This is a genomic window from Saccharopolyspora soli, assembly GCF_022678645.1.
In the GTDB taxonomy this organism is placed as follows: Bacteria; Actinomycetota; Actinomycetes; order Mycobacteriales; family Pseudonocardiaceae; genus Saccharopolyspora; species Saccharopolyspora soli.
This window is the reverse complement of the sequence record NZ_JALBWV010000061.1, coordinates 1-51,612: the sequence shown is the minus strand read 5'-3', so window position 1 is coordinate 51,612 and position 51,612 is coordinate 1. Positions and strand designations below refer to the sequence as shown.

Genomic DNA, 51,612 nt, shown 5'->3' with positions numbered 1-51,612 from the left:
GTGTAAAACGCGTCCTTCCGGCCCCGCTCTGCCACGTCCCGTCCGTATGCGGCGAGCAGCTTGTCGAGCAGGTCCTTTTGGGCTGGCGGGGCCTCGACGGTGCGGCGGTCCAGCCGGTCGACCGCGGTCACAAGCACCGCGGGCACATCCATCCACGCCCACTGGTCCCGGAAGTGCATCAAAAACGTGTAAAACGCGTCCTTCCGGCCCCGCTCTGCCACGTCCCGTCCGTATGCGGCGAGCAGCTTGTCGAGCAGGTCCTTAAACTGGGCCCTGCTTGCAGCGAGTGCCTGTTCGTCCGGCGTCGACAGCGACCTCAACCTCACTTTCCTTGCTGTTGGCAAGCCGTTTCCCGCAGGAGCCGCTAACAATAGCTGAGTGCTGAGTGTGGAGTTTCCGAGTCGTTGCCGGTTCCGCACTGCCTCATCCGTTCGTGAGCTGCTGATGCACCACGGTGTTCTGCCCCGCATGGACAGGCTGCTCATGCTTTTCGAGCGCTAGCTCGCCCGACGCCTAGCCGACGTCGAACCCCCTGAGCACGCCCAGCCCGTCCACCACTTCGCCACCTGGAACGAGCTGCGGAGGATTGCGGCGGAAGGCGGAAAACGAGCCTCTCGCCCCACGACCACGAACGACGCCCGCCAGCGTGTCAACCGAGCCGCCGGAAATGCCGGTCGTGTCGCCCCAACCCTCAGTCCAACTGTCGCGCTGTCATCGTGACGACCGTCGACTGTCGCATCGCCGGTCTTGAAACGCCACAACGGTACGGACAGGCCGTAACGCCTCACGCGCCAGGCCGGGCGGGAAACCCTTGTAAGGCGCGTGTCGACGGTAATTATGCCTGAGCCTGTTGTGTGGGGAAGACATTGCAGATGAACGACGTCGCGCACGTCACGCACAGCGGTCCGTCCGGACGGTGGTCGTGGACTTCGCCGACGGGCCCGTTGCAGAGGGTCCGCTCGCGGGTGGTTGCAGGCCAGGGGTCGACGATGTGCACAGTGCCCCCGGTCTGGCACGAGAACTGGTACTGGTCCAGCAGATCGGCCAGCCGCTCGACGTCGGCCTCGACCTGCGCGGAAAGTTGGCGGGTGCTCTCGCGGTCCAGCGTGTCCACGGCGGTGGCGAGGACGGCGCGCAGGGCGTACAGCCCGCGGGTCACGTCCTGGGCGACGGGTTGACTCTTGGCGATCGAGTGCAGTTGAGTCACTACCTCGCTGATGTCCTTTAGCCACAACAAAATCTGCTCCACGCTGTCAGCGCGGAGGTCGCCGAGTTCAGGGGTCACAGGTGTCGCGGGGCCGCCGAGCGGGTGGGGACTGTACGGAGTGTTCATCGTGAGAATCCCTTGCCGCAGGTCGCCAGACTTCTTCCGGATCGTACAAGGGGCTGGAGCTGGCCGGGAGCGGTCTGGACCCCGGTTCGAACGCGGGAGAAACACGGCAGTGTCCGCCGTTCCCTATGCAGGGCGACGGACACCGTGCGCATGCGTGTCGTCCGTGGGATCACCGGGGGTCATTCCAACGTGGATCGGTGATGTCCTTGCTCACCTCGTCCGCGACCGACTTGATCGTTTCCACGTGGTTTTTTGTCAGCGTGTGGCGTTTTTTGTCTAGGACGCAGACCGTGCCGAGGAGCACGCCGTGGCGGTCTTTGAGCTTAGCTCCCACGTAGGATTCGGTTCCGAGCATTGTCACGATGTCGTTGGTGTGGAACCGTGGATCGTCGTCCACATGCTCAAGCGGGAGCGCCTGGGCGACGCGGCCGAGGACATGCGGGCAAAAACCGGTCACGAGGTCGTCCACCTCTTCGAACGGGAACTCCCCGCCGGATTCGAGGTAGACGCCGCAGATGCGTTGTGTGCGGCCGATGATGTTGACTGCGGCGTTGGGGTAGCCCAACGCCATAGCAGCTTTCCGGGCAAAGTCGTCGAGCCTGGAGTCCCGACTCCCGAGTTTGTAGTGCGCCAGGGCCTCTTCGCGTTGCGGCGCTAGCTTGTGGACCATCGCCAGGTCGGCGTCGATCCTGAGCGGGGCGGCGTCAAAAATCATCGTGCTGGGCCTCTCATCTCCGTAATGGGCGCATGTCTGCTCGGACGGGGTTGCGGCGAGCACGTGTTACCTCCGACTCGACCCAACACACGCCTGGAAGCGGCGTCGGGTGAGGAAATTTAGACATCAGAGTCCTCGGTACGGGTGGGTGGTCGGAGACGGGCAGGGGTTCCTTCGAGTGGGGACCTGCACCGTCTCGGACTACCAGCGCTCACTGTTGATCAAATCCCGGCTGATCGTAGCGACATGCACAGCAAAGGGCCACGGCGAGGCGGACCGATCAACTCGGCACCAGTCGATGAGCAGGTGAAGGCCCTGGTGGAGGCGAGCCTGGCTGGCCGCCCACGAACCGCTGGCTGCGGTGGGGTTCGGGTCGCAATTCGCCGCGTGATTCCGGGTGAGCGGCGCCGCGAGCACCAGTTGAACGCCTTCGTGGAGGTGTAGGTGAGACCGTGCCCGCCACCGCGGCGCATCTCCGGCAGATCCTCCACCCACAGGTCGATCAGTCTTGTTCGCGGGACTGCGATGTGTGGTCAGTGTCGCAGCAGCAGGGTGTCCATCTGGTGGCGCTCGCCTGGGTGCTGCTGGGTGAGGTCGCCGATCTGGTCGTCGAACTTGTGGATCGTGGCGCTGATTTCCGCCACGGTGGGGAGTTCGACGGTCAGTGCGTCGCGAGCGCGTTGCAGGCAGGTACGGAGTTGGCGTTCGCACCAGGCGGCGGTGTAGGCGTGCGCGTCACCGCGCCGCGCGGCGTCGCTGGTGATCGCGGCGAGGACGCTCCACCCCGCGAGCTGGCCGACGCCGTTGGTGTGTCGGTGCCGCGACGGTCCACCGGGCGTGTCGGTTCGGGTGAACTCGGCGGATTCCGAGATGAGCTCGTGCACCTCCGGGGAGGTGTCGAACTCGGCGACCAGCGCCAGGAACTCCTCGGGGCGTTTGCGCAGCATCGCCCCCTGATATCCCCACACGGTGTGTGTTGAGCCCTCGAAAATCCGAAACAGCCGGTAGTCGCGGAACATTTGGCCCACAACGTTGGTGTCGAGAAAACCACGCGCACCGAGGATCTGGACACAGTCGTCGATCACGCGCCACATCTCTTCGCACCCGATCGCCTTGGCGATAAAAAGCAGGTGATCGAAGTTCTGGCCATGGTCGAGGCGGTGGGCGGTATGGGCGACGAGCATGTCGACCGCCTGGATCGCGGCGATCGCGTCTGCTGCCATGTTCTGGATTTGCCCGTTTTCGGCAAGGAGCCCAGTCGCGACGACCCGGTCTTGCGCGAAGGTCTGGGCTATCCGCAGCGCGCGTTTCGCGGCGCCGGAGATTCCGGCGGCCAGCAAAAGCCGACCGGTTTGGAACGCGTTTTTCGCCGCGCGCAGACCTTCGCCCTCGCCGCCGAGGAGGTATTCAGGGGGGATGTGCAGGTTCTCGAATGTGAGGGTGTTTTGTGGTACCGCGCGCAGCCCCAGTGTTCGCTCTTCGGGGCCGACGATGAACCCGGGCTTCTGTGCGGTGTCGATCAGGAACCCGGTGATCCCTAATCGGTTGTTGTGCTCATCGAGTAATTGGGCGATGACGTTGACGTATCGCGCGTCACCTCCCAGGGAGATCCACTTTTTTTCGCCGTTGAGGAGGTAGCTCCCGTCGGGGAGTCGTCGTGCGGTTGTCTTGATACCGGCGAGGTACGATCCCATGTCGGGTTCGGAGATCGCGCTCGTGCTCAGTGCCTGGCCGGATGCTAACTGGGGCAGGATCTCTTTTTTCAGTGTTTCGCGGGCGAAATGAATGATGGGCGGCGGGCCCAGGGTGTTGACTACCATGAGTCCGACGTAGTCGTTGCAGTTGGTGGCGCCTAACTGGTGCATGACGTCGACCAGTTCAGTCCACGTGAGACCGTGGCCTCCGTACTCCTCCGGAATCGTTAAGCCCAGTAAGCCCGCCGCCGCGCAGTCAGATTGCCAACCTGGCGACAATGAACGACGTTGATCCATGAGTTCGGCGTTCACGCGGTGGCGTGCACGCCACCGGATGGCCTCTAGGATGGTGTTGGTCTTTTCACTGTGCCCAGTTACCGGCACTCTCTTCTCCTCACGTCGAGTCAATCAAGATCATACCGTGAGTAATCTACAGGGGACTCTAAAGGCCAGGTAGCGGCATCCTGGTGATCTATCTCGTGACGCAGTGTGTGCAATGGCATTGTGTAACTGGTTTTTGGCCATGCTTTGATTGCTCGTCAACGCGCCTTTATCAGCCTAAATCGTGTTGGTACGGGATGTGTGACTCGATCTGATCGGTAACAGGGAGTGTCTCATGGACGAGGGGAGGCGCGGCGTCGATGATCGTCAGCACGCGCAGTTACTGCGGTCCTGTCCGACCGGTAGCCCTGCGCGTCGGGGCTCTAGTCAGGCGGCCTCGTCGGCGATCAGCACCGTGTCGCCTGGGCGATGGTCCCGCGCATCGCGGGACCATCGCCCAGGTCGGCTTTCTGTTCGCTGGCTACTGTTGTCGCAGTTCTGCGACGCAGTCGATCGGGATTCCGGTCGGATCCGTTGTTCTTGCCACGGATACTCCTGCGGTCTCGATGATGGTGGGAGAGGTATCGAGGTCAGCAGCCAGTGCGTCGATCTCATCTGCGGGCACGTCGACGATCAGACGGCCCAGACCGATTCTGCCGGGAACGAACGGGGCGGCCGCGAGCGCGGGACGCAGGCCCAGAATCAATCCGGCCTTCTGATGGGCGAGGATCACGCCACCCAATAGGCGCGGATCGGGCCCGGACATGAACACGTCAAAGCCGAGGTGCCGGTAGAATTCCGTGGAGTCGTCCACGGAGTCGCATGTGAGGCGGATGTGATGGACGACGTCCGGAGCGTTCGGTGCGAGGGTGGATTCGAGTTGGATCCGGGACGGGTCTCGGATCGACATGACGGTCATCTCTGCATTGGCCATGAACGTTGGACTACCGTGCTTGACCCCTTGCGCAGTCAAACTGCGTTCGTGGTCATCGAGGTCGTCGCTTGTGACACTCAGGTGGTCAAGGCCAGGCTTGTCAGGGTCAAACGGTCCCGTGGTAGCGGGGCTGAGACTGATGCATCCCTTCTTATCCGGATGCGCGAGCAACTTCCCGCCGCCGAGCTGCGCAAGCATCATGTCGTAGCGCAGGTCGGCTTTCGGCCCGGGAGAGTCTGTCGGCCACTCCTGTAAACCCAACACGGAGCTGTAGAACGCGACCGACCGGTCGACGTCGTCCACGTAGAGTCCGATGTGACGGAAGCCCACTATCGTCATTCCGTATTCCTTCTCCTTCCGGGGCCACCCCGGGTTGTTCGGCAACTTTCGTGATGGAGCCGGAGTTGATCGCCATACTCATCGAGCGTGATCGGAGGTGTCCGAATGCTTCATCTCCATCACCGAGGCTTCATTGCCGCCGTCGGACTTTGTTCGCGGACATGTTGTATGTCCAGAAACGAAGATTCTGGCGTGTTTACCGCAACCAGGGCGCTGTTCAGTGCGCTGGTTTCTGGGGCATTCAGCAACCTGCTGGCGGTGGTGACTGCCGCTCGTTGCCCTGGGCCACGAGTTAAACCAGGCGCCTCGCTGCTTGGATCCAGGCTGTCGAATGTCGCGTTCCAGCGCTGCAGACGCCTTGGCCGACCGTGGGCGCTCGCCGTTCACTCTTCGCTAACCCCGAGCGCATCCGGCCAGCAGCTCGCCGCACAACATCTGCTGCACCCTGGTGAAACACCCGGGTGGTACAGGCGAACTCGCCCACTACGTCCCCCTTCGCGTTGAGGCCGGGCGGTACGGGCCGCCGACACAGCTCCACTGTGGCGCATGATGGTGCGCTGGGACAGAGCTGACCACCCCGGATAATTCGCGTAGGGGGTACGGATCTCGTGTCTCCATACCTCCTACGTAGTGATGGAGATCACATTTTGGCGTTGAGCTCGGTGCTTCCACTCCTCAAGTTTTTCCTTGCTTGAGAATCCGCCCAGTTTCTTCCGAATGTTGTTCACGTGGGTTATGGCGGTCTTGGGCGAGATGGTAAAATATTCCGCTATTTCTGCGTAGGATGCGGGGAGCAGGTCGTACACTCGTTGTTCCATCGGAGTCAACGAGGATTGACCGTGCGTCGCGCTGTCGACGGCCAACTCCATGGTCAGCGCGATGTGGTCACGTTCCCGCCCTTCCGCGACGGCGGCCTCGAATCCCTCCTCGCCCAGGTGCTCTCGGCAGAGCTGGGCGGCGCGGTTGTTGAAGTCCCGGAGTCCGGGCAGGCGTTCGAGGTCTTCGTTCTCGCGGTCCTGGTAGTGGCGGGCGGCGCCGAGCATCAGGGCGGCCTGTCGGTACTCCTGCTGCAAGGCCAGCACCCAGGCCAAGGCTGCACGAGCCCAGGCCGGTGACCAACGGTCGCCGATGTCATCCCACAGTTTCGATACGGAGTCGACGAGATCTTTCGCTTCCCGTAGGCCGTCACGCGCGGCTACGTGATCGGCTGCTTCCAATGCTCTCCGCACCAGGTAGACGACGCGTGCGTACTGTGCCCAGGAGATCGTCCATGTCGCGCCGGAGTTCTCGGCATTGCTGACCAACATGGTGACTAGGGCATCCGCTTGCTCTGTGGGCCCCTGGAACGCGGCGCAGAGGGTCATCTGGAGCAGGAGCAGGTGGCTATCGCCGCGGAGCCCCTGGGCGGCGAAGGCGTCGACTGCTTCTTGCATCAGCGGAAGAGCTTCGGAACTTCTCCCGCGGCCCCACCATGTGTAGGTGCTGCGAAGGTTCATCACTGTTGGCAGAGGTTTACCCCAGAGCGCTTCGTAATGGGTGGCGTCGTCGAGCGCGCGTCGGGCGCCGTCGGTGTCTCCGATGAGACACCGCAGCCACCCAGCGGTGGACAGTCCGTCTGCCACGAGATCCGCCGTGGTTTCTCGGTCCGGCAACTTGGCCACCAAGCGTTCGACCCACCGCGCGTAGGCTTCCAGGCGGCCATAGAACATCCCGCCGCGGCCACGAACCAGGTCGACTATCAGCCTCAGCCCGAGGGCGGGGTCATACTGCTCGGCGGTGTGCAGCGCCGCCTCGACATTGACCTGTTCGGCTTGCCAGAAGAGAAGCCAGTAGATCTCTTCGTCGGAGTACCACTCCGCGCTGGCCTTCTCTGCCTTCTTGACGTAGTAACGCAGGGCGCAGAGGCGAACGGCTTTCTGCTCACCGAGTTTGGCAAGTTCTTCGTCGCCTTTTTCATGCACCGTGGTCAGCATCCGGTAGCGACTGCACTCGTCGGTGGGGACCAGGTCGAGAATGCTTTTCTCCACCAACGTGTCGAGCAGCTGCTCCACGTCGTCTGGGGTGATAGTCCCTGGTGTGGTTTCGTCATCGTCGTCGGCCACGACGGCTGCGGCGGCTTCGGGGCTGAAATCCCCAACGAACACCGAGCAACGCGCCCAGGTGATCTGCTCTTTCTTCGGCAGCAGTTGCCAACTCCAGTCCAGCGTGTCGTCTATTCCCTGGTGCTGCGGTCGTGATGTGTACCGGTCGCCACCACGCAGGCCCAAGACCCCATGTCGTTCGAGGCGGCGGCGCAGGTCGCGTGGCGTCCTAGACCGCAGTTGCCTGCCGGCCAGGCCGAGCCCCAACGGCAGGGCATTGACCAGGCGCGTGATCACGTCGAGATCATCGCGATTGTCGTCGGTGACCTCGAAATCCGGGCGAACCTCTTTCGCCCGAAGAACAAGCAACTCCAACGCATCGTGCGGCACCGCACCCGGGTCGCCCGGCGGTGGCATCTGTAGCGGCGGCACGGGCAACTGCTGCTCACCGTCCAGCCCGAGCGAATGCTGGCTGGTCCACACGATCTTCAGATTGGGACAGCGGTTAAGCAGTTCGACGGTGACGGTGGCCGCCGCGTCAAGCAAGTGTTCGCAGTTGTCCAGCACCAGCAGGACGCGACCGTCCCGGATCTCCTCCACCACCACATCCAGCATGTCCAGGTGGTCGTTGTCCCGAAGGCCCAGTGCCTTTCCCACTTCCTCCTTCACCAAGCGCAGATTCGCTCCTGCGTCCTCAGTCCGTTTGTGGTTGTTGAGGGCGACCCACCGGACAAGCGTGAACAGCGGCTCCTTCAACTCCCGGCCCGCCGCATCCCGGAGAAGTTCGTGACTGAGTTCCCAGGCCAGCTGAGCGGCAACTCGTGTCTTACCTGACCCTCCCCCGCCGGACAGGTTGAGGTGCCGGCACTGTCCACGCAGGATCGTCTTGCCCTGGTCAAGCAGCTTGTCCCGTCCAATGAACGGTTTGCCGCTTACGGCGGGCAGCTTGCCTGTTATCACAAACACCACGTCCCCGAAGTCTGGTTGCCAGAGCGTATCGCCGGGAGAGGCCCACCACACAACCTTGAACGTGACTGACATCACGTTCAAGGTGTCGCGTCATCGTCTCCGCACTCCATCGATGCCCTCCAGGTGACTACGGAGCGTCTACGGAGAAGGGTACTGATCAGAAATTTACGTAGGCCATCCGAGCGATTCCCGGATCCGCTCCGTATCCCCCCGAGACGCTCCCACATGGTGAGCTGACAGGGACTTGCCGCTTCGGAACCACACGAACGACCGCACAGCACACAGGAATCGGCGGCGACGAGCGAAGAGGGGAGCACATGACCAGGTCGACTATTCAGCCACATCCTGACGTCAACTCCGTGGCCAGTACAAGCCCGCTTGATCAGCCGGGCGTCTACCGGATGCTCGCTCCCGATGACGATGCCACCGACCTCGGTCGAATGATCCGTTGTTCACCGCGGAAGGTGGTACGGCCGACCAGCACCGACGATGTGGTCGAGGTGATTCGCGCCTGCCACGGTCTGGGCCTGCCAGCGCGCGCCCGGGGGCCGCTGCGCCAAATGGGCGGCCAGCAGCTCACCCCCGGCATCGCGATCGACATGTGCGCCCTGAACCGGATCGTCAACGTCGACACGGGCGTGATCGACGCCGAGGCCGGAGCCACGATCCGCGAGGTGGTTGACGCGGCATGGTCGACCGGTCAGCGCCTGACCTCCGGTCCCAGCCTCGACACCAGACAGTCCATTGGAGACGTCCTGAGCGCCGGGGGCTGGTCCACTGTGGTCCGCGAAGGTTCGATCGCGGATCGCTGCCTCGGCCTGGAACTCGTGACCGGACAGGGCGAACGGGTGTGGTGCAGCCGCCAATCGAACCCGGACGTGTTCCGCGTCGCGTTGGGCGGACACGGCGCGGTCGGCATCATCACCCGCGCCCATCTCGCCCTGTGCCCGGTACCACCGATGGCACGCACCTGGCGTCGAACCTATGCCGACATGGCCGAACTGCTGGAAGACATGCGCACTCTGTCGCTGCGTGAGCACGTCGTGGACTTGCACGCGCGCTGGCAACGCCTCGGCGAATACCACCTGATCGCCACCGGCTACTACCACCGCAAGCCCCCGGCCACGGGGTGGGTGATGCGGGATCTGGCACCGGTGCCCCTCTCCACCAGCCCGCATGGCCGCACCTATCGCCACACCGTGTCCGAACTCGACGACGCTGCCGGTGAACTGCACCGCGGGTGGGTCCCGACGTCGAGGACGTCCATGGTCCTCGGCGCAGGGGTCGACGAGTTCGTGGACACGATTCTTGCTGATCCACCGGCGAACTCGATGGGAATGCTCGTGCCCCACGTCGCAGCGGCGTTCGACCGGCGCACGTCCCTGCGACTGCCCCCGGCGGACTCCTCCGGTCTCGTGTACCTGGTGGACGTGCTGCACGGCGCCCAGCACGTCCACCCGAGCCAGTGGAACGTGTGGTGCCGAGGGGAGCTGGACCGCAATCGATTCCACTACGAGCGCGCACGACACCTCGGTGGTGAGCTGTACCCGGTCGGCACCACACCGCTGGATGGTGCCGACGAACGCCACCATTTCGGCGAGTTCGCCGACCAGCGCGACGAGGTCATCGCACGCACCGACCCCAGCGGGATATTCGGACCATGGGCGGCGCTCAACCTGCAGCGCTACGCCCCCGACGGCATCACGCCATGAGTGGAACCACCATGCGAAATCCCGACTTCGGCAACACGGTTCGTCTTCTCCGGCTGCGGCGGAAGATGACGCAGCCCGAACTGGCGGACGCCGTCAACGTCACCAAATTCTGGATCAGCAAGATCGAACACGGCACCGTTCCCCACCCCAATACCGTGGCTGCTCTGGATTCCGTTCTCGGAGCCGAGAACAACCTGATCAACCAGGCCCGCCGTGCTCGAACAGAACTGAGTGCTCACCTGCGCCACACCGCGCAACTGCCCTCAGCTCCGCCCCTGATCTATGGCCGGCGCCATGAACTCGGCGCGCTGCACTCCGAGCTCGCACCGCATCACCGCACGCCGATCCGTGTGCTCACCGGACCAGCCGGCATCGGCAAAACGGGGCTGGCGGTGACCTGGGCGCACGACGCCACCCCGTCGTTTCCCGACGGCGTCCTCTACTCGCGGTTGCACGGCCACACCCCCGGCCGTGCTCCCGCCACGGCCCACGATGTCCTCGCCGACCTGATCAGCGGACTCGGCGTCACCGACCTCCCGAACTCCCAAGACGCGCGCGAAGCACTGCTGAAAACGCTGCTGGCCGACAAGAAGGTCCTGCTGGTGCTCGACGACGCGGACAGCACCAAGCAGGTCCGGCCGCTGCTGCCCGGCGGCCACCACTGCGCGGTGCTGATCACCAGTCGGCGACGGCTGAGCGGGCTGAGCATCCGCAGCTCCGCACGGCACCTTCAGCTGGCGCGACTTCCGATCAGCTCGGCGGCCGACATGCTCGCCGGGCTGATCGGCGAAGACGACGCGGAGCAGAGCCCGCGGCTGACGCGGCTGGCCGAGCTACTCGACTGCCTGCCGCTGGCGATCCACGCAGCGGCCGAACTCGTCCACGCGCACGGGTACGGCCTCGGCGAGCTCATCGCCGTGATGGAGGGCCCTACCCGGTTGCAGGCGCTGGACCTGGCGGCCGATGACGATCCCGAAGCATCGCTGTCCGCGGCGCTGAACGCCTCGGCTCAGCACCTGTCGGCCGACGCGACCGCGCTGCTCATTGAGCTGGCACACCGCGGCGATCAGATGGTAGACGCCCTGCCCGTGAACGAGCGCAGGGAACTGCTGCGGGAAAAGTTCCTGGTGCCCGGTGACGGTGGTGTGCAGTTGCCGTCGTTGGTCGCGGAATGGGCGAAGACCGTTCTAGGCCCGCGTCCGGTGCACCGCCCGGCACGCGAGACCACCGCCACCGCCGACCGCGACGCGGTCGAGACGAAGCCACCGCGACGGATCGCGGTCGCCTGACCGGGATAGTCGAACGAGAGGTGCGCTGACCAGTGACGTTGTATGCGAGCGCGTTCGAGGTCTCGGCCGACCAGATGTGGCGGGGACTGCGGGACTGCAACGAGCATTCCGCGTGGCACCGCGGCCTGGTCGAGCGCGCCACCGGCGGCGCCCAGCCCACCGAGGTCGGTGCGGTGCGCACCGCGCGACTCCTCAACAGCTCTATGGTGGGCGAGCATCACGTCGTGGTCGACGGCACCGAACAGTCCTACACCCACGACATGCTCGACGGCGACCGCTGCCCTTCCAGTCGTACCGGGCGACGCTGCACGTGCTGCCCGTCCCTGAAACCGGCGACTGCGTCATGGACTGGTACGCCGACATCACCGTGCTGCACAAGCCCCTCATCGAAGACGTGGCCGCAGCCACTCTCACCGCGCTGCGCGAATACGTCGTGTAAAGGGAGGCACAACGCCTGCTCTTTCTCGTCGGCTCCCGAGAAATTGAACAGGCGCTTGTGCACAGAAACTGGGCGGGAGCCGCCACACCTCACCACTGGCGGCTCCCGCCCAGACGGGCACGAGGACGTCGCGGTCCTCGGCGGTCACGGTGTGGCCATCAAATCTTGGCTCGGTGAGGCGGTGTTCGCATCACCATGACGCTGTTCTCGCACGCCACCACACGATCCCGGAAACCGCACCACCACCCGCCGACGTTACGCGGAGATCTTCGAAGGAAACGTCAATGACGTCGACGCAGACAGCCACCCGAGTCGTCGATGCCACCGCCGACGTCCCGGAGACCGACTGGGACCGCCTGAATCGTTCTGGTGACCTGTTCTGCAGGCACGCCTGGCTGCGGCACCTGGATCACGCCACCGACCGTCCCCACCGAGCAGTGCTCACCCACGACGGCACAACCCTGATCGGCGCGCTCCCGTTCTGGGAAGGCGAACACGACGACGCGCTGTTCTCGCTTCCCGACTTCTTCCCGGACATCCCCGGTCACTGGAAGCAGCACCCGTTCACCTGGCTCGGCACCCGCCGTTCCACCTGTAACGGACTACTCGCGGCCAGGAACGGACATCGAGCGAACACGCTGGCGCACCTGCTGACCACCGCCCTGGACGTCGCGACCGCAGAAGGCCGCGGCGGTGTGATCATGCCCTACCTGCCGGTCACGGCGGCGAAAGAGTTGGCCACGGCGCACCCGGCGGCGCGGATGCTGCTGCACTCCGCGGACACCACCGTGCACGTCCCACCCGACGGCGCGAACGCTCTCTTCCGCCAGGCCCGCAGGCACAACCAGCAACGACGGCGCGCAGAACTACGAGACTTCGCCAGGGCTGGTCACACCCTCGAATGGACCGACCTCACCCCGGCCGTCACCGACGCGGTAGCACCGCTGATCGCAGCCACCCGCCGCAAGCACGGCAACAGCAACAGCAACGGCACGGCGTGGATGCGGCGGGTCTTCGCCGCACAACGCGACACCGGACTCCTCGACGACGCGAAGGCCGTGCTGTGCCTGCGGCACGGCCAACTGGCCTTTGCCACCATCTGCTACCGGCACGCGGCCACCTTGTACGCGCGATACTTCGGAGCGGACGACACCGCGCCGCGCACCGGATCCCCGTACTTCGTCATGAACTTCCACGCGTTGGTCGACTACGCCGCCAACGAAGGACTTCGCCGAGTACACCTCTCCGTCTCCTCCCTGGAGGCGAAGGTGCGCCGCGGCGCACGCCTCGACCCGCTCGCCGCGGTCGTCGTCCCCGCGCACGACGACATCGACGAACACCTTGCGCTCGCCCATAACCACCGTTTCGCCCAGGAAATCCTCCACCGCTTCACCGATTACCGGGCTGCGATGAGCGACGACTGGCTCAGCTTCCTACCCGAATTCCCGAGAACGAAACGGACATCAGCATGATCCACCTGGTATACCGATTCCGACCGACCGCGAAAGCCCGTGCCGATCTCGACGCGTTCTGGCGCTGGATCGCCGACCGCCAGCTCTGGTTCTACGACGAGTTGGACATGGTTGTGGACACCAAGTGGTGGACCGTGACCATCGGCGAGGACGTGCACTGCCTCGAACACCACGTGAGCTTCGCCGACGAAGCCGCATGGGGCCGCTACCGCAGCGAGATCCACGCGCGCTCCAGCAACCCTGACTGGGAGGCGCGGCGCACCGGCCAGGACGACTGGTGGGACATCCTCGACTCCCAAATCCGCAGCGACCCGCCGATCCCGTTACCACTGCCCGTATCCGCGGCTCCCTCAGCGCCAACTGCCGACAGCGAGACGCAGACCGCGACACTGGTCAAGCGAAGCCGACACCTCGTGGACAACGCCCACTTCCTCACCCTCGCAACCCAAGGATCAGGCGGTCCATGGGCATCCACGGTCAACTACGTCGCGCTCCCCGGGCCGCTACGCCTGCTCTGGTACTCCAACCGCCACGCGCGTCACTCGGTCAACCTCACCGAACAGCCACGAGTCTCAGCGTCGATGTTCCTGACCGGCCTGAGCGGATCACACGCACCATCAGGCATTCCGCTCGACGGCGCCCAACTGACCGGCGTCGCCCGTGAAGTCCCTGCCGGCGAGCTGGCCTTCTTCTACGACCGCTACTACGAGTTGAACTTCCCCGACCCCGAGGAACGCCTGCGGTGGCGACTTCCACAAGACGAGTTCCGAGACGACGGCCCGCGCCGCTTCTACATCCTGACCGTGGACCGCTGGTGGCTCCTCGACGCCGACCGGTGGGCCACCGACAAGCACGACGCTCGAATCGAAGTACCAGTCGATCGCGTGGACCGGTAGCTCCGAGCGGCCACCCGCACACACCGGATCCGCGCAGACGCGGCCTCAAATTCGGGAAAAATCGGGGCCTGCACGGCCCCATCATCCGCACACAAGGAGAAGGGCACGTGGCCGCTGAACTGTGGACCAGTACCCAGGTAGCCGCGCACCTGGGCCTGAAGGATCACGACAGCGCCGGTCGGACCCTGCGCGCCTGGGGCGTCCACCCCGTGGCCAGGCAGCCAGGACGAGGCGGCCAGAACCTCTACGACGCGGCGGTCGTCCGTGCCGCGAAGACCGCTCGACCAGGACAGGGTTACCGCAGCGATCTCCGCAAGCGGGCCTCCATGCAGTCCGGATTCGGCGTCAACCGGCAGCGCGTTGATCAACTGAAGCCGAGATGACCGATCTGAACCCGAAGCCGAACTCGCGATGGGCGAGATCTGGCGTACCGGTGGCCGGCAGCCACGTCCACCCGGAGCGCAGCTGCCCGCTGGGGTACCCAATTGGCAGGATCGGGTATTCGAACGAGTCCCCCGTCGATTGCGCAATTACCTCAGTATTCTGAGTGCTATCGCGGAAAACAGGGACCCGCGTCAGTAGCCGGTGCCGAACGTAGTCCGGTGCGAGAAGGACTCGTCGTCACCGCCGTACTTCTCGTCGACGCGATCCTGGAAGCGTTCGTCGGTGTCCTGCGAGGAGTCGACTGCGCGGCGTTCGTCGACGCGGTCGCGTAACTCCTCGATCTCGGCTTCGACGCTCGCTGCGGTGCTGTCGGGATCCACTGGTGGCCTCCATTGTTCGGTGATGGCGCGCCATGCCGTGGCGCGGGCGCTGTTTCCACCAGGATCCACTCCCAGCGGAGTTTGGGGATCGTTGCTGGTCACGCGGTAGGTCTCGCGGTAGGCCGCAGCGAGCACCACGCGTTGGTCCCACTGCTGGGCCGTTTCGGGGTTGGCCGGGCGGGGACCAAGCCCCGCGGTCCAGTGGGGCGGCTCGGTGGTGACCTGGTCGCGAAGCTGCGTCAGGCGGGTGCGGGCTAGCTCGGCGATGTCGTGGAGCTCGGCGGCGCGCTCGGGGTCGACGGCGTGCACGGTGGCGGCGGGGTCGCGCATCCACGGGAGGACTGGCTGCTGGCCGTGGCCGTCGAGGCGCTGGCGCTGCGCCAGATCGACAACGCATTGAGCGACGTAACGGTGCGCTTCCATCGGGTCGGTGACCGGGCGTGTGGCCAGTGCCTGGGCTGCGAAGGTGATCGCGGCGTCGGCGTTGAGGCCCTCGGCGGCTGCGGCGGCCGCGTGCCGCCACACCAGGTTCCATGCCGCGTCGGCGACAGGTTCGTTCGGGACTTCACGCGCGGCGAGTGCGCGCCAGCGGTGCATCTGCTCGGTGGTGGGGTCGGCGGCTCGGGCGGGTGGGGTGCGGCCGTCGATGTGCTGGTGGATGTGCCAGTGCAGCAGCGCTGCGGGATCGTCGGCTTCCGAGAGGTCCGCGGATCTGGCGACGGTGGCGACGAGGCGATCGACCTGCCAGCCGTGGTGTTCGGCGCGACGCAAGGCCGCCAGCAGTGCCGGGGCGGCGTCCGCGTCGAGCGTGTGCGGGGCGTGTTCGGATAAGGCGTGGGTGGCTGCGCGGTCCAGTAGCTCGGTGCTCAGGTGCCGGTGCCGCTGCAGGAGCGTCGACAACGACACGTCTGGCAGAGCTTTGTCTTGCGAGATCGCGGCGAGTAGTTCGTCGGGATCGAGCTCGTCGCGCAGTCGGTCGACCGCATCGGGTGGCGTGTCGGAGGATGGCGCGGTTGGTGGGCCCCACCGGGAGATGAGGTCATGCCATGCCGTGGCGCGCAGGCTTGGTCCGGCGGGTTCGGCGCCGAGCGGGTGTGCCGGGTCGTTGCTGGTGATGGTGTAGGTCTCGCGGTAGGCGGCTGCCACACCTGCCAGGTCATCCCACTGCGCGGCCGTTTCGTGGTCCTCTGGGCGTGGTCCGAGTGCGGCGATCCATTGTGGTGGGTCGGCGGTGACCTGGTCGCGGAGCTCGTCGAGGCGATTGCGGATGCGGTCTTGTACGTCGTTCAGGTATCCGGTGAGCTCGGGGCTCAGCGCACCGAGGTCGAGGCGTGCTTGCCACGGCAGGACCGGCTGCCATCCGGCGCCGTCGCCGCGCTGTCGGTCCAAGCCCACGCTGAGGGCGTCGGCGACGAAGTCGTAGTCGGGCATGGGGTCGGTGACCGGGCGTGCGGCCAGCGCCTGGGCGGCGTGGTGCACGGCGGTGTCGGCGTCGAGGCCGTCCGCGACGCCTGCGGCGGCGCGCTTCCACACCACAGTCCACGCTGGGTCCTCGACGTCTGCGGTGGGTGTGTGGACGCGAACGACTTCACGCCATTGCCGGATATCGGTAGCCGTAGCCGCCTGCATGCGCGGTGGCGGATTCCCCTGCAATCGCTGGGTGAGCAGATGGTGCAGCAGCCCGGCGGGGTTGTCGGCACGGGCGAAATCCACGCGGCTGGTGCTCTGGGCGAGGAGTTGGTCGGGGTGCCATCCGAGGTCGTCGGCGGCACGCAAGAGCGCATGCAGTGCCAGCGATTCCGGTATCGACGGGACGTGCGTGGTCAGCGCCTGCTCGACGCGTTCGTCCGCCCCCAGGTGAGCCACATACTGGTGCCGGGCGAACAGCTCGGGCATCGCGGTGGCCTGGTTCAGCCCCCGGCGGAGCTCTTCGGAGGCGGGGGTCTCGGCGGAGGAACGCTTCAACCCGGCTTCCAGCACGCCCCGCGCGGTGCGCTCGGGCGGGGTTTCCTGGTGGGAATCGGCGACGTGCTTGATGATTTCCACGTAGGCGCGGTTGTCGAACTCGGCGCGAGTGAGCATGGTGTACAGCTGCTCGCGTGAGATCCCTTGCGGGATCAACGCGTGTGCGGATCCCTTCTTCACGCTCATGCCCTGGGCGCGGTTGATCGTGGTAGCGTAGGCCAGCTCGACGTGGACGCGGACGTACGCGGCAGGCAGCACGACCCGGCCGTCCGTGATGCGGTGCCGCAGCAGCAGATCGCCGTTGCGGCGCACGCCGTCGACCCACCAGGTATCGCCGTTCTTCAGGAAATCGCGGCCACCAAACAAGGTCGTGAGCCGGTCGTTTTCGCGAGTGACAACCCAGTCACCCTCGCTGGCAACAGTGGCATCGTGCAGCTGCACCGCCCGCCCGACGGTATCGACTTCACCCCGGGCGACCCGGATTTCACGGGCCTGCAGGTTCAGGTTGGTGACGTCGTCGGTCGTCGGCACAACCAGCAGCGTCTGGCGCCCCTGCTCCAGATCGCGGCGCCACGCTCGGTGCGCGGCATCCCGCATCGTCTCCCGGCTCCCGCCCTGCACCCACTCCCGCTCGAAGTAATAGTCCAACCCCGAGGGATCTGCCCGGTGCAGTTTCAGCGACGCCACGGCCTGCGCGCGGTCGGCGAACCGCACCACCTCACGGAGCCTCAGCGAGCCGTTTTTGTGCTCGAACCACCGCATCGCGCCGCCGGCCTCCACGGCGGCCAGCTGCCGGTTATCGCCGACCCACCGGACGTCCGCGCCGCGCCGCAGCGCGTACTCAACGACCGCGTGCAGCGTGTGGGTGCCGGCCATGCCGATCTCGTCGACGATGAGCACATCCCCACGCCGGAAGTTGAAAGACCGCGCAGCGACGCCCACTTTCAGCGCGGTGGTGACCTGGTGCAGCGTGTGCGGCCTCGCCCCGATGGCGTCGCCGAGTTCCTGTGCAGCACGGGCAGACGGGCCGAACGCGTACACGCGCCCGCCGCCCGCCCGCCACGCCTGCGCGAACACCTTCATCGTCGTCGTCTTACCCGCACCGGCGGGAGCCGACAGCTGTTGGATGCGGCGGCCGGACTGGGCGAATTCCACGACAGCACGCCGCTGACCGGGGTTGAGTTTCGCCCCGGCCAGGGCCTGATGCACCGCCTGCGAGTTGATCCGCACGCCATCGGCGCGCTGGCCCCATGCGGCCAGGGCCGCTTCTTCCCGCAGGGTCTGTTCGGTGGTGAAACGCTGGCTGTGGTGCTCGACGAACACGCTCTCGCCGCTGGCGCGAACGAGTTCCGACGGCTCGTGGAACAGGCCCGGAGCTTGCAGCGAGATGGTGTCGGGCGCGGCGATGATCGCCTCGACGACCTGGGCGACCAGGGCATCGCGGCCGCTGGCGGGCACTCGGAGGTGCGCGGTTTGCCGGTGCGCCTCCGCCAGCAGATTCCACGTGTTGAAGTGGCTGTAGAAGTCGGAGACAACGAACCGGGTGCGCTCGGCTAGTTCTGCCACGGTGAACTCGGAAACGGGTTCGGGCGTGGCGAACAGGCGCTGCCGCATCTCGACGAGCGCCGCTTCCGGCACCATTGTTTCGGCTTGAGCTCGCCACCGAGCGATGTGTTCGGCGAGGGTGCGCGGGGGTTGTTTGGCTTCGCGGGTGCCGTATTGGGCTCGGCGGGAGATCTCCAGCAGCTCCCGAGGGCTGGGTTCGCGGCCGTGGGCGCGGCGGTACTCGACGATGCGCCGGGCGCGGTCTTGCTCCACTTGGGACGCGCGTTGGGCGAACCCGGCCATTAGCTCGTTGGGCACGGCGTCGAGCTCCCAGGTGGGGCGCCGGTAGTCGATGCCGTTGTGCGGCCGCTCCGACCAGCTCGCGCCCTGGTCGCGGAAGAGGTCCCGGATCCGGGAGTTGTAGTACTCGGACAACGTCACCGCGGCCGCGTGCATGGTGCGTCCATCCAGCGCCCTCCAGGCGCCATCGGAGTCGCGCTGAACTTTGCCGGAGATGACGACGTGGCTGTGCAAATGCGGATCGGCCGCCCTCGAATCCCAGTGTTCGAACAGCGCCGCGACGATGCCTCGGGTGTCGAGTTGGGCCTCGCCCTGGTCTCCTTGGCGGGTGAACGCGGCGTGGGACTCGACGTAGTCCAGGGTGTCGCGGACCGCTTGCCGGTGCAGAGAGGTGATCTGCTCCCGGTCGTGATCGTCGGCGAGCGCCCACGCCACCGACACGGATTTCGGTGGGGCGATCACGAGCTCGTACCCGGCTGTGGCGGTCTTCAGCTGTCGTTTCTGTTCGGCCAGCCACCGGGTCAGCTCGTCGTCATCCAGGGGTTTTCGGCCGTCGTGGGCCTCGGTGAAGGCATCGCGCTGCACACGCCGACGGATCTCGGCGCGCATCGGCTCGTCGATCGGCGCACCAAGGGGGCGCCCGTTGTGCTGGTTGTAGGTCTTGTAGGCGGCGATGACCTTGCTGGCGAGCTCGTCGACGCCGCCGTACTGGGCGAAGGCGCGGCCGAGTTTGGTGGCGCGCATCGCCTCGGCCGGGCTGGCTCCGGCGGCGATCTCGCGGGCCTCGATCTCGCTTGCGTTCGGGTGGCGGCCCTCGGCGAACAGCGCTTGCATCTGCTCCGCGGTGACCTCACCGGACACCCCGAGCGCGGCCGCGCCGGAGCCGTACCACTGGCCCGGTGGGTAGCCGTGCGCGATGTAGACCTCGGCCAGCGTCTCGCCGGGTTCGAGGTCCCGGTCAGCGCACGCGACGCTGCCAGTCAGGTACTCGTACCCGCCCGGAGACAATTTCCGTATCGCCAGCACCGGTATCCACTATCGCCACGGCGCCGTTATTCGCGGCGTCCAAAGTCCTTGACAGCGCTTGACATTCCTGTCAACTCGGCCGGGGAGCTGATCTGCAAGAGGTGCTAGGTGGAAGTGAGGGGCTGGTCGGAGCGGTGGGGGTGGCGGGTGTGCGGGCGGTGGTGGGGTGGCGGCTGGGGCCGTGGTGCGGGTGGTGGGTCCGGCGGCGAGGTGGGGCAGGGCGGGGGTCGATGCGTGCGCGCGCAAAAAAGCGCCCCCGCTGGGGCGGGGGCGCTGGAGTCGCGGTGGCGTCAGGCTGCGGCGGGCTGCGGCGTGCGGCGGATGCTGGGGCCGAAGGTGCGCGGGCGCTGCTGTCGCCACGGTGAAGCGGGCGACGTCTTCACCCATGCAGTAAGCACCGTTTGTTCTTCGGTCATGCGGTACAGGGTCTCGCCTTCGGCGAGGTTGGGTTTCGCCCACTTCTCCCGCTTGGCGGTGTCGGGTTCGCCGTAGGTCAGCATCATGCTGCGGATGATGCTCAGCGCCTCGGCGCGGGGACGGCGGGTGGTGACGTCTCGGCACCATGCGTGCATGGTGTCGGTCAGTGTGTGCGGCCCGGTGAGCGTGCACCCGTACGCCGCGTGCTCGTCGATGGTGCACCTTGTCGACGGGTTGGGGTTCTTCTTGTACCGGCGGCGGCGGGCGGTGGCCTGTTGGTCGGCGTAATCGGCGTGGGCGCTCGGGGGTTCTGCGGCGTTGGGGGTCCAGGTGCGGCGGGTGGTGAGGCGTTCGCGGGCCTCGGTGGGGACGACGACGATGGTTCCGGTGGTCATGGCCGCGTTGCGGGCGGCGGCGAGTTGTTCGGCGCGTTCGGCGCGCTGGGCGTCGTCGTGGGCCTTCTCGCACGTGGGGCACATGCCCGTGTCACGATGTGCGGGGCGGTAGGGCCGCGTTTTCCCGCAGTCCACGCACGGGGTGTCGGCCTGGCGCTCGGTGGTGTCGTCGTCGCTGGTGTCGGTCTGGTCGAACAGTCGGTTATCGACGTCGGCGGCGTGGCGCTGCTCGGCCGGGCGCGCGTAGGCGTTCCAGGCGTCGCGGTCGGCTCGGGCGGTCACCGCGTGGGCGCACGCGGCACACGTGGCGGGGCGGATGTTCTTGCCGTGCAAGCCGCGCGCGGGGTGGTTGTGCTGCGCGTGCTCGCGGATTTCGCCGATCGGTTCTTTGGGGATCTGGTCCCATGCGGCGGGGCGCCCGTTGGTTCCGGCGTGGTAGGTGTTGAAGCCAAGCCATTCCGGCGTGTCGGGGTCGGTGACGCGGGCGGGTTTGCGGGTATTGCGGCGCTTGGCCTTGAGCCATTCGGGGGCGTCGTCGCGCGTATCGGTGGCTTCGGGCAGGTGGGGCACGGTGACGCGGGCGGACTTGGTAACACGCGCGGTGAGCGCGCGAATCTTCTGCGCGCGGTGGTGCTCGATGGCGTCTGCCTCGGCGGCGGTGGGAGCGACGATCACGGCGGGGGCTTCGGGGGCGGTCGTGATCACCATGCCGTTGCGGTCGGCGACGGGGCGGCCGGTGTCGTCGCGGTCGGTGCGCATGATTTCGCGGACTGCGGCGCGCTGGTCGTCGGTGAGAGCGGCGGCGTCGGGGGCGTCGGGGTGCGCCTCGGCGTGGTGGGCGGTCTGGGCCGTGCGGGTTGCGGCCGTGATGATGGTTGCGGCGCGGTAGTGCTCGACCGCTTCTCGCTCGGCGGCGTCGGCTGCGATCGGGGCGAGGGTTCCGACGGTCACGGCGTCGGCGCTGTTGCGCGCTGCGGTGCGCTGGTGGCGCTTGTAGTCGTCGCGCAGTTTGGGAGCCGCGACGCTCTCATTCTTGGCGAGCGTGGTGGCGACATGGACGAACGTCGAGGCGTCGGCCTCGGGCGCGTTGGTGAACGCGCGGCGCAGGACGTCAACAGCCGCGCGGGGGCGGTTGTCGGCGAACAGGGCGGCGGCGAGAGCAATAGCATCGGGGAGATTGTCGGCGGTGGCGTCGGCGTAAATCTCGTTAACGATGTCGGCCATTGCTGGCTCCTTTAATCTAGCTTTTGTGGTGTTTACCGGGGTGGCAGTCCCGGTTGGTCTTGCGGTTCCTATTTTAGCGAATTTTCGGCCGTGCGCATCATTTTTCGGCGTTTCGTGTCGCTTTGTTATCGTCTCGTTGCCGCCAATCTAGCGCCCTGACCTGCCGTTATTCGGGCATGAAAGGGCGAGACGGCATGGTTAGCCGTCGCCGCAGGCAGCAAGAACCGCCCGTTCTTTTTCGCATTTCCAACTCTTCTTTTTCCGGTTGGGGCGCATTTCAGGCGCTGCCCGGAGCTGGATCGGGTCAAATCGCACGCTTTGGTGAAAAAAGTTTTTGGGCGGGGTGCGAAACGCCGTACCCCGACGAACGCCGCACCCCGCCCAAAAAGTTTTTTCACCAGCGATTTGACGCGATCCGGTGGAGGGCTACACTCCGCTGCCCCAAGCGGTAAAAGGGGAGTTGGCCCCACCGGCAGTCGGCTGACCAGGTCGTCGCCGAAGGCAGCATGACCAGGGCCGTTCCCAACGGCGGATCGTGCTGGTCATGATTCCGTGGCGGTTGCCGAAGGCGCGGCGTGGAATCCGGTGGAGCTCTGGCCGCAGGTGCGGTTAGACTGCTCACCGCACGCCTTCGGCTACTAGCTGGCCATTGGTGTGGCGTGCGTTGGCCGACGTGGCCGTGGCAGGGCCCTTCGCAGGGTTGGCCTTCGGGCCACCACGTCGGCTCTTTCATGTCCGTGGCCGAACACGCCCCCCAAGGCCCGGCCGGGGGCGGTCGAGTTCGGCGCGCAGCTGCATCAATTCGTCTTCCAGAACTGTTGGACGGCTGCTGGGGTGTGGCTGGGCAAGGTGCGCGCTGCGGCCGTAGAGACGGACGCCGCCGGTGTCGACCAGACGGACCGGCCAGCGGATCGTTGAGCTTCTGTCGCAGGGCCTGCGCGCGCGGGCCACTCCGGCGGGTCAGGCAGTCAGCGCCCGCTGATCATGTGCCGATTGCGGCGGGCCATCGTGGCCTCCCTTGAAGAGTGAGAGTGGGGCCGGGTTCAGAGCTGTCCAGGACTGTCTAGCCGGGCACAGTGTCGGACGGGTGGGGCGGTGGGTGAGGATCGGCGGTGACTCGGACACGGCTGATCGAGGGGAGGCCCGGCGATGGCTCGGCGGTCGACCGAGACATTGGCGAAGCTGCAGGCCGCGCGGCAGCGGCTCAATGAGCAGCGCGCGGAGGAGAAAGCGCGGCAGCAGCGGGTGAACCAGGCAGTCGCCACGGTGTTGGGGATGGCGGATCAGCGGGCGGCGATCGAGGCTTGGTTGGAGAAGCGGATCGCGCCGCTGTGGGAGAAGATCGACCGGGAGCGGGCGGCGGCCGCGCGGGAGCTGGCTGAAGCCGAGGCAGAGGCGGGGCGGGCGGTGCGCACGCTGCAGACGGATGGGCGGATGTCGATTCCGGCCATTGCCGAGATGCTTGATCTGTCGCAGAACGCGGTGAAGCGAGCGCTGGCGGCTGCGAAAGCGGCGGAGTCCGCCGGGGCTTCCTCCGGCGCCGCAGGTTCGGGGGCGTCAGCGTCGCACAGCGGGGCGGCGGGCGACCGTCACGTAGTAGACGACGGCGGCCGCCCCGCCGAGCAGGATAGCGGGGGCCAGCACACCACCGAGGCCGGGAGCGAAGGTCATCAGGGAAACCACGACCGCGCCGAGGGCGGCGAACACGGCGTACCGGCGGCGGCCGGTGACCGCGGGCAGCAGCCAGCGTCGGGCGAAGAACGCGGCGATGCAGCCGAGGGCGGCGCCGATGAGGGCGATGAACGGCAGGCCCTTGAGCGCGGTGGTGTCGGCGTGGCCGGTGGCGAGGGCGAGTAGGCCGGTCACGGCGGCGCCACCGAACGCGCCGACGGTAGCGGCCACGCTGAGTCGGAGAATCTGGGTCATGGGGCCGACGGTAGCGGCTGGCCCTGTCACCGGCGCTGGTCTTGGTTCGGTGGTCGCTGTCCGCGAGCGGGTTGGGGTTGGCATGGGAGTCCTCCAGGTGTCTGTCGGGTGGCCGGGATCGTGGGGTGTTGGCGGCCAGACGCAGAGGACAGGTCGTCACAGCGCCGACGCCGCAAGCCGGGAAAGAGTTGGCTTGCACCGCCGCACGACGCCCGGCATGGCACAGCCCAGGCGACGGGCAGACCAGGAACCCCAAACCCTGTGCGGTGCGCACGAAAAAGCGGGCCAGACCCGAATGCCTGACCCGCTTCTCAACTCGTTCAGATCCAGTTAATCCACAAGCGCTGGAGAACTGGCCCCTCACTGAACGGGCAGTAGGAGCACGTCCAGCCCCCCTTGCCATTGTCGGCAAGTCTGCCGATGCCGCATCCTGGGCACTTCATCCTGGTCACCTCCCTGTCCGCTCGAACTGCTTGATCCGCTCGTCGGTCATCGTCGGAATCGGGCCGTTGGCCAGTCGCTCGAATCCAGCGTGTCCTGAAGCGCGGGCGGCTATTGGCCGAAATCGGCGGCGGTGTCGTTACCGATCAGCAATCGCAGCTTCGAATCGGTTCGCATCGCCTCAGCGACCGAGTGCTCGGGGTCTGGAGGCGTGGTGCGGCCGGTGCGCTTCCGGCGGTTGTCCTGCTCGATGTCGTCGATGGCTTCACCCAACAAGACCAGCTCGCGCGCGACCAGCTCCTGCAGCTTTTCCTTGCTGGTGACGGTAGTGACGGCGTTGCGCAACCGGCCGGCGGCGTACCGCAGTCCGCCTTCCATGTCCCGGTATTCGTCTCGGAAACCTGGTCTCCACATGCCCTGTCGGGGTGTCATGCAGCAACTCCTGACGTGAGATGTAGTTGACGGGGCGTCAGGCTCCCCAGGGGAGCTGGCGGTTGGCGGCGATGATGGTGGTAAGGACTGACGCGGGAAGTGCTTATCCTGGGCGAGGTGCACGTTCGTGCGTTGGGAGGTTTCGTCATGACCGCACGGCCGCCTGACGACGACGTCGTCGATCTGAGGTCCGAAACCCTGTACGACCGGCGGGGCCGCCGGATCACCGAGGACTCGGTCGGCCGCGCTCTTGCGGCGTTCGAGGACGACGACGATCCCGGGGAGCAGACCCCGGAGTTTCCGGTGCGACGTGCTTAGCGCTGCCACCACTAGCGCTTGCGGGGCTTCGGTGGCTTGGTTGCGTTGTCGAGCGCGCGTCGCAGTGCGGCGTCGGTGAGCGGTGGGCGGCGGGTTGGTGAGAGCGCAGCATCGGGCTGAGGCGAGCTCGGCGCGGCCGCAGGACGGCCTGGCGCGGGCTCCGGCTCCTCGATTTCGAGGCGGGCCAGCGCGTGCTTGATGCGGACGTTGTCGATGAACTCGCCGCGCCCGTCGAGTAGCTGTTCCGACGCCGGGTCGTAGTCGTCGGCTTCGTCGTGGTCAGGTGGTGTCGGCATGGGGTCTCCCCTCGTCGTCGGCATCGAGGTCCGGGGCTGCTGAGTCATGGGCGGCGTTGGTCAGCTTTTTCTGCATTTCCTTGCCGTATTCGTAGTCGGCTTGGTATTTCTTTCGTAGCCGCTGGACGTGGATGACCAGCCACTTCGTGGGGCCACTGTCGTCCAGTGGGATGGCGCCCACTTCGAGCGCGAAGCCGCGATCGTCGTCGCCGAGGAACATCCACAGCTCGGAGTGATCGTCCTGTTTGGGCGGGACGGCGACGATCGCCACCGGGTGATTCAGGACGTGTCGTGCGTGGCTCGCGGCGATTTGGTGCTTTCGAGCTGTGTGGAAGAACCGGTATCGCGGCTTCGGGTTGGGCACGGGGGTGTCCTTCGTCGATGGGGCGGGCATCCGTAACGCGAGAAGTGGTTGCGGGCCGGGGGACCCGCCTGCGAGGAACAGCGCGAGCCGGGGCACGCCGAACCCGGGTCGCTCGGACAAAGGTGTGGCTGGCGACCAGACCAGCGGGGCGGATGCAGCACTGCCGCCCCCGGGCAGTTGCTCCGGGAGCGGCAGTGGTCGGGTTCGTCAGCTCAGTCGGCGCCGCAGTTCGGCGAGCGCTTGTTGCCGGATCTCCGGGGGCAGGTATTCGTCACTGGCCTCCTGCACCAGGCGGCCGTGCTCGGCCATGAGCAGGCCCATCCCCAACTTCACGACGTCGGCGGTGATCGCGTCTTTCGCTGAGCAGATGAGGGTGTGTCCCGTGTAGTCCTCGGCGGCGACGATGTGCCGCCACTGTGGAGCGCCAAGGACCTCGGGCTGGACGTAGGCGACGGCTTCCACGACCTCGGATGGTGAGGCCATCACTGCGCTCCTTCGCTTGTCAGCAGGGTGCGGACGGTGTGCTGGGGGCCGCGCTCGGGAGCCCACATCCAGAACTCGTCGATCTCCGCGGCGATGAAACCCTGCGTGCGCAGGGCGAAGTCGGGCGGTTTGGTTCTGGAGTTTTCGGCTGTCAGTAGCGCGTTGAGCAAACGCTGCAGGAACGGCCACCGCCCGTGGTAGGTGCCCTTGATCTGGACCCCGGCCTGCCGGTCGAGCCACAGCTTCGTGGCGACGTAGTGCCGCTCGTCGAACCCGTTGCGCTCGTGCTCGTGCCACATGGCCCGGAACAGGTCCAGAAGGGTGGCCTGGCCGGTGGCGCGGTGGCGGGCCACGTGGGCGACGGCGGTGGGGACGGTGTTGAAGTCTGCGGCGGTGATCGGAGCCACCTCGGATCTCCTTTCGCGGTGGGTAGCCTCGGCTTCGAGGACGCGGCCGTGCTAGGCCGTCGTGTGCCAGTGCGGCGCTGCCCGGGATCGCCACAGGGCGGTTACGCGCCGGTCTAGGAGGGATGCCGGGTCTGTGGGTGCTGCAGGAAGCAGCTGGGGTCTTCGACGGGGATGGCGCGGTGCGCGCCGGGGGCGGGTCGCCTGTGTCCCGGTTTCACGCTGGTCGTGTTCACACACCGCGCCGAGCTGATCACCAGCGCCTGATGGCCTTGAGCGAACTGGTGTGGTGGAAGCGGATGACGCCGTTGCACAGCTCGAAGCCGTCGAGTCGGCATCCTCGGCAGGTGCCCTTGGGGAGGACCTGGATCCGTGCGCCGGATTCGGAGGCGCTGGAGGCCGCGAGCCAGTTGTTCCAGCACAGGACCTCGCCGCGGTGGGTCATCGTGGCTGGGGCCATCTCGACTCGCATCGGCGGTTCTCCGGCTCCCTTGCAGACACCGTGAACACTTCCGAACATGCTGATCACCTCGATTTGCTGGGATTCGGGACCCGCCGCAGCGGCTACGCTCGGTGCGATAGCATCGCGGTGTCCGTACGGATGGCGACCCGCGCTGCGGGGCAACCCACTGGGTGGCGGTCTCCTCGGCGGCAACGCCCCAGGACTTCATTGCGGCCATCAGGACGGCACGACGAGAACTGGGTTGTCCTTCGGAGTTTCCGAAGGACAACCCAGTTTGTCCCTCGCCTTAACCGAGCACTGTTTCGAGATTCCGGCTGGCCCCGAGGGCAGACGGGCAGTGGTGGGCTGTCGTCATCGTTGGAAGGCGCGAGTCTGCCGGGTGGTCAGACTCGTAACGACGAAGCGGTGCTGGGCGAACTCGTGCGCGAGGGTCGCGATGGCGGGTAGCAGCCGGGGCGAGGCGTGTAGGACGACGCCGACTTCGTCGTACCAGCGCACGACGTCGTCGACCAGGCGCGCGGACACGAGTCGGGCTGTGCGGCACTGCCAGCTGCCACCGTGCGCGTTGAGCCGCGCCGCAACTTCGGCAGGCTCATGTTGCGACGCCCCTGCCTCGTAACCCTCCCGAAGGCCGAGTCCTACAAGGACACCGCCGGTCGGTGCCCGCTCCGGGACGGTTCTCCAGCCGGTCGTCGCGACCAGGGCGCGCACCGCGTCGTCGCACTCTTCGACTGGTGGTGTGCCGAAGGTCTTGCTCGGGTCGCGGTAGAGCAGCAGCTCCTCGACCGGTTCGTCGGTGTCCCCGTATGCGAAGGCCGCGACCGGCCAGCCGGTATCACGGGCTAGTTGGGCAAGCACATCGTGCACCTGCCCGAACGGTGTCGCTGGAAGTAGCAGCGGGCAAACCCATGCCCCGCCAGCGACGGCGACTTCGGTATAGGAAGAAGTGGTGATCACGCCTGACCTCCCTGGTTGGGCTAGCTAGGTTGTCGGTTCGGCGGCGTTCGAGTCCATCAAGAAGGCGATCGCGTATCTCGACGGGTTCCGCGCCCAGCACCCTGATAACCCCGGTGCGCTCACCTGGACCACCGGCCCCGGCTGGGCCGACGGCCGCGACGCTGAGGGCAACGAGGTGTTCTACGTGTTCAGCCTGGCTCTGCACCCCGACAACGAACCGACCTACTTCGAGCGGACTGCCCGCTAGATCGTCACCGCCCTACCCTGCCCGGACGAAGGCGGCCCGTGCTCTGGCCGGAGCCAACGCGTGTCGGCGCACGGGTAGCCGAGCGGTTCTACGCTGGGCGTATGGCGTTCCGAACTGAGACGTTCGAGATCATCGCGTTGCACGAGGACCTCGCGCCCGAGCACGTCGCCGCGCACAGCGCGCGGGAGCGGAAGGAAGTCCTCGCGGACCTGGCCCGCCGCGGCTACCGGCCTGGGCGCACCTTCCGGACTCGGACCTACCGGATCGGCGGGTTCTTCGAGTTCCGCACCCGCAGCGACGTTCTCGGCTGACCGCGCGAGCCGCAGGCGGGCGGCTGGTCAGTACTGGTGAGGGTTGAGCTGGCGGAGCTTGGCCTTGAAGTCCGGGTCCGGGGAGGTCGGCGTGTGCAGGCCGGTCGAGGTGTCCAGGTAGCCCCAGGCGCCGCGTTCGCCGCGGCCGCACACCATCAGCGAGAGCGTCCGGCCGGGCTCGTGAATTTCGATGACCTCGTGATAGACCGAGCGCGGGACGTCGTTGCGGCCGCCGGCCCGGTGCTCGACGCCGAGCTGCGCGCGCACCGGCGGCTGGCCGTCGACCAGGTCGCCGGTGGGTTCGTAGCGATCTTCGGTATAGCCGCCGGCGAGTACCCTGGCCTCGAACGGCCTTCTCTGAACTAACTCCGGCCCGCATCTTGAGGCGAGGGTTTACGCAGTTCAGAGCAGGTTTCCAGGGTTTCCAGTTCGAGGATGAAACGCGAAACCCCTCCCTGGCTCTCGCGGATGCGAGCACTGTTGGTCGGAAGTGATCGAGCGGATGGGAAGGAATCTGATGCACCGCTTGGAAGTCATCCCCGGTATCGAGCTGGACAAGGAGCTGTTTGGCGCGGCCAGTGAAGGTCTGGCCACGCATGCGCCTGAGCAGCCTGCCCTCACCTGGGACACGTTCGTCGACCCGGCCCGGTGGTGGCTGGTGGCTGGTCCGGATGACGATGACGCTGGCGTCCCGATCGGCTACAAGGCCGAGTTCGTCGTCACGCAGACGCTCGACCTGACCATCAAAGTCAACATCTGGTACCGCCCGGACTTGCGCAGCGCCGAGACCTCGAAGCCCCACACACATCCTTGGGAGGTCATGGAAGCCCACCCAGTCCTGGGCGGATACGAAGATCAGCACTGGCACCGTTCGGCGTCCGGCCTGCTGGTTCAGAAGGGCAGCGTGCTCAATCTGCCCGGTTCGGTAAACCGGATCTTCGCCCGCGACTACCACGAGGTCACCAGCATCGCGGACCCCGGCCGGACGGTGTCGGTGATGGTCTGCGGCCGCTGGATTCACGACGAGGAGAACAAGGGAATTTGGGGACACCTGGACCTTTCGACTGGCTGCCACGTCGCAGTGCAGCGCGATCCCGTCGAGCAGGAACGATTCCGGGCTCGGATGTACCGGATCAACCCGCAGCACGCCGCCGCGGCCTAGGCGTTCGCCGGATCGCCGAGACGTCGCGGTGCGACCGTGGTTCGGCCCGCAACGTCGCCGAAGGCTGGGAGACCGAGGTTAATCGTGGTGGCGCGCAGGGCGCGTTCGTTGAGCTGGGCGAGTTTGTCCTGGGCGGCGGCGAGGCTGACGCGCAGACCGTCGGCTTCGCCGACCCAGCCTTCGCGCTCTGCCTCGGCGACGCGGTCGACGAGGTTGTCGCGGATCTCCTCCAGTCGGCCGCGCTGGGCCGGATCAACCCGCAGGAGCGAACATCTGACACAGGCGTGCTCATGCTGGCAACCGGAACCGTAGGCGCGGCCACATTCACCGAGCGAGAGCTTGCGGCGCTGGAAATGGCCGAGGAATTCGTCCCACTCCTCGTCGGTGGGCGTGCGGTACTCGAAGCTCGGGCGGAGGCCGCGACGGCGGGCGATGAACGCGCGGTGGCCGTTGATCGCCTCTTGGGGATAGACGGCCTTGTAGCCCATTGTGGTGTTGATATCCTTGTGCCCCAACAGAAGTTGAGCGATGTGCGGTGGCATTCCATTTTGGATTGCCTCCGTCGCGAAGATACGCCGGAAGTCATGCAGCTGGTAGGTCAGCGGCTCGCCGGCGGCGTCGGTCAAGCCGATTTCGAGCAGGACTTCGTTGATGCCCTTGCGGACGGCCGCGCGGGAGACGGCACGTCGTTCGCCGCCGACCTGCCACTGGAACAGCAACGGCAGTGGTGGATTCCAGACCCGTTCCAGAGGGTCGTAGGCGGTCACCAGCGGGATTGCGCCGTTGCTGGCGCGTACGCGCTGGACGATGGCGCTGAGCACGTCGGCCAGCTCGGGGCTGACGACGAGAAGGCGCTCCTCATCGGTCTTGGACGGGGCGATCTGCAACAGCGGGATCAGCTCACCGGTGGCTGGCAGCCGGTACTGGGTGATGCTGTGGTGGCTGACCTCAAGCATCTCCTCGATCCGCACCCCGGTGTGGCGCAGGAACTCCACCGATGCCCACGCCCAGAACGCGCGGTTCTCGGCGAACTCGAAGTTGTGGCGGCGGCCGGTGTCGTCGTAGGCGCACTTGGAGCCGTCGATCGCCGTGCGGCCAGCGTGACCGGCACGGACGAAGGTCTCGCCGAGAACGGTGAAACGCTCGCCGGGAGCAGCGGCGAGAACAGCCTCCAACCTGGTCCGGGCGTCCTGAAGGCGACGGGCTGCACCCTCGGCCAGCAACGGCACGATCGGCAGGCGTTCGCGGGTCCGCTGGTCCATCCTCGCTTTCCGCTGCGCTGCGGCCTTGTGCCAGCCGGTCACCTCGGCGGCGCTGACCGGGCTCGGCGCAGCCCACGGTCCCCAGCGTGCTGGGTCCTCCAGCGCCCATTCCGCGATGTCGAGGTAGAAGCCGCGTACGCCGGTCAGCAGCGCGGTGTAGTTCTTCCGCGGGCTGGCGACATCAGCGATCGAGCCGTCGGGCTGCCTGCGCCGGGTCGTCTTGGTCCTCAGCCGCTCCTTCCAGCTCGCGGCGATCTCGGGTGGCAAGTGCAGCGAGTCGATTCCCGGATGGTGGCGTTCGAGGTCTTGCCAGAAGTTCTGCGCCAGGTTCCGCGACAGCGAGTCCACGGACTTGTAGTCGAGGACGGGCTGCCGTTCGGTCAGGTAGTCCACGAACAGGTCCCGCACCGGCCTGCACGCCAGGCCGAATCGGTCGACCAGCTGCGCGACCGACAGTTGCCCGCTGCGGGAGCCGAGCCGGTTCAGCGTCACCGGTGCGTCCGCGGGGAACGAGCCCAGGTTCCTCAGCAGGCTATAGAACAGGGTCTGCCCTGCGCTGTTGGCCAGCGTGGCGACCCGCGCGTCCCGGAACTCCAGGCAGTCGCCGACGGTGATGTCCCGGATTCCGCCGCCCTTGGCGATCAGCATCTTCGCCAGCTGGTTGAGCGCGATCACGGTCACCCGCTTGGACCACTGGATCGGATCGACGGATGCTTCGAGGGCGGCGAAGCCGGACGGGTCGCGGTAGGTGGTGATCGCCTGCGTCCAGTACGGCGAGCGGCACTCCACCAGCCACGTCATTCGCGGACGAACGGCATCCAGGCAGAACAACGCGAGAAGCCCGCACCGGAGCACGTTCGGCAACGTGACGATCGGCTTGGCCAGCTGCTGAGCAGCGGTGTCGGCCCAGCATTGTCCGAGATCGTGCGCGGGGCTGGCGTACCAGCGCTGCTGCCAGGACTCGCCGGGGAAGGTCTCCAACCACTGCAACAACAGGTCCGCGCCCCGGCGCCAGTTCACGCGCAGCTGCGTCGCGGCGTCGGCCAGCATCTCCTCGATCCGGCCAAGCACGTCAGCGCGGCCGCGCATGGAGATCGGCCAGGCATCGGGCACTGGCCGCGGCGGAAACCGATGCCGCAGCTCATCGGCCACTTGTCCGCGAAAGTCCGGGCTCGCCGGCGTCTGCTGCATGCGGGGCGCCACGGCGGGTGCGGCGGTCACGATCGGCTGCCGAACAGGACGTCCAGGGCCGCCGGGTCGTAGCCGCTGGCCGGCGGCGGAGGCACAACCGGTGCCGGGCGCGCTTGGCGCTCATGGAAGGCGACCACGTTGCTGATCATCTCGTCCTCACCGGGTGGGACGTAGAGCTGCGTGGTGCTCAGCAGCCGGTGGCCCAAGATCCACTGCACGTCGGTCAGCGGCATCTGCGGGTCACGCGCCAGCCGGTAGGCCGCGGTGTGCCGAAGGTCGTGCAACGTCCAGTTCGAGCCCAGCAGTGCGTTCACCCGCACGAACATCGCTCGGGCCGCGTGGTAGGTCAGTGGCCGCCACGGGCGGCGCAGCGTCCACCACAACGGGCAGCGCGCTCCGCGCGGCGCCCCGCTGCGCCACACCTCTTCCTGGTAGAGGCGTAGCCACACGAACGCGTCCGGGGAGGCCGGTAGCGGCTGCACCGCGCCGGTTCCTTTACGGGTCACCGCGATGAGCTGATCGCCGGGATCGGCGTCACGTTGCCGCGTGCCCAGCAGTTCCGCGGCGCGTGCTCCGGTCGACACCCAGAACGCCAGAAGGGCACGGTCGCGGTGGTACTTCAGGCTGGCGAACAGCTCGTTGAACCGGTCGTCGGGGATGCGTTTCGGCGCGCGTCGTTGCGCCTTCGGCCGGTAGCGGCCCGTCCGCTCCGGACGGAACGGGTCCATCGGGCTGTGGTGCGCGTGGGCTCGGCCGGACCGTCGTGCTCTGGCCAAGGGAAACGGGTTCACGATCGGCCCGGCGCCCGCTTCGAGCTGGAAGTCGTAGAACGACCGCAGCACCGTTTCGGCGTGGGCTGCCGTTGAGGACTTGAACTTCCTGCCCGGCGTCGCCTTGCCCGTGACCGCGTTCGCGGTGCCCGCTGAAGCTCCGTGCCGCGGCTGCCGAGGCGGCACGGTCTCGGCAGAGCCCTGGTGTCGCCAGTGCGGACGTACCGGCTTGGCGGCGAGCTGCATCCACCGCATGAAGTCGCGAGCCTCGGTCCGCGTCGCCTTGTCCCAGGCGACCTCGACCGAGGCGAGAAACCGCCACCAGCGCAGCAGGTCATTCCCATAGGACCGCAAGGTCGTCGGCCGGCACCCTGACGCTTGCAGCTCCGCGAAGTACGCCGCCACCGCGGCCACTGCCTGGCCATCGTCGTCGAGCAGTCGGTAAGGCTCGCCGGCGTCGCCCGTGGCCAGCAGCCGCCCGGCCTGCGGCACCACCAGGCGCACGACGTCTCGCGGCGCATCCGGGTCGTTGATCACCGGCGCACGCTAACAAGCGATCGACGAAATACCCCTCTGAACTGGTCAAACTCGCTAGGTAGTTCAGTCAACACGCCAGGGATGTGAGTGCGGCCGGGATTCCTCGCCGCCGCGCAGGTCCGGCAAATACCAGTTGTTCAGCTTGATCGTCCGGTCGCGGTCGTTGCGCAGGACCAGCTCGGCCTTGTAGCCCACGCAGTCGTCGTCCGGGATGATCCACCATCCGGTCGGGGCGACGAACGTCTCCTTGGTCAGCGGGGCGACGTCGGGCGCGTATTCCAGGATGCCCGCGGCGGCCACCTCGTACATCGCCTCATCGAGCACAAGACCGGGGGCGACTTCCACAGTGAACATGTTTTTCCCTTCCGTACCAACGGTTTTAGAGTGCTTGGCGTCGGCTTCCACGATGGCAGCGGCGAGCTGGATCAGGAACGGGTTTACCGTTTCCCGTTCGGGTGCGAAACCTCGGAAGCACCGGGGTTCGCGGCCGGTCGGATCTCGGCCTCGGCGGCGAGGTAGTTGACCAGCCAGGTCGTTGGCACCGGGCTCCTTCATCGCGTTCTCCTTCAGGTTCACGTGCGAAGCGACACGGACGTTCGCGGCGAAGGTCAGGGTCTGAGTCTCGCGTCAGACGAAAACTGGCGTGTGGCGCTGCTTGTCGCCGCTCTTCCGGATCATGTAGCGTGTCACCTGATCGATCTTGGCCGAGATGTTCTCGCCCGTAACGGGCATAGCCGCATACCGGCCCTTTGAAGGAGCCCCGTTCGTCTCGTACGAACGGGGCTCCTTCGCATATGCCACAGCCGTGTCAGGCGGTTACCAGGCCGTCGCGGATCTCCGCGCGGAGACTTGCCGATATTCCCTCCAGTCGGGTGTGTGCTCGAAGCCGCCGTACTCGGGAGCGGCCGAGAACAGGGTTGGTTCAAGGCGTGGTGGGTATGTTCGCCCAGATCTGGGCTGCCGCGCTGCGAATCGCGGGCGCATCATGCTCGGACCAACCAGCGAAACGTTCCGAGAGGTCGTTAACTAGCTCGGCGCGGGGCGTGGTGTGTGCCAGGGCCCAGAGCAATCCTCGAACGGCATCCACGTGGTCCGGTTCGACGTTCCGGTAGGAGTTGAGGTGCCGCACAAGCCGCCACAGCCTGGCATCAACGGCGCCGCGGAGCATGACCTCGCAGGGACGCTTGGGGGCGCTGAGAGCCTTACGCCACGCGGTGATTGCTGGGATGCCTACCAGTGGTAGCACGACACCGATCATCACAGGAATCTTCATACTGGTCTCAGGCACCGCCGCCGCCACCCAGATCAGCAGGGCGCACGCGAGGGTGATTCCGCCCGCGAGCCAGATCCACCAGCGCCGGTCGCCGCGCCAGTTCACCCATTCATTCAGCGCGGCGACCCGCTCGCGTGATTCGTCTACCGGTATTCGCGGATCGACCACGGCCAGCGTCCAGCCCTCGTCTTCCTGAAACACGGCGCCCCATGAACTGAACGTGGGGCGGGCTGCCTCCCACGGAGGCATTGACGCCGCCGGCATGTTGTTGGCGCTCATGGTCCTTCCCTCGCGGAGCAGGCTCAATTCCGGCTCATTGTGCCTGCTCCAGCACTCGGGCTATTCGTCAGACGATGACGCAACGACAAGTCTCAACTGGAGCCCAGTGGTAACGACGGGCTTCGGTGTCGGTCAGCTTGGGGTGCCGTGGAGACGAGGTCGGCGGCGCAGCTCATGAGCCAGCGCTGCGTAGGAGTTGACTAGGTTTCAGGCGAATTCCGAGGTACAGCGGACTGGGGCGCTGATCAGCAGCTCAGTCCGAGCCCTCGCCGTCGGGGTCGGTTTCCGGCCATTTCGGCGGTTCCTCGACGTCTTTCATTTCTGCGGCCAGCTGGGTGTAGATCGGCGTGGAGTCGTTCACGAGGGGGTGGGGTTCCTTTCCGCGAAAACGGCGGCGCCGGGCAGGTGCTCCCTGCCCGGCGCCGCGTGAAGTAGCTGGTCAGTTGTTCGTGGTAGACGTGAGCGGCGGTAGATCCGCGTCTCGGCGTCGTTGATGCTGTCGAGGTTGATCCACGGCCTCTTGGTGGTCGTGGTGCTGTGATGGGTGGTCACGGAATGTCCATCCGGTGTCGGGCGGCGACGTGGTTGAGCCACTGGTCGAAGGCGCGGGACATCGAGACGGGTTTCCGGGTCCGGTGGAGGTGCCACTCCCGGATCTGGGTCTTGGTCAGTGCCTCGGTGACCGGGCGCCACCCCAGGGCACCGTGGCCGCGTTCGAGGACCGCGAAGACGTCCTCCGAGAAGTTGGGGGCGCTGCTGCGCAGCATGGCCCGGTCACCTCGGATCGCGCTGCAGCGGCCGGGTTCGGCTGGGTCGAGTTCGATGTTGAGGTCGATGGCGACGACGCTGAGAACGATGTCGCCCATGAACGTCATGTCCTCGTGCCACGCCCAGACGGCGAGCACGGTCGTGCCGTCGCCGGCTACGTGCTGGCGCCCGACGTGGTCGCGGAGGCGGCTGCATCGGAGCCCATCGGTGGTGCGCGCGGTGCAGAGGCGGTGGGGGTGAGTTCGCGGGATGGGTTGTGGGTCGCCGACAACGAGGAGGTCAGCGGGGGCGATGTTCACGTGGAGCTCTCCAGATTGCGGCGGATGCGGGGTGAACAGAACGGTGAGGGACCGCCGCACCTTCGGGTGCGGCGGTCCCTCACCGTTCTGTTGCTGGATAGCAGCCGGTTTCGGGCTGGCGATCCTGAGCGTTGCGGGCTAACTTCCGGGGCTGGGCTGCGGCTTCTGCTCAGCCGGGTCCGAACTGCTTTGGACGGCCATCTTCTCCCGCCAGAATTCAGCTCGGATCGTGTCCACAATGCGTGCTTGGCCAGCGACGATATGGTCCTCGGGGCCGTATTTTTCGCGGTCTGGTGGGAGTTTCTGCCTGAGCGCGTCGCTTACGGCGTCCATCCGGTTGCACACCCACTGCAGGGTGGGCACGTGGAACTGGTGATCGTCGGCATGGTGAGGCACGGCTTCCCCTTCGGAACTGGCTCCCCGGCCATGTGGCTAGGGAGCCAGTGTGCCTTCCTCACTCGTCAGTTTCGGACTCTGGCTTCTTTCTGGCCTTGTCGTCCGAGACCTGCTGCGTCCACCTGGCTTCGTTCTCGCGAACTTCGGCTATCTGTTGCGTGCTGTCGGAGCTGCGCTCCCGGTCGACGTCGGCCCAGGTTTGTTCCTTGAACCAGTTGTTGACCATCAGCTGATCACCGCCGCGGGCTTGTCGAGCTCAGCGGTCTTTTCGTCCTCGGAGCGGGTGTCCCCGTCCCGCTCGGGGCCGGGAAATGCGCGTATCATTAGGGACGGCTCCTTTCGAGTCAGTCCCGGTCAGCGAGGTCGCCAACGTCCTGACCGGGACTTTCTTGTGCGGGCCCGTCGGTTTGACGGACCTCGACCAGGCGCAGGCGGGTGCCCCTTGGCGTCACTGGGAGCGCCGGTGCACGGCCGGTGAGGACGTCCCAGTGCTTGTGGAAGAGGCAGGAGAAGGCCGCCCGCCGCTGCGAGCTGGCCCACTGCGACGTCAGCTAGTCGTCGTGAATGAGGGGGGCGCAGGCCGTCCTGAGACAGCTGGGTGGTCACCTCGGCTCCGGTGAACACGGGGATGACGGTGGCTGCTGCTGAGTAGGCGACCAGGATGTTCTCGATCACGGAGTTCTCCGAGCATGAGAAAGGGCGCCTTCTCCTGGGAGAAGGCGCCCTTGGCAGGTGGAGTGGAGGAAGGTCGGGGTGGGCGGACGGGGTTGGCGGCTACTCGCCGGTGCGCGGTCGTTCAGCGCGGTGCTTCTGTCACAACGGCGCGAGGGCGTGTACGCGGCGACGTGCCGCGACACTGCGCACCTCGATGTTGCGGACGGCGATCAGAAGGACGAGATCAGTGAGCAGCTCGTCGCTGCGGATGAACCTCGTGCCGTCGTCGAACTGGCCGAGAACGGTCTGTCCGCCGTCGCGGACCTCGATGATCGTGCCGTAGCGGGTGTTCGCCCGTCGGCGAAGACGAATTCGGTCTCCAACCTTGAACATCATCGTGCGGTCCTCTTCATCCAGGGAGACAGGGTCAGAGCAAGCCGAGGGCGGCTCGGTCAACGAAGTCGTCCCAGTTCCACCCGTCGTCGTGTCGTCGACTGGCTCCCATCGGATCCGGTTGATCAGGGCAGAGGGGAGCTGGCGAACGGGGGCGTCCCTTCGGTTGTTCGGGTTTGATGGGATCTTCTTCGTCTTCGGTGGTGCGGAACACATCGTCCCAGCACCGCGCGTGCGTGCTGGTTGAACGCCCGCGCCTGGTGGACTCTGTGCTGCCACAGGTCACGTTGCGTCTGTGGTGGCGGGGTTAGTGGTTGTCCAGGCAGATCCAGCCGACGCGCGTGAGGAGGTAGGTCACTGCGTTGAGAGTCACCACATCCCCAGGGGCGAGAGGCCGCAGGCTCTGGTTCCGGAAGTCGCGGCCGCGGGGTGTGGTGCCGTGCTCCAATTCGACGATCAGATCGTTGAGGATGTCGATGTCGCTGAGGTCGGGCGAGGCGAGCAGTTCGTCATGGAAAACCGGGTGGTCGGTGTCGCCCGGGTGGAAGATCTCGACCGGTACGATCGTGCTGAGTTTCCTTGCACGGCGGGCGCGGCGATGGGCGCGCACCTGGTTGATCAAGGCGATGAACCGGCGATACATGCCGCTCCTCCTGGTGGTGGTCTTAGGGACGTGCCCGTGGGCGCTCGAAACCGGTTGCGCCGACCGGGTTGGTGGCGCAGTACGCGGAGCCGGTGGTGGTGTGCTCCCACACGACCCTGCTGAGGCCGACCCTGCGGGTGGTGTCACGGACGGCCGCGATGGGTGCGGTGCAGGTTCGGCAGTGCAGCTGCACAGGGACCTGGTCGTCGGTGCGGCAGCCGGGGCAGCGGATCGCGGGATCGGGACTCCAGGTGCGCGCGAGCAGCGGCCGGTCGGTGCCGCACCGCAGACATCGACCTCGGATCCGGTAGAGCGTGGCGAGGGCGAGCGCTTCGGTCTTGGTGGCTGCGGCGAAATGGACCGCCGCGCTGCCGCCCGGGTCGCCGCCGGGGAGCAGGACCGTGTACGGGAGGGGGTCGAGGTAGCGGTCGATCCTGCTGTCGTGGCGGTCGGCGAATCGGCCGTCACTGAGGTCGTAGCGGGTGGTTCGGTGTCCCATCGGGTAGCCGGTGCCGAGGGTGGCGATCGTGTCACGCCGCAGGCGTGCGGCCAGCGGCGCGATCTCGGAGGGATCCTGGGGCGGGAGGCGGATCGTGCCGCGTCCGACGACGACGTCGATGCCGTCGTCGGTGTGCTCCCAGGAGTGGATGAGCTTGTCCCGGCGCAGCCACGTCAGGATGTGATCCGGGTCAGGCATCGTCGGTGAGGTAGGGGTCGGCCACGAGCGCGGTGGCGTTGTCGTGGCTGCCGCATTCCCTGGCGTGCGCGACGAGCCGGGCGGCGCAGTCGTGTGGATCCGGGAATGCGTCGGCGATGCCGCGGATCTCGGAGGCAGACAGGGTCTTGTGCACGCCGTCGGTGGTCAGGATCAACCGGCCGATCGGCGCGCAGACGCGGCCCTCACCGATCGCCTTGTCCTCCACGGTGGACAAGGCGCGGGTGAGGCAGTGATCGAACCGAGGTGCGGCGTCGATGCCCCGGTCACGGAGCTGCTGGCCGAGGGTGTGATCACGGGTGATCTGTGTGAGGCCGGTGTCGTCGTGGTGCCAAGCGCGGGAATCACCGACCCACGCGATGCGGTAGATGCAGTCGCGGGTGGAGGCGACGACGACTACGAGGGTGGCGTCTCCGGCCTGGCCGGCGGGGGCGAGCGCGTGGTCCTCCACGACCGGCGCTGCCGCGTCGATGAGCGCGACGGCGGCGCTGTCGTGGTCGTGGTCGACCGCGGTGGAGACCGCCTTGGCGGCGGTGTCGGCGGCGTCGCGGGTGTCGCCGATGCCGTCGGAGATCGCGAAAGACACCGCGCCCACGGTGTTGGGCGTGGTGTTGCAGCCGACGCTGTCGGCCTGGATGGCGCGCGGACCTCGGTCGGAAGCGGTCCCGACACGGAACCGCACGGTGTTGGTCGACACGATCGGTCTCTCTTTCTGTTGTGGACGCGAGAAAAGGGAGCACCCCGCTCTCGATGGGGCATGTACGGGAACGGGGTGCTGGTTTCCACCACGCAGGACGTGGGGCTTGCTGCCGCGCGACTACCGTCAGCGGACGGGGCTGCCCCCGACGTGGGGTGGGGTCCAGGGACGGGATCCTTGGCGGCGGCACGGTCGGTCGGTGAGTGGATCGCGAACTTCGCGGTGAGATCACTGGCCAGGGCCTGGGGTTGCTCAGGTCCTGGTGGCACCGGGGCTGTGGCAAGGACTGCCAGCCAGGAAACGAGCGTGCATGTCCTTGATGACCTCGGCGCCGACGGCACGCTCGCCGCGGGCGGCGTCACGGGCGATGCAGGTCTGCAGTGGCACAGAGGTGAAGTTGACGACCTGGAACCGGCAGCGGGCGCCGCGGGCGAGAGTGCGCAGGTAGTGGACGGCGCTGCGGGGCAGGTTGGTGTCGTCGACAATCACCGAGGTGCCCTCGGCGAGATGGAAACGGACGAGAGCGTCGCGGGAGGCGCGGATTCGCGGCTCGGTCACGTCCAGGATGAACTGTCCGTTGTCCATCATGGCGCGCAAGTCGTCGCGGTTGACGCGGACGCGGTTGTTCGGGTCGTCAGCGACCCAGCGGCGGGCGTAGGTGGTCTTGCCCGAGCCGGGCAGACCGCGCGTGATCACGAGCGTCGTCATAGTTGCTCCACAGTGGACTTCGGGGAACGGGGTCGACATGCGAAAAGGCCCCTCCGCCCGACGAAGGCGGAGGGGCGGGGAACAGCTCGGCCGCTAGCTGGTGCGGTCCGTGGACCAGGTCATGGCCTGGACCCAGCGTTGGTGGGCGTCTTCGAGAACGCGCAGTGCCTGCTGAGTGGCGGTGAAGCGTTCACTTGGGCCACGCACGGCTGTTCTCGGCCACGTGGGCAAGAAGGACCATCGCGGCCTGGAGTTGACGTTGGATGCCGGCTTCAAGCACGCGCAGCGCGGCAGGTCCGGGGAAGACAGGCGTCTGCGGAGCCCGGACATCGAGTTCGGAAAGCTCTCGGCGTCCCCGGTGTGGTGGCGTAGACGCGTGGGCGTTGAAGAACTCGTTGGACCTGGTCCTCGACTCGACAGCCGATTTCAACAACTACGCACGCGGGTGTGTAAACGTCACGCACCCTCGTGCGTAGGACTTTGCTGCCGTAATCGACAGCGGTTCCCGCTGTGTTGGCGGGACGTCCGTCAGGATGGGAGCGGAATTCATCGTCCCGGTCCTGCACGCGGTCGACTGTGGTGGTGGGGCGTCGACGACGCGCGCCGGGATCCGGGGTGGCGCGCGTCGTCGACGGTGTGGGCATACGACACCTGCGGCAAGGCGCACACCGAGTTCGGGGCCTACGGGTGCGCCCAGGTTGTTCGTCGCCCGAGCACGGTGGAGGGGGAGAACCTGTAAAGGTGGGTCGGGAACCCTGGTCTGCCGATCGCCTGCTCGGAGGGGTGCCAGACGCTGCACGAGGCCCGGCATGGCACAGCCCAAGGCGAACGGGCAGACCAGGAACCCCAACCCGTGCGGTGCGTACGAAAAAGCGGGCCAGACCCGAAGGTCTGACCCGCGTCGTCCTCGAAATTACTGCTGCTCGTACTCGTCCGGGTGCGACAGGTGTTCCCACTGGCCGGAGTGGAACTCGTGGAACCGCCGCTCGATATAGTCCTCCGCCGCGTCCGCCTCGGCTCTCAGTTGCGCCTCCTCGTCGGCGGGCAGGTCCCAGTAGCTCGTCATTGTTGATCACCTTCCTGTTCGCTCGTACTGCCGGGTTCGCTCGTCGGTCATCGTCGGAATCGGACCTGTTGACCAGTCCTCGCCGTTGTCACGCCGCCTCTGCCAGTGCTGGCGCCACTGCTGCGGATCGATTGGCGGCCGGCCGGTGGCCACGTACAGCGCCCGGACCAGCAGCACCACGGACAAGGCGATCGCCGTCGCCAGTAGCGCGGGCCCGCCGATCAGCAGCGCGGTCGAGATCAGCAGACCGCTGGTCACCATCGACCACACCACGACTCCAGGACTGATCCGGGAACGAACCCAGACCACCACGGGGTAGCCGGAGAGTGCGTGCGAGGCACGCCGGAAGGGTTGGTCAGTGCATACGGCGGGCGAGCCGCTCCGGGTTGAGGATGAGCACGCTCTTGCCTTCGAGCCGGAGCCAGCCGCGGTGCGCGAAGTCCGCCAATGTCTTGTTCACGGTCTCCCGCGAGGCGCCGACGTACTGCGCGATCTCCTCCTGCGTCAGGTCGTGCGTGACCCGCAGCAGACCGGCTTCCTGGCTGCCGAAACGCTGCGCGAAGTGCAACAGTGCCCTGGCGACGCGGCCGGGCACGTCGGTCAAGATCAGGTCGGCGAGCATGCCGTTGGCCCGGCGCAGCCTGCGCGCGACGACGCGGAGCAGCTGCTCGGCGATCTCCGGACGGGTCGCGATCCACTGCCGCAGCGCGGAGCGGTCCATGCTCAGCGCCCGCACTGTGGTGACCGTCGTGGCGGTCGAGGCACGCGGGCCGGGGTCGAAGAGGGACAGTTCACCGAACATGTCCGAGGGGCCCATGATGGCCAGCAGGTTCTGCCTGCCGTCCGGGGATGTGCGTCCGAGCTTCACCTTGCCGGACTGGATGATGTAGAGCCGATCGCCCGGCTCGCCCTCGGCGAAGATGACGTGTCCTCGCGGGAACTCGACCGGTTCCAGTGACTGCGCCATGGCCTCCGCTGCGGCCGGTCCGAGTCCTTCGAAGAGTCCGGCCCGAGTCAGGGCGGCGTCGAGGGTGGGCGTGGACATCTGTGCGTACCTCCCGGGGTAGCGGGTTGTCAGGAACGTCGCGCGAGTGCCGCGGCGTTGGGCGGCCTGCAAGCGGGCAGGCCAGAAGGGGACGACTTCGATGCGTGACGGGCAGGACGCGGCGCCGTCAGGCAGCGGCGTCTGGCAGGGCAGCACCCAAAACGAGACAATGTTGTTGGGAGCGCGCCAGTTCGCCGGGACAGCGGGGCGAGATGGCCCCGGATCCAACACCAAGCCGCCGACTGAGATGCGCCCGAAGGGACCAGGGCTGAAGTAGTCGGGCTCGTCCGGCTTGTCAGGAAACCGAGAATGGGCAGACTTGCCATCGTTGCCGCGGACGAGTGGATTCGTGATGTGAGTGACCAAGCGGAATCGGCGATGTTCGATGCGATCGTCGCGGAACGTTGGTCGCTCGCTCGGTGTTCGTCCTGATCAGTGGACTGCCGCTGTGTCAGGCGGGAAGAACGAAGGTGTTTACCAGGTTCGGTGGCAGCGGCAGTATTTCGGTCGGGTCGACCTGTGATTCTGCGGTCGGGTTGATCAGAATCCCGACGTCCGAGGGCAGCGCGCGCACCTCGCGTACCAGAGCGGCGCCGATGATCGTGGTGACCGTTTCGGCCCAGGGCGGTTGGACCGCGGTCACGTAGTCAGTGATCAGGTCGTGGCTGGTGAACGCGCATGCCCAGAAGCCGTAGCGATCGGTCTCGGCGAGGGCCAAGGCGCCGTTGTCATTGCGCGGGATATAGACAGCTTGGGTGAAGAACGCCGCAAGGACACGGTCGATCTGGTCGACACCGGATTCGGTGGAGTGCCACAGTCGGGCGATCTCCTGCCGGACCGGGTCGGTGCCGTGCTGGGAAGCCCCCAGGGCGTCGGTGTTCATTCTTAATCCCGCTTCGCTGTCGTGGTTGCTTGGGCTGCCGTCCGGCCCTTGACACGCCTTTCTCGGTTGTGCTGATCGTCTCTGACGAGACAAGAGGCCCAGTGGGAGGAGTGGATGACGTACTCGTCCGCGCCCGTCCTGACTGCCCACAGTTCCATACCGTCGTAGAGGTCAATCGTGTGGACGCCCGCACAGCTAGCCACGGGGCTGGTGATCTCGTGCCACTGCGCATCGGTGATCATGGTCAGTCCTCGTCGTCAGCCAGGAACGCCGCTTTCCAGCACTCGGGGTGAGTGCCGGTCATGAGCAGTTCTCGCTGTTGCGGTGCCATGTCAGGAAAGGCGTCCTGCACCAATGCGCCGGACTGCCAACGGATGAAGCCGTCGACGTCAACATCGACAGTCGACGAGTTCTGGCAGACGAAACAGGGCCGGGTGGGCACGGGAACGGTCATCGTGGTTCTCCCATGTAGACGTGGTGGAGTGCGGCGGGTGCGGACAGTCGGAGAAGGGCGAGCGGGGTCGTGCTGATTCGCCGCCGCTGGGAACTCGGAGGGTCCTCGACCCAGTCCTCGACGCTCTGGGGGCGGCCGTAGGCGTCATGGACCTACGGGCCAATACCGTGCTCAGCGAGTACGCCCAGGAGTTCGCTTTCCGGGATAAACACCGCTTAGCTCGTGTACGCCGCGGCCGCGTCAGCGAGGTCGAGCTTGGCCCGCATCGTCTGGAAACACGTGGTGATCCAACGCTCGAAGGAGCCGGAGTCGAGGCGGATGTCGGTACGACCTTCGGCGCCGAGGTACGCGCCATCGGCGTAGCGATAGAACGTCACCGTTCCGGTAGTGCCGTCGACGCCCAGCTCGATCAGCGCGCCGAGGGGGCCGCGGACTTCGCCGCGGTAGTAGGTTCCGCGGTCGGGATCGAACCCGTCGAGCTGCATGGCGTGCAGCACAGCTGAGTCCGCGAAGGGCGTGGTGGTCATGAGGCTGCTCCCATTGCGTTCGAGTTGAAGAGCAGCGCGAGGCGCTGCTAAAGCTCGTCGGTCAGGTCAGTGGAGGAGGCGCGGCCGGGAGCGCCGACGTCGGTGAACACGGCCGCGTTGTGGCGGGCGATCTTGATCCTGTGCTCGGGGTCGTCGAGCGTCGAGCGTTACTCGATCTTTATGTCTACAGTGGACGAATTTGGACGACAGCAAGGCCCGGCCACGTGTATTCGTGGCCGGGTCTTGCTGACTGACTGCGCGTCAGTGCCCGGCGAGTGCCGTGGGGTGGGCTTGCACGCGTTGGATGGCCGCGTGCTGGTTGAGCCACTGATCCAGCTCAGGCGCGGGCTTGTTCAGCGGCGCCGGTTTGCCGCGGGCCGCCCAATACAGCACGTGCTCGGCGATCAGAGGCGCGGTGGCCTGGCGCCATGCCCGCTGGGAAGCAGGAACCTGGTGGTCACGGTGATAGACGGTGAAGGTCGCAGCCGTCCCGGGTCGCTGGGTGCGGACGAGCGCGCGGTCGCCGCGGCGCTGCGGCGTCGACGCGTGGAGCGCAACGTCGAGTTCCAGCACAGCGACCGTGAGCACGCGAGCGGGCGTGAGGCGGAGCTGACGCCAGCCCCAGGTAGCGTGCACGCGCCCGTTGTCTCCGGCCAGGTGCAGGCGGCCGGTGTGCCCGGCTTGCCGGGTGCAGCGCACAGCGTTCGGGCCGAGCGCGCCGCACTGCGGCACGCCCAGCCTGGGCAGCTGGACGGTCGGGTCAGCGTCGCCAGCGACCACGGTGTCGGCGCGGGTGATGTTCACAGAGTGTCCTCGCAAGACGAGTCGGTACGGGGTTGGTTGGGTTACTGGGCGGTGAGGGCGAGCTCGGGCTGGTGGGCCTCCTGGCGGGCGGGCTGGAGGTCGGCGAGCACGACTTCGGTGCGGGGTGCGGGGTAGTGCCACCCGTCGTCGTGGGTGTGGGTGTCGATGCCGCAGTTCGGTTTGAGGACGAGTCCGGTCTCGCGGACGAACCGCTCGTACTCATCGCTGCGTTTCTCGACGTAGTTCTGGCGGCCGCTGTAGGCGAACGGCGCGGAGTCCTGGGGGATGAGGAACACGGCGCGCTGTGCGAGTTCGGCGGCGGCGTCGAGGACGTGATATTCGGCTCGTTTGCCGGTGTAGCGGGGGCCGGTGCCGTTGATGTCGGCGCGTCCGTAGGGCGGGTTGCTGATCGCGACGTCGACGCGGTCGATGATCCCGTAGCTGGTGGGGTCGGTGATGACGGTGAAGGCGTTGGCGCAGATCCAGTGCGCGTCGGGCAGGATTTTCCGGCCGACTCGGACGTACTCTTCTTCGCGCTCGACGCAGATCACGCGGCGCGGGTCCTGGTTGTTCCAGAGCCGTCCGGCGAGGTCTCGGCATTCCCAGGTGAGGTGGCCGATACCGGCGCAGAGGTCGATGACGGTGTTGGTGGAGTCGCCGAGTCCGATCGAGAGGTCGCGGGCGAGGCTGAGCGGGGTGAACCAGGCGCCGGTGGTGCGGTGCCGGTTGGTGGCGGCGGCGTTCCAGTGCTTGAGGATGAACAGCTTCTCGTCGCTGTGCAGGTCGCGGGCGAGGCGGGTGAGCTGATCGGCCTGGTGGTGCAGCTGCTCGTCGCGTCGGGTCATCGCCATCGGGTGGGTCCTTTCTGCGGTGCGGTGGGCGCGAACGCACACAGCGGCGCCCGGCACGAGGTGTGCTGGGCGCCGCTGTGTGGTTGCGGGGAGCGGGAATCAGTCGGTCACGGCGCGCCGACGAGTTCGGATGCGCTGACGTCGTGGCGGTCGCTCGGCGAGAGCACGAGATCTGCCGCAGAACGGTCGTCGCTGTTGCTGGGGACGAAGTCCTCGTCAGCGAGGGCGGCGTAGAGCTCCGCCGCGTCGGCGGTCACGCCGATGGCCGGATCACCCACCGACGCCAGTTCGGGATCCCCGTTCTCGTCCACATCGGACTCCGAGTCCGGGTTCGGGACGTTGTCGAACTCCGCCGGCGCGTCGTCGGGGGCCGAGACCGGTACAACGTCGTCGGGCTCCGGCCCAATGTCGAGGTCGGCACCGTCGAGCGCCTCGTCGGCAGGCAGGTCGTTTGCTGCGACGTCCTCGGCGGCGTCGTTGTCCTGGTTCGGCGTGGCGTCAGTCTTGTTCGACGGGGCGGTCTTGCCGAGGGTGAGGACGGGCCATTCGTCCGCGTCGGCCGTCGGATCAAGAACCAGCTTTTCGACCGTCGAGGGCTTGTAGCCCCAGAGATCAAGCCAGCGGAAGTAGAGCTTGGCTTCCGGGCCGGGCTGCCGCCAGGTCTGCACCGACAGTTCCGTCTCCAGCGCGCCGAGCAGCAGACCGAGTGTCTGCAGCGTGGCGCGGGCCTCGCTGGTGGAGCTGGTTGGCGCGAGCGGGTGCTTATCGCCGTGCTTGCTTGGGAGATCGAGCACCGTGATCGCGCCGGAGTGGCGGCGCTCGCACGCGCGACGCAGGTCGTAGGTCGCGGTGAGCAGGGCTTCGTTGATGAACCGCTGCGCTTGCTTCGGCGGTTTCTTGCCCGCGACGAGCTTGCGCACGAACTTGCGGCGTACCTCTTCCGAGGCGCGCCAGACCTCGTTGTTCTTACGCACCCGCCGACGGGCCGCGGTGTCTTGTTCCGGAGTGGTGCTGGGCGAGGTCGATCCGCTGCTGCTGTTCACGGAGAAGGTGAACCGGTCGAGGTGACCGTGTTTGCGCCAGTCGAGGCAGACGGCTTTGATCATCACTTCGTCGTCCAACCTGGTCGTGACCAGGACACCGTGGCCTTCGCAGGACTCGTGCCCCTCGGTGGTCAGACCAATGGGGTCGGTCTTCGAGGCCAGCAGTTCCCGAACCGGGCGTGCGGTGTCGGGCAGTTCGGTGTAGACCGTGTACCCCTGTTCGCGCAGCTCGTCGGCCTTGGCCTGGATGCGCTGGCGGGAGGCGATGCGCCTGCGCCACAGCGCGATCGTGTGCGGAAGTTGGTCGGGATTCTTGTCGAGGTCCTTGTTGAGTGCGTCGAGCGCGTCGGGCCACTCGGCGAACTCCTCGAACGCGACCGCCGTCTCGACATCGAGCTGCGGGGCCTTCTGGAGAGCCTGCTGGGCGTTCGTGCTCGCTGCGACTGTCAGGCTGGCCTTGACCACGTCGGGGTCGGCGCCGAGCTGATCGGCGAGGTCGTCAGCGGTGAACCCGAACAGCGCCATGTCGTTGTAGGCGTGGGCGCGCTCGGCCGTGGTGAAGCCGACCCGATGGTCGTTTTCCATCACCTGGTCTTTGCGTCGCTCGAACAGGTCCAGCTCGGCGACGTCGATAACCTTGGCTGTGACCGTGTTGAGGTCGGCGGCGCAGGATCCGGCGACTCGGCGGTGTCCGTAGCGGGCGTGGATCTCGCCGTTGGGGAGTCGGTCGACGACGACGTCCTGTTTGACGCCACCGTTCGCGATGGACTTGACAAATCCGGGATAGTTCTTGGCGATCTCGACGACTTCGCGGGCGTTCCCGTCCAGCCCGATGTGTCGAGGGTTGAGGTCGACGTAGCGGGCCCGGCCAACCTCATGCGGTTGGTCGCGCAGCTCGTCTTCGGTGATCACGCCGTCGATGACCATCATCATCGAAGTGGTGTCCTTTCGTCAGTGGCCTGCCGGAGATCCGACGGCCGGGCGGAACGGATACAAAACGGGCCCTGCCTGGTCTTTTTCACCTGGCAGGGCCCGTTTTGGTGCTGGGGTTATGCGGGAGGTGCCTGCGTGAGTTGGCGGCGCTGCAGCACGACGAGTTCGGCCCGCACCAGGGCGGTGTGGGCGTCGCCGACGGTGCTGTCGGCGATGAGGTCGCCAGCAGCGGCGACGCGATAGGTCCAGCCGGACTCGTCGTGGTGCACTGACAGGACGAACTCGTCGGTCGTGGTCGACACCGCGATCGGGTTCATCCGCTCGGAGGGGGCGAACCGAAGGTTCGGAGCGAGCCGGAGCCACTGCTGTGTGGGTGTGGCGGCGACGGCGTGGTCGAGGGCGGTGTGGGCGCGAACGCGGGTAGACGGTGTGTCCACCGTGGACTCCTTGTTGTATGGGGACGAGGTTGACCTGGCCCCGCACTCCCTTGCTGAAACGCGGGGACCGGGGCCGACCTGGAACGGGGGTTGAAGGACCTACGCACGGGGCGGGACGTGAGTGAGGAACCGCCGGAACTGTGCGGTGACCGCTGAGGACGGAGCGAACATGCCGGGATCGGTGCGGTCGTCGAGCGCGGCGGTGACGGCGGCCGCGAGCGGGTGGTCTGGGTCGGCCTGGTGAGCGCGGTCCACGGCACGGCGCGCGAGGACGTCGTCCAAGCGGGTATAGGCCGAGTACGCCAGAAGGGACGCCGCGTCGGCGGAGTACGGGGCGGGGACCGCTCGGGTCACCGAGAGCCAGAGCCGTTCGGCTGGGCGTGACAGCCACGTCCGCGCCGTGCTCAGGCAGACCTCGCGCACCTCGGCGTCATGAATGGCGACCGCTACCTGCAACAGTTCGTCCTCGGTCAGCGGCTTGCGGTTGGTAGTGGGGTCCGTCTGCTTGCCGATGGCCAGGATGGTGTGGCGGACGATCGTGATGTCGTGCTGCAGCCGCATCGTGGGCGAGAGCCCGGTTCGGGCCGGGTCGTGGGTGAGCGCGTGCAGTCGGCGACGACGGCGGTGCAGCAGGTCGGCCGTGCCAAGAGGGTGCAGCGGGATCGTTGCGGACCTGACGGCGACAGCGGTGGGAAGTGATTCGTCGGTGTCCAACGTGTGCCTCGTGGTGATCGAAAAAGGGCTGGGCACAGCGGCGCTGTACCCAGCCGAGGACGGGATCAGAACGGGTGCTTCGACGGGCTGCTGGTTGCTCCACGGATCCACGACCGGAGCACCCGCGCCGCCACCGAAACCGCTGCTGCGGCGGCGGCTTACCGTGTTGACCTTGGCGGTCGCAAACTCAGGAATGCCGCTTCCGCGGTCGAGGATGCCTGCCATTGGCTTCGCCACCGCCATGAACCTGGATCTGAGTGACGCGGCCGAACTCACTGAACTGCTGGAGTGGAATTACGGGCTGACCTGGACCGGTTCGCATTCCTGTGACCTGGCAGGAAGACGCGCGGCCCGGCCGCCCGCCAACCTGACGCTCAACTGTCCTGGTCGTCCCCGAAGGGGTCGAGGAGCTTGTACGCCTTCTCCGGGTCGACCAGGTAGGCGTCGAGGAACTCGGCGAGCCGGGCACGGGGCAGCCAGCCGCGCTGTTCCACCACGAACCCGGTGTCCTCCCACGAGCCCTCCAACGGGCCGGTGTAGCCAGGCGCGTGCGGGTTACGCTTCGAGCTGGACCCGTTCTCGTCGGCCCGCTGCATCCGTACCTCGGGCGGGTCGGACGGGCTGCTTCCGAACTTCTGGCCTAGGTAATCCAGCATCTCAGCGCGGTTGCCGATGGCGGTCGGGGCGTCGAACCACTCCACGTACAGGTCCCGGTCGCGGGCGGCCTTGATGATGATGTTGCCCATCAGTTGCTCTCCTCAATCCTGAACTTCAACTTCGAGCGGCCCCTGCTCCGCCTTCTCCTGCTCGTCGATGACGAAGCTGGTGCCGGTCGGCAGCAGCTCGATGCGCAGCCGGTCGGCGGGGACCTCGTGCTTCTCGACCATGACCTGCCGCAACCGCAGGCCCAGCTCCCACTGTGCGACACCCCGCGAGTTCGGCGGTTCCTCGTTGGGAACGTGAGGGTGGGTTGCCAACAGGAGGCGCCCGTGGATGAGCGACCGGCTGTCGGGACTTTCGAATGGCCGACATGTCCGTCGGGACGCTGGATCACAGGGTGGTCAGCGCGCAGACCGGCACCCCGTTCTTCTCCAGCAGGGCCCGGCCGTCGCCGGAGGTGTCCTCCACCAGGCACAGCGCGCCCAGCACGACGGCCCCGGCGTCGCGCAGCACCTCGGTGAGGTTGCGCAGGGTATAGCCGCTGGTGATCTGGTCGTCCACCAGTAGCACGCGGCGGTCGGCGACGTCGGCGTAGACGTGGACGAGTTTGTTGGGGCCGTGCGGCGCGGTGAACCTGTGCTTGTTCGGGCTCAGCAGGTCCAGTTCGAGCTTCCACGCAACCTGGTAGGGCAGGTCGGCGGCCAGTGCCACCGTGGCGGTCGGGATGATCCCACCGGTGTCCAGCCCGAGCAGCACGTGCGGGATGCGGGTGGGGTGCTCGCTGGTCCAGCGCCGCCACAGCTCGACGCCGGCGTCGCGGAGCCGGTCGGCGGACACGGCATAGCCGATGCCGTCGAGGTTGTGTACGACCCGCGCCGCGCGGGCGGTGGACGTGACGTCCAAGCGCAGGACGCGGCAGGCGTGGACCCCGCCGCCGGACTGGGTGTCGAACTCGGCGAGAGTCGTGGTGGTGGGCGGAATGAACAACGGGTCCTCCAGGGGAGAGTGCGGGAGATGGGGTCGGTGTGGCTGACGAGAGCGGCGGTCGCGGCGGCTGAGCCAGGAGCATGGGCTGGCTTTCGTCTCGTGCGCGCCCACCGACGGGGACCTGTTTGCCCGCGGCCATTGCAAGGGGTTTGACTGGAGAACTGGGCCCGGACGATGACGTCCGGACCCAGGTTGGAGAGGCGCCGGTCAGAACGGGGGCTCGTCGGCGAAACCACCGCCGGCCCCGGCAGGCGGCGGAGGGGCGGAGCCCCACGGGTCGTCGGCGGGCGCGTCGGCGCTGTTGCCGCCACCCGAGGGGCCAGAGTTGCGGCTGACCTTGTTGACTTTGGCGGTGGCGTAGCGCAGGGACGGCCCGATCTCGTCGACCTCAAGCTCGGCGACGGTGCGCTTCTCGCCTTCCTTGGTCTCGAAGGAGCGCTGGCGCAGCCGGCCCTGCACTACGACCCGCATGCCGCGGGTCAGCGTTATGTGGACCTCTGTGAGACGTGTCCTTGATGTCTATGACGAGGGGCTTGGATGAGCAATCCGTGCGATGTGGACACGCCCTCGTGATGGTGTCCACATCGCACGAGGCTCATCGCTCGTTCGTCTGGCCGGTGCACCGCAATTCGTGGACTGGCTGACTAGACACACGGCAGGCCGCAGTCTTGGCCCGCTTCCCGCTCGTAGTGGCACGTCCGGCAGATCACGTAAACGACTGGCTCCGCTGGCGTGGCGGAGCTCGTGGCGGGAGCGGTTGGAGTCTCGGTCGTCCACACCAGTACAGATGTCATGTTCTGCCTCTCTTCCTTGCCATCTGGTTCACCGCCAAGTGCGCGGTGCCGGGCGATTTCCGGTGGTCGTCGGAACGCACTCGTCCGGGCCTTTGCGGAGGTGGGGGGGGGGGGGGGGGGTGGGGGGGCCCCCCCCCCCCCCGCGGCCGCGGGGGGGGGGTCCGCCGCGCGCCCGCGCGCGCCGGGGGGGCGGCC

The 51,612-nt window shown here is 66.9% G+C and carries 52 protein-coding genes and 1 pseudogene; 9 read left to right on the top strand and 44 right to left on the bottom strand.

Annotation, left to right across the window (positions count from 1 at the left end; all coding sequences use genetic code 11):
* The 6 genes from MOQ72_RS34335 to MOQ72_RS34310 form a co-directional block, all read right to left on the bottom strand.
* Positions 1-320: hypothetical protein (locus MOQ72_RS34335; RefSeq protein ID WP_242189991.1), on the bottom strand; the 320-nt coding region annotated here is incomplete at its 3' end.
* 515 nt (positions 321-835) lie between these two features.
* Positions 836-1,333 carry a hypothetical protein gene (locus tag MOQ72_RS34330; protein ID WP_242189990.1) on the bottom strand — a complete coding sequence of 166 codons (498 nt, stop codon included), beginning with the start codon at positions 1,331-1,333 and terminating at the stop codon, positions 836-838.
* A 169-nt stretch (positions 1,334-1,502) separates the two neighbouring features.
* Positions 1,503-2,111, bottom strand: coding sequence for a GAF domain-containing protein (locus MOQ72_RS34325; protein WP_242189989.1), 609 nt, complete (start codon positions 2,109-2,111; stop codon positions 1,503-1,505).
* A gap of 470 nt (positions 2,112-2,581) precedes the next feature.
* Positions 2,582-4,126 carry an acyl-CoA dehydrogenase family protein gene (locus MOQ72_RS34320; protein WP_308198032.1) on the bottom strand — a complete coding sequence of 515 codons (1,545 nt, stop codon included), beginning with the start codon at positions 4,124-4,126 and terminating at the stop codon, positions 2,582-2,584.
* A 418-nt stretch (positions 4,127-4,544) separates the two neighbouring features.
* Positions 4,545-5,336, bottom strand: coding sequence for a VOC family protein (locus MOQ72_RS34315; protein ID WP_242189987.1), 792 nt, complete (start codon positions 5,334-5,336; stop codon positions 4,545-4,547).
* Between the two features lie 623 nt (positions 5,337-5,959).
* On the bottom strand, positions 5,960-8,458 hold the full coding sequence (locus tag MOQ72_RS34310; protein WP_242189986.1) for a hypothetical protein: 2,499 nt from the start codon (positions 8,456-8,458) through the stop codon (positions 5,960-5,962).
* A gap of 287 nt (positions 8,459-8,745) precedes the next feature.
* On the opposite strand from MOQ72_RS34310, the gene MOQ72_RS34305 reads away from it, so the two are divergent.
* From MOQ72_RS34305 to MOQ72_RS34285, 6 genes are all read left to right on the top strand, one after another.
* Complete coding sequence (locus tag MOQ72_RS34305; protein ID WP_242189985.1) at positions 8,746-10,098, top strand: FAD-binding oxidoreductase; 1,353 nt, start codon at positions 8,746-8,748, stop codon at positions 10,096-10,098.
* Positions 10,095-11,387 carry a helix-turn-helix domain-containing protein gene (locus tag MOQ72_RS34300; protein ID WP_242189984.1) on the top strand — a complete coding sequence of 431 codons (1,293 nt, stop codon included), beginning with the start codon at positions 10,095-10,097 and terminating at the stop codon, positions 11,385-11,387. Before MOQ72_RS34305 ends, MOQ72_RS34300 begins: the two co-directional genes overlap by 4 nt.
* A 310-nt stretch (positions 11,388-11,697) precedes the next feature.
* A complete protein-coding gene (locus tag MOQ72_RS44805) occupies positions 11,698-11,826 on the top strand; it encodes a hypothetical protein (RefSeq protein ID WP_277955113.1) in 129 nt (42 codons plus the stop codon).
* A gap of 284 nt (positions 11,827-12,110) precedes the next feature.
* Positions 12,111-13,298: a peptidogalycan biosysnthesis protein gene (locus MOQ72_RS34295; protein WP_242189983.1), complete on the top strand. Its 1,188-nt coding sequence runs from the start codon at positions 12,111-12,113 to the stop codon at positions 13,296-13,298.
* Entirely contained in the window at positions 13,295-14,194 is a 900-nt protein-coding gene (locus MOQ72_RS34290; RefSeq protein WP_242189982.1) for a pyridoxamine 5'-phosphate oxidase family protein, read from the top strand. The genes MOQ72_RS34295 and MOQ72_RS34290 overlap by 4 nt, the downstream gene beginning before the upstream one ends.
* A gap of 107 nt (positions 14,195-14,301) precedes the next feature.
* A complete protein-coding gene (locus MOQ72_RS34285) occupies positions 14,302-14,577 on the top strand; it encodes a hypothetical protein (protein ID WP_242189981.1) in 276 nt (91 codons plus the stop codon).
* Between the two features lie 192 nt (positions 14,578-14,769).
* On the opposite strand, the gene mobF is transcribed toward MOQ72_RS34285, so the two are convergent.
* The 5 genes from mobF to MOQ72_RS34260 form a co-directional block, all read right to left on the bottom strand.
* Positions 14,770-19,794, bottom strand: a complete 5,025-nt coding sequence (mobF, locus tag MOQ72_RS34280) for a MobF family relaxase (protein ID WP_242189980.1) — start codon at positions 19,792-19,794, stop codon at positions 14,770-14,772.
* A 290-nt stretch (positions 19,795-20,084) separates the two neighbouring features.
* Positions 20,085-21,830 carry a hypothetical protein gene (locus MOQ72_RS34275; RefSeq protein WP_242189979.1) on the bottom strand — a complete coding sequence of 582 codons (1,746 nt, stop codon included), beginning with the start codon at positions 21,828-21,830 and terminating at the stop codon, positions 20,085-20,087.
* A gap of 1,283 nt (positions 21,831-23,113) precedes the next feature.
* Positions 23,114-23,281, bottom strand: coding sequence for a hypothetical protein (locus tag MOQ72_RS34270; RefSeq protein WP_242189978.1), 168 nt, complete (start codon positions 23,279-23,281; stop codon positions 23,114-23,116).
* 106 nt (positions 23,282-23,387) lie between these two features.
* Positions 23,388-23,756 (bottom strand): hypothetical protein, encoded by a 369-nt coding sequence (locus MOQ72_RS34265; RefSeq protein ID WP_242189977.1) that lies wholly within the window; start codon positions 23,754-23,756, stop codon positions 23,388-23,390.
* A 552-nt stretch (positions 23,757-24,308) separates the two neighbouring features.
* Positions 24,309-24,629 carry a hypothetical protein gene (locus MOQ72_RS34260; RefSeq protein WP_242189976.1) on the bottom strand — a complete coding sequence of 107 codons (321 nt, stop codon included), beginning with the start codon at positions 24,627-24,629 and terminating at the stop codon, positions 24,309-24,311.
* A 147-nt stretch (positions 24,630-24,776) separates the two neighbouring features.
* On the opposite strand from MOQ72_RS34260, the gene MOQ72_RS34255 reads away from it, so the two are divergent.
* Complete coding sequence (locus MOQ72_RS34255; protein WP_242189975.1) at positions 24,777-24,947, top strand: hypothetical protein; 171 nt, start codon at positions 24,777-24,779, stop codon at positions 24,945-24,947.
* An 11-nt stretch (positions 24,948-24,958) separates the two neighbouring features.
* Here the strand turns inward: MOQ72_RS34255 and MOQ72_RS34250 are convergent, their stop codons facing one another.
* The 6 genes from MOQ72_RS34250 to MOQ72_RS34225 all read right to left on the bottom strand — a co-directional run bounded on the left by MOQ72_RS34250 (position 24,959) and on the right by MOQ72_RS34225 (position 27,914).
* Positions 24,959-25,243: a hypothetical protein gene (locus tag MOQ72_RS34250; RefSeq protein ID WP_242189974.1), complete on the bottom strand. Its 285-nt coding sequence runs from the start codon at positions 25,241-25,243 to the stop codon at positions 24,959-24,961.
* Positions 25,227-25,514 (bottom strand): hypothetical protein, encoded by a 288-nt coding sequence (locus MOQ72_RS34245; protein WP_242189973.1) that lies wholly within the window; start codon positions 25,512-25,514, stop codon positions 25,227-25,229. The genes MOQ72_RS34250 and MOQ72_RS34245 overlap by 17 nt, the downstream gene beginning before the upstream one ends.
* A gap of 300 nt (positions 25,515-25,814) precedes the next feature.
* Positions 25,815-26,090 (bottom strand): hypothetical protein, encoded by a 276-nt coding sequence (locus tag MOQ72_RS34240; RefSeq protein ID WP_242189972.1) that lies wholly within the window; start codon positions 26,088-26,090, stop codon positions 25,815-25,817.
* Positions 26,090-26,497 (bottom strand): hypothetical protein, encoded by a 408-nt coding sequence (locus MOQ72_RS34235; RefSeq protein ID WP_242189971.1) that lies wholly within the window; start codon positions 26,495-26,497, stop codon positions 26,090-26,092. The genes MOQ72_RS34240 and MOQ72_RS34235 overlap by 1 nt, the downstream gene beginning before the upstream one ends.
* A 250-nt stretch (positions 26,498-26,747) precedes the next feature.
* Positions 26,748-27,014: a hypothetical protein gene (locus MOQ72_RS34230; protein ID WP_242189970.1), complete on the bottom strand. Its 267-nt coding sequence runs from the start codon at positions 27,012-27,014 to the stop codon at positions 26,748-26,750.
* Between the two features lie 294 nt (positions 27,015-27,308).
* The gene (locus MOQ72_RS34225) at positions 27,309-27,914 is read right to left on the bottom strand and encodes a hypothetical protein (protein ID WP_242189969.1); all 606 of its coding nucleotides are present in this window, start codon (positions 27,912-27,914) and stop codon (positions 27,309-27,311) included.
* A 348-nt stretch (positions 27,915-28,262) separates the two neighbouring features.
* Between MOQ72_RS34225 and MOQ72_RS34220 the strand changes: the two genes are divergently transcribed.
* Positions 28,263-28,472 (top strand): hypothetical protein, encoded by a 210-nt coding sequence (locus tag MOQ72_RS34220; protein ID WP_242189968.1) that lies wholly within the window; start codon positions 28,263-28,265, stop codon positions 28,470-28,472.
* 27 nt (positions 28,473-28,499) lie between these two features.
* Here MOQ72_RS34220 and MOQ72_RS34215 read toward each other — a convergent pair whose 3' ends face one another.
* Positions 28,500-28,739 (bottom strand): hypothetical protein, encoded by a 240-nt coding sequence (locus MOQ72_RS34215; protein WP_242189967.1) that lies wholly within the window; start codon positions 28,737-28,739, stop codon positions 28,500-28,502.
* Positions 28,740-28,989: 250 nt separating this feature from the next.
* Here MOQ72_RS34215 and MOQ72_RS34210 point away from each other — a divergent pair, with 250 nt between their 5' ends.
* Complete coding sequence (locus MOQ72_RS34210) at positions 28,990-29,634, top strand: hypothetical protein (protein WP_242189966.1); 645 nt, start codon at positions 28,990-28,992, stop codon at positions 29,632-29,634.
* On the opposite strand, the gene MOQ72_RS34205 is transcribed toward MOQ72_RS34210, so the two are convergent.
* From MOQ72_RS34205 to MOQ72_RS34080, 26 genes and pseudogenes are all read right to left on the bottom strand, one after another.
* On the bottom strand, positions 29,631-32,087 hold the full coding sequence (locus MOQ72_RS34205) for a tyrosine-type recombinase/integrase (protein WP_242189965.1): 2,457 nt from the start codon (positions 32,085-32,087) through the stop codon (positions 29,631-29,633). The genes MOQ72_RS34210 and MOQ72_RS34205 overlap by 4 nt on opposite strands.
* A gap of 26 nt (positions 32,088-32,113) precedes the next feature.
* Positions 32,114-33,394, bottom strand: a complete 1,281-nt coding sequence (locus MOQ72_RS34200; RefSeq protein WP_242189964.1) for a tyrosine-type recombinase/integrase — start codon at positions 33,392-33,394, stop codon at positions 32,114-32,116.
* A gap of 63 nt (positions 33,395-33,457) precedes the next feature.
* Positions 33,458-33,970, bottom strand: a complete 513-nt coding sequence (locus MOQ72_RS34195; protein ID WP_242189963.1) for a hypothetical protein — start codon at positions 33,968-33,970, stop codon at positions 33,458-33,460.
* A gap of 346 nt (positions 33,971-34,316) precedes the next feature.
* Positions 34,317-34,946 carry a hypothetical protein gene (locus MOQ72_RS34190; protein ID WP_242189962.1) on the bottom strand — a complete coding sequence of 210 codons (630 nt, stop codon included), beginning with the start codon at positions 34,944-34,946 and terminating at the stop codon, positions 34,317-34,319.
* A 548-nt stretch (positions 34,947-35,494) separates the two neighbouring features.
* Positions 35,495-36,013: a hypothetical protein gene (locus tag MOQ72_RS34185; protein ID WP_242189961.1), complete on the bottom strand. Its 519-nt coding sequence runs from the start codon at positions 36,011-36,013 to the stop codon at positions 35,495-35,497.
* Positions 36,014-36,467: 454 nt separating this feature from the next.
* Complete coding sequence (locus MOQ72_RS34180; protein WP_242189960.1) at positions 36,468-36,635, bottom strand: hypothetical protein; 168 nt, start codon at positions 36,633-36,635, stop codon at positions 36,468-36,470.
* Between the two features lie 587 nt (positions 36,636-37,222).
* Positions 37,223-37,519: a tudor domain-containing protein gene (locus MOQ72_RS34175; RefSeq protein WP_242189959.1), complete on the bottom strand. Its 297-nt coding sequence runs from the start codon at positions 37,517-37,519 to the stop codon at positions 37,223-37,225.
* Between the two features lie 244 nt (positions 37,520-37,763).
* Positions 37,764-38,099 (bottom strand): hypothetical protein, encoded by a 336-nt coding sequence (locus tag MOQ72_RS34170; protein ID WP_242189958.1) that lies wholly within the window; start codon positions 38,097-38,099, stop codon positions 37,764-37,766.
* Positions 38,100-38,121: 22 nt separating this feature from the next.
* The gene (locus tag MOQ72_RS34165) at positions 38,122-38,796 is read right to left on the bottom strand and encodes a hypothetical protein (protein ID WP_242189957.1); all 675 of its coding nucleotides are present in this window, start codon (positions 38,794-38,796) and stop codon (positions 38,122-38,124) included.
* Entirely contained in the window at positions 38,789-39,511 is a 723-nt protein-coding gene (locus MOQ72_RS34160; RefSeq protein WP_242189956.1) for a PP2C family protein-serine/threonine phosphatase, read from the bottom strand. The genes MOQ72_RS34165 and MOQ72_RS34160 overlap by 8 nt, the downstream gene beginning before the upstream one ends.
* A 252-nt stretch (positions 39,512-39,763) precedes the next feature.
* Positions 39,764-40,219, bottom strand: coding sequence for an AAA family ATPase (locus MOQ72_RS34155; RefSeq protein ID WP_242189955.1), 456 nt, complete (start codon positions 40,217-40,219; stop codon positions 39,764-39,766).
* Positions 40,220-41,132: 913 nt separating this feature from the next.
* The gene (locus MOQ72_RS34150) at positions 41,133-41,285 is read right to left on the bottom strand and encodes a hypothetical protein (RefSeq protein ID WP_242189954.1); all 153 of its coding nucleotides are present in this window, start codon (positions 41,283-41,285) and stop codon (positions 41,133-41,135) included.
* A 6-nt stretch (positions 41,286-41,291) separates the two neighbouring features.
* Positions 41,292-41,546: a hypothetical protein gene (locus MOQ72_RS34145; RefSeq protein ID WP_242189953.1), complete on the bottom strand. Its 255-nt coding sequence runs from the start codon at positions 41,544-41,546 to the stop codon at positions 41,292-41,294.
* A gap of 94 nt (positions 41,547-41,640) precedes the next feature.
* Positions 41,641-42,330, bottom strand: a complete 690-nt coding sequence (locus MOQ72_RS34140) for a Crp/Fnr family transcriptional regulator (RefSeq protein WP_242189952.1) — start codon at positions 42,328-42,330, stop codon at positions 41,641-41,643.
* Between the two features lie 451 nt (positions 42,331-42,781).
* Positions 42,782-43,213 (bottom strand): hypothetical protein, encoded by a 432-nt coding sequence (locus tag MOQ72_RS34135; RefSeq protein WP_242189951.1) that lies wholly within the window; start codon positions 43,211-43,213, stop codon positions 42,782-42,784.
* Between the two features lie 244 nt (positions 43,214-43,457).
* On the bottom strand, positions 43,458-43,667 hold the full coding sequence (locus MOQ72_RS34130; RefSeq protein ID WP_242189950.1) for a hypothetical protein: 210 nt from the start codon (positions 43,665-43,667) through the stop codon (positions 43,458-43,460).
* A 215-nt stretch (positions 43,668-43,882) separates the two neighbouring features.
* Complete coding sequence (locus MOQ72_RS34125) at positions 43,883-44,194, bottom strand: hypothetical protein (protein WP_242189949.1); 312 nt, start codon at positions 44,192-44,194, stop codon at positions 43,883-43,885.
* Positions 44,195-44,455: 261 nt separating this feature from the next.
* Entirely contained in the window at positions 44,456-44,998 is a 543-nt protein-coding gene (locus MOQ72_RS34120; RefSeq protein WP_242189948.1) for a hypothetical protein, read from the bottom strand.
* A gap of 41 nt (positions 44,999-45,039) precedes the next feature.
* Complete coding sequence (locus MOQ72_RS34115) at positions 45,040-45,849, bottom strand: class I SAM-dependent methyltransferase (protein ID WP_242189947.1); 810 nt, start codon at positions 45,847-45,849, stop codon at positions 45,040-45,042.
* A 107-nt stretch (positions 45,850-45,956) separates the two neighbouring features.
* Entirely contained in the window at positions 45,957-47,825 is a 1,869-nt protein-coding gene (locus MOQ72_RS34110) for a ParB/RepB/Spo0J family partition protein (RefSeq protein ID WP_242189946.1), read from the bottom strand.
* Positions 47,826-47,941: 116 nt separating this feature from the next.
* Positions 47,942-48,262 (bottom strand): hypothetical protein, encoded by a 321-nt coding sequence (locus MOQ72_RS34105; RefSeq protein WP_242189945.1) that lies wholly within the window; start codon positions 48,260-48,262, stop codon positions 47,942-47,944.
* Positions 48,263-48,361: 99 nt separating this feature from the next.
* Positions 48,362-49,213, bottom strand: a complete 852-nt coding sequence (locus tag MOQ72_RS34100) for a DUF4192 domain-containing protein (protein WP_242189944.1) — start codon at positions 49,211-49,213, stop codon at positions 48,362-48,364.
* A gap of 137 nt (positions 49,214-49,350) precedes the next feature.
* Positions 49,351-49,722 carry a hypothetical protein gene (locus tag MOQ72_RS34095; RefSeq protein WP_242189943.1) on the bottom strand — a complete coding sequence of 124 codons (372 nt, stop codon included), beginning with the start codon at positions 49,720-49,722 and terminating at the stop codon, positions 49,351-49,353.
* 12 nt (positions 49,723-49,734) lie between these two features.
* On the bottom strand, positions 49,735-49,953 hold the full coding sequence (locus MOQ72_RS34090) for a hypothetical protein (RefSeq protein WP_242189942.1): 219 nt from the start codon (positions 49,951-49,953) through the stop codon (positions 49,735-49,737).
* 73 nt (positions 49,954-50,026) lie between these two features.
* On the bottom strand, positions 50,027-50,623 hold the full coding sequence (locus tag MOQ72_RS34085; protein WP_242189941.1) for a phosphoribosyltransferase: 597 nt from the start codon (positions 50,621-50,623) through the stop codon (positions 50,027-50,029).
* A 207-nt stretch (positions 50,624-50,830) separates the two neighbouring features.
* Positions 50,831-51,109: pseudogene (locus tag MOQ72_RS34080) on the bottom strand (single-stranded DNA-binding protein); the annotation flags it as partial.
* Positions 51,110-51,612: the final 503 nt, after the last annotated feature.

What these genes read in the sequence shown, in the direction of transcription:
- MOQ72_RS34295 (WP_242189983.1), top strand. Translation starts at nt 12,111, where the DNA reads ATGACGTCGACGCAGACAGCCACCCGAGTCGTCGATGCCACCGCCGAC.
- MOQ72_RS34220 (WP_242189968.1), top strand. Translation starts at nt 28,263, where the DNA reads ATGGCGTTCCGAACTGAGACGTTCGAGATCATCGCGTTGCACGAGGAC.
- MOQ72_RS34270 (WP_242189978.1), bottom strand. Translation starts at nt 23,281, where the DNA reads ATGGCCGGAATCGACATCCGCCCATCCGTCTGCAGCGTGCGCACCGCC.
- MOQ72_RS34125 (WP_242189949.1), bottom strand. Translation starts at nt 44,194, where the DNA reads ATGACCACCACGCCCTTCGCGGACTCAGCTGTGCTGCACGCCATGCAG.
- MOQ72_RS34130 (WP_242189950.1), bottom strand. Translation starts at nt 43,667, where the DNA reads ATGACCGTTCCCGTGCCCACCCGGCCCTGTTTCGTCTGCCAGAACTCG.
- MOQ72_RS34145 (WP_242189953.1), bottom strand. Translation starts at nt 41,546, where the DNA reads ATGGTGACCAGCGGTCTGCTGATCTCGACCGCGCTGCTGATCGGCGGG.
- MOQ72_RS34310 (WP_242189986.1), bottom strand. Translation starts at nt 8,458, where the DNA reads ATGTCAGTCACGTTCAAGGTTGTGTGGTGGGCCTCTCCCGGCGATACG.
- MOQ72_RS34115 (WP_242189947.1), bottom strand. Translation starts at nt 45,849, where the DNA reads ATGGCGATGACCCGACGCGACGAGCAGCTGCACCACCAGGCCGATCAG.
- MOQ72_RS34240 (WP_242189972.1), bottom strand. Translation starts at nt 26,090, where the DNA reads ATGGCCTCACCATCCGAGGTCGTGGAAGCCGTCGCCTACGTCCAGCCC.
- MOQ72_RS34135 (WP_242189951.1), bottom strand. Translation starts at nt 43,213, where the DNA reads ATGAACACCGACGCCCTGGGGGCTTCCCAGCACGGCACCGACCCGGTC.
- MOQ72_RS34265 (WP_242189977.1), bottom strand. Translation starts at nt 23,756, where the DNA reads ATGACCCAGATTCTCCGACTCAGCGTGGCCGCTACCGTCGGCGCGTTC.
- MOQ72_RS34150 (WP_242189954.1), bottom strand. Translation starts at nt 41,285, where the DNA reads ATGACGAGCTACTGGGACCTGCCCGCCGACGAGGAGGCGCAACTGAGA.
- MOQ72_RS34300 (WP_242189984.1), top strand. Translation starts at nt 10,095, where the DNA reads ATGAGTGGAACCACCATGCGAAATCCCGACTTCGGCAACACGGTTCGT.
- MOQ72_RS34165 (WP_242189957.1), bottom strand. Translation starts at nt 38,796, where the DNA reads ATGCCTGACCCGGATCACATCCTGACGTGGCTGCGCCGGGACAAGCTC.
- MOQ72_RS34250 (WP_242189974.1), bottom strand. Translation starts at nt 25,243, where the DNA reads ATGCCGACACCACCTGACCACGACGAAGCCGACGACTACGACCCGGCG.
- MOQ72_RS34315 (WP_242189987.1), bottom strand. Translation starts at nt 5,336, where the DNA reads ATGACGATAGTGGGCTTCCGTCACATCGGACTCTACGTGGACGACGTC.
- MOQ72_RS34255 (WP_242189975.1), top strand. Translation starts at nt 24,777, where the DNA reads ATGACCGCACGGCCGCCTGACGACGACGTCGTCGATCTGAGGTCCGAA.
- MOQ72_RS34170 (WP_242189958.1), bottom strand. Translation starts at nt 38,099, where the DNA reads ATGTATCGCCGGTTCATCGCCTTGATCAACCAGGTGCGCGCCCATCGC.
- MOQ72_RS34260 (WP_242189976.1), bottom strand. Translation starts at nt 24,629, where the DNA reads ATGACACCCCGACAGGGCATGTGGAGACCAGGTTTCCGAGACGAATAC.
- MOQ72_RS34230 (WP_242189970.1), bottom strand. Translation starts at nt 27,014, where the DNA reads ATGTTCGGAAGTGTTCACGGTGTCTGCAAGGGAGCCGGAGAACCGCCG.
- MOQ72_RS34205 (WP_242189965.1), bottom strand. Translation starts at nt 32,087, where the DNA reads ATGCAGCAGACGCCGGCGAGCCCGGACTTTCGCGGACAAGTGGCCGAT.
- MOQ72_RS34190 (WP_242189962.1), bottom strand. Translation starts at nt 34,946, where the DNA reads ATGAGCGCCAACAACATGCCGGCGGCGTCAATGCCTCCGTGGGAGGCA.
- MOQ72_RS34290 (WP_242189982.1), top strand. Translation starts at nt 13,295, where the DNA reads ATGATCCACCTGGTATACCGATTCCGACCGACCGCGAAAGCCCGTGCC.
- MOQ72_RS34095 (WP_242189943.1), bottom strand. Translation starts at nt 49,722, where the DNA reads ATGGGCAACATCATCATCAAGGCCGCCCGCGACCGGGACCTGTACGTG.
- MOQ72_RS34155 (WP_242189955.1), bottom strand. Translation starts at nt 40,219, where the DNA reads ATGACGACGCTCGTGATCACGCGCGGTCTGCCCGGCTCGGGCAAGACC.
- MOQ72_RS34140 (WP_242189952.1), bottom strand. Translation starts at nt 42,330, where the DNA reads ATGTCCACGCCCACCCTCGACGCCGCCCTGACTCGGGCCGGACTCTTC.
- MOQ72_RS34210 (WP_242189966.1), top strand. Translation starts at nt 28,990, where the DNA reads ATGCACCGCTTGGAAGTCATCCCCGGTATCGAGCTGGACAAGGAGCTG.
- MOQ72_RS34180 (WP_242189960.1), bottom strand. Translation starts at nt 36,635, where the DNA reads ATGGTCAACAACTGGTTCAAGGAACAAACCTGGGCCGACGTCGACCGG.
- MOQ72_RS34110 (WP_242189946.1), bottom strand. Translation starts at nt 47,825, where the DNA reads ATGATGATGGTCATCGACGGCGTGATCACCGAAGACGAGCTGCGCGAC.
- MOQ72_RS34275 (WP_242189979.1), bottom strand. Translation starts at nt 21,830, where the DNA reads ATGGCCGACATCGTTAACGAGATTTACGCCGACGCCACCGCCGACAAT.
- MOQ72_RS34330 (WP_242189990.1), bottom strand. Translation starts at nt 1,333, where the DNA reads ATGAACACTCCGTACAGTCCCCACCCGCTCGGCGGCCCCGCGACACCT.